Below are 53,993 nucleotides of genomic sequence, written 5' to 3'. Positions count from 1 at the left end.
TAGGACCAGGCGGGCCCGCCGAACACCGACAGCCAGTTGTTCGGCGCAGTCCCGTCGGGATGCGGATCGGCCCAGACGTACCATTCGGCCTTTTCGCCGTCCGGCCCCTGGTCGCGGCTGGCGGCGAACCAAGGGTGTTCGTCAGAGGTATGCGACAGCACCTCGTCGAGGATCAGCTTCAGGCCGCGCGCGTGGCATTCGGCGAGTAGGGCCTGGAAATCCGCCAGCGTCCCGTAGTCGGGGTGCACGCTGTCGAAGTCGGCGACGTCATAGCCCCAGTCGCGGTCGGGCGAGGGGTGGATCGGCGACAGCCAGATCGCGTCCACCCCCAGGCCCTGCACGTAGTCGAGCTTGGCCAGGACGCCCGCAAGGTCGCCCTGGCCGTCGCCGTCCGCGTCGTAGAAGCTGCGGACGTAGATCTGATAGACGGCCGCCCCCTTCCACCAGGGCGACATGGTCAGGCCTCGTCGATGCGCCGGATGATCCGCGAGACCACGCCGTATTCGACGGCCGCTTCGGCGCTCATCCAGAAGTTCCGCTGGGTGTCCTTGACGATCTTGTCGAAGGTCTGGCCCGTCTCCTTGGCGATCATTTGATTGACGCGGTCACGCATCTTCACGATCTCCTCGGCCTCGATCTGGATGTCGGAGGCCTGGCCGCGCACGCCGCCTGCAGGCTGGTGCAGCAGGAATCGGGTGTTCGGCAGGCAGAGCCTGTTTTCCTTCTCCGCGCCCAGGAAGATGTGCGCGCCGGCGCTGGCCACCCAGCCGGTGCCGATGACCTTCACCCGTGGCCCGCAGAAGCGGATCACGTCGTGGATGGTGTCGCCGCTCTCGACGTGCCCGCCGGGAGAGTTGATCAGCATCCGGATGTCCTTGTCGCTGTCGGCCGCCATGGCCAGCAGCTGCGCGGTCACCCGCTCGGCCAGGCGCATGTCGATCTCGCCGAACACCAGCACCGTGCGGCCCTTGAACAGGGCGTTCTGCACCGGGCCGGACGTCATCGGCATGTCCGGCAGGCGCGCCTTGTCGTCTTCGTCGCCGTCGTCGTCGTCCAACCGGCCGGTCAGCATGTGGCTCATCTCCTGGTTCGCAAGTCGGCGCGCAACCTGCGTCGGGCGGCGGCGCGCCGCAAGGGGGCGCGAGGACGGATCGGGCGATAGCTGTGCGAACCCGCGTCGCGCCTGGGCGTTCCCGATGTCTGCATGCCCCTCAAGCCCGCCTCGCCGTTCGCACGTTTCCTGGCCGGCGTCTGGTCCACGGCGCTCGACCTCGCGGTCGTCGGCATGGCGCTGGCCTTCGCGGTCGACGCCTGGGCTCCGCCGCAGGACCTGCCTTGGAAGCCGCTGCGGCTGGCCGACCCGCCGGGTCTGGCCACGACCATGAAGTTCACAAGAGCGGCGGACGATCCTGCCGCCTGCCGCGCGGTGATGCGCGAGGGCGGGGTCATCTTCTCGGAGGAACCCGAACGCAGCGAGGGCTTTTGCAGCACGCATGACGCCGTCCGCCTGCTGTCCGGCGCGATCGCGCTTTCGCCGGCGGCACCGGTGATGACCTGCCGGCAAGCCCTGGCCTACGTCTTCTGGAGCCGACATTCGGTGCAGCCCGCGGCGCGCTCGCTGCTGGGCGAACCGGTGGCGCGCATCGAGCACTATGGGACCTACGCCTGCCGCAACGTCTACGGCCGCAGCCAGGGCCGGCCGAGCGAGCACGCCACGGCCAACGCCCTGGATGTTGCGGCCTTTCGTACGGCCTCAGGGCGTCGGCTCACGGTGTCGGGTGATTTCCGAGACGAGGCAAAGAATGGCGCATTCCTGCGCGCGGCGCGCGATGGGGCCTGCCGCTGGTTCCGCGCGGTGCTGAGCCCGGACTACAACGCCGCTCACCGCGATCACCTGCATCTGGATTTCGGCCGCTACCGGCGTTGCAGCTAGCCGCCGCCTTGGGCACAACGGCGCATCGCCCGCAGGAGCTCGCGCATGGAACTTTTCGACCTCACCGGCAAGGTGGCCGTGATCACCGGATCGTCCCGCGGCATCGGCCTGGCGATCGCCGAACGCATGGCCCAGCACGGGGCCAAGGTGGTGATCTCGTCTCGCAAGGCCGACGCCTGCGAAGAGGCCACGGCCTCGATCAACGCCCGCTATCCCGGCGCGGCGGCGTCGATCCCGGCCAGCATCTCATCGAAGGAGGCCCTGCAGCATCTCGTCGACGAGACGCGTCGTGTGTTCGGCAGGATCGACATCGTGGTCTGCAACGCCGCCTCCAACGTCTTCTACGGCCCGATGAGCGAGATTTCGGACGAGGCGCTGCGCAAGACGCTCGACAACAATGTCGTGTCCAACCACTGGCTGATCCAGATGGTCGCGCCGGAAATGAAGGCGCGCCAGGACGGCGTGGCGATCATCATCTCGTCGATCGAGGGCCTGCGCGGCAGCGCCCACATCGGCGCCTATTCCCTGTCGAAGGCCGCAGACATTCAGCTCGCCCGCAACCTCGCCCAGGAGCTGGGACCGCATAATATCCGGGTCAACTGCATCGCGCCCGGCCTGGTGCGCACCGACTTCGCCAAGCCCCTGTGGGACAATCCCGAGCCTGAACAGCAGAGCCGCTTCGTAACGCAACTTGGTCGGGTCGGCGAGCCGGACGACATCGCCGGCGCCGCGGTGTTCCTGGCGGCGCGCTCAGGGTCCTGGGTGACGGGTCAGACCCTGGTGGTCGACGGCGGCGTCATGTGCTGACCGATAAGGCGGCGCGCGAGAGGTCCCTGGCGTGGGAGAGGCGCCGCACAGCTTCGTCCAGCACTTCGTCCTGCTTGGCGAAGCATAGGCGTATGAGGTGACTGGGCGCATCCGTCTCGTAGAAGGCCGAAACGGGGATCGCCGCGACACCGGCCTGGGTCACCGCGCGCAGGCAGAAGGCCCGGTCGCCCTCCGTCACGCCTGACGCCGCCAGGTCGACGATGAGAAAATAGGTCGCCGGCGCGGCCAGCACGGAGAAGCCGGCGGCGCTCAGGCTGGCCCCCAGGCGGTCGCGCGAGCGCTGCAGGTCGGCAGGCATGGCGGTGAACCAGTCGGCGTCCTCGTTCAGCCCCCAGGCGACGGCGACCTGCAGGTTGGGCGGGGTGGTGAAGGTCAGGAACTGGTGGGCGCGGGCCAGCGCCTGGGTCAGGGCCGGCGTGGCGCATAGGAAGCCGACCTTCCAACCGGTGAGCCCGAACATCTTGCCCGCCGAACCGATCTTCACCGTACGCTCGCGCATGCCCGGCAGCGCCATCAGCGGCTGGTGCCCGCGCCCTTCGAAGGTCACCTGCTCCCAAACCTCGTCGCAGACGGCGATCAGGTCGTGGGCGATACAGACCTCGGCCAGCAGCGCCAGATCCTCGGCCGGCGACACGGCGCCCGCGGGATTGTTGGGGTTGTTCAGCACCAGCAGCCGCGTCTTCGGCCCGATCGCGGCCTCCAGCGCCGCGCGGTCCAGTCGCCAGTGCGGCGGCTGCAGGGTCACCAGGCGCACGATGCCGCCAGCGCGACGGATCAGCGGCAGGTAGGCGTCATAGAAGGGTTGGAACACCACCACCTCGTCGCCCGGCTGGATCAGGGCGAAGAAGGCAGAAGCCAGAGCCTCCGTGGCCCCCGACGTCACCGTGACTTCGGTGCTCCAGTCGAGGTCCAGATCCTGGCGGCGGCCGTAGTGACCGGCGATCGCCTGGCGCAGTTCCGGCAGCCCCGACATCGGCGGATACTGGTTGTAGCCGTCTAGGACCGCTTCGGCCGCCTTTGCGCGTACGCCCAGCGGCCCCGGATCGTCAGGGAAGCCCTGGCCGAGATTCACCGCCCCATGGGCGCGCGCCAGCCCCGACATCTCCTCGAAGATGGTGGTCGGCATGTCGCGGTAGACGGGATGGCCCAAAGCGCAGCGAGGGATCAGGCGGCCGCGCCGCGCAGGGCCTCGTCCAGGTGCCGGCGGCTAATCGGCTTGGCCAGGAAGCCGAGGGGCTCGATTGCGGCCATGTCCTTGCGGAAGGCTTCGGTGATGCTGCCGCTGACGAACAGCGAGCGCACGCCCAGGCGGCAATAGAGCGTGCGGGCGAGCTTGCCGCCGTCTGTGTTGCGCGCCAAGCGGATGTCGATCACCGCCATGTCGGGTTTGGTCTGTTCGGCGGCCTCGAGGCCGGTGAAGGCGTCGGCGGCCTCGGCGCATACTTCGTGCCCGAGATCCTGCAGCAGCCACGCGATATCGAGAGCGATGAGGGCGTCGTCCTCGACGATCAGGATCCTCATGTCAGGCGACGCTCCTGGGGAACTCGACCAGGAACGTGGCGCCGACGGCATTGTTTTCCACGCTCAAGCTGCCGCCAAGCTGGCGGGACAGCGCGTCCACCACCCTCATGCCCAGACTCGTCTTGGAAGCCATGGAGAACCCCGCCGGAACACCGTCGCCCTCATCCGATATGCTCAACCGGTGATGGTCGCCCACGGTTCGCAAACTAATACGCAACCTGCACGGACGATCCGGCGGGCAGCCGTATTTCAGGGCGTTGGTGATAAGTTCGTTCATGATCAAAGCCAAAGGCGCGGCCTGGGCCATGTCCAGCACCAGCGGCTCGACGTCGGTTTCCAGGGTTATATCCTCGCGTCCCATGGAGTCGACCAGTTCGCGCGCCAGGCCGGCGGCGTAGCTGCCGGCGTCGAAGTCGCCGACCTTCCCGGCGTTGCCGTAGATCTGTTCGTGCACACGTCCCACCGCGACGATGCGGCCCAGGGTCTTGTCCAGCGCCGAGGCGACGACCGGATCGTCCGTCGTACGCGACTGCATGCGGACGACGCTGGCGATCTGCTGCAGCGAGTTCTTCACCCGGTGGTTCACTTCGGCGAGCAGGAGGGTGCGCTGCTGCAACAGCCCGCGCAGCCGCTCAGCGGTTTCCGCCTCGACCTCGCGATCGACGTTGATGTCACGCAGCGCCTTGATGAACAGCCAACCCAGGGCCACGGCGAACACCAGCAGCGCCAGCGCGCCGACCAGTCGCAGCGTCGCCGCCCGCGCCCGGCGCTCAGCCTCCAGGTGGGCCTCGACACCGTCGAGCACGGCGATCTGCTCGCGCACGGCGCGCATCACCGCAGTCCCCTGGCCGCTTCGCACAAGCGCCAGCGCATCTTCGCCTCGGCCTTCATGGGCCAGGCCGACGCCGCGTTCCAACAACGCCAGCCGTTGGCGCGTCAGGTCGCTCAGCGCCTGTGCGCCGCGTTGTTGGGAGGGATTGTCGCGGGTCAGGAATTCGACTTCGGTGACGCGGCGGCGCGCACGCTGGTCAGCATCGTTCAGTTGACCGAGTGCGACGGGCGTCCGGGTCAGCAGATACAGGCGGTGCGCCGCCTCGGCTTCACTCAACGCCTGGTGGACGTCGCTGATGCCTTCGCGCACCTCGCGGGTGTGCAGCACCATGCCTGTGGCGTTGTCGTACCAGACCAGCAGCCCGCCCAGGATCGCGAAGGCGCCGAACAATGCAGCGACGGTGGCGGCGAGCAGGCGGAAGGCGCGCTCGCGGGCGGCCTGGCGATCGCGCCCGCGCAGGCCCTCGACTTCGCCTTCGTCCACCGCGTCAGACCTTCATGTCGCTAGGCTTCCCGGACCCTTAGGCTTCGCGGACGCGCTTCTTGCGGAAGCTCGGGTTCAGCACCTGCTTGCGCAGGCGGATCGCCTTCGGCGTCACCTCGACCAGTTCATCTTCCTCGATGTAGGCGATGGCCTGTTCGAGCGTCAGACGCCGCGGCGGAGTGAGGCGGATCGCCTCGTCCTTGCCGGAAGCGCGCACGTTGGTGAGCTGCTTGGCCTTCATCGGATTGACGTCGAGGTCGTCGGGCCGGGAATTCTCGCCGATGATCATGCCCTGGTAGGCCTTCTCGCCGCCGCCCACGAACATCGTACCGCGCTCTTCCAGGTTCCACAGCGCATAGGACGCTGTCTCCCCATCGGAGTTCGACACCAGCACGCCGTTGCGGCGGCCTTCAATAGCGCCCTTGTACGGCTCGTAGTGGGAAAACACCCGATTCAGCACGCCGGATCCACGGGTGTCGGTGAGAAATTCGCCCTGGTAGCCGATCAGCGACCGCGACGGCGACTGGAACGACAAACGGGTCTTGCCCGCGCCGGACGGCCCCATGTCCTTCAACTCGGCCTTGCGGGCCGACAGCTTCTCGATGACCACGCCGGAGTAGTCGTCGTCGACGTCGATGACCACGTCCTCGATCGGCTCCAGCCGCGCGCCGGTGTCCGGGTCGGTCTGGAACACCACCCGCGGTCGGCTGATCGACACTTCGAAGCCTTCGCGGCGCATGGTCTCGATCAGCACGCCGAGCTGCAGTTCGCCGCGGCCGGAAACTTCATAGGCGTCCTTTTCCGCGGTCTCGGCGACGCGCACGGCGACGTTCGACTCGGCTTCGCGCAACAGGCGTTCGCGGATCACCCGGCTCTGCACCTTGTCGCCGTCGCGCCCGGCCAGCGGGCTGTCGTTGACCGATACGGTGATGGCGATGGTTGGCGGATCGATCGGCTGAGCCGGCAGGGCTTCGGTGACCTCCGGTGCGGCCAGGGTGTCGGCGACGGTGGCCTTCGACAGGCCGGCGATGGCGACGATGTCGCCGGCTTCGGCCACTTCCACCGGCTGGCGGCGCAGGCCGCGGAAAGCGAGGATCTTGGTGATCCGGCCTCGTTCGATTTCAACGCCGTCAGGGCCCATGGCCTTGATCGCCAGGCCGGGCGTCGCGCGGCCCGACTCGACGCGTCCGGTCAGCAGCCGGCCCAGGAACGGGTCGCTCTCGATCAACACCGACAGCAGTTGGAAGGGCGCATCGACCAGAGCCTCGGCCTTGGGGGCCGGCACGTGCTCGACGATCTTCTCGAAGATCACCGACAGGTCCTTCTGTTCGTCGCCCATGGCGGCGACTGCCCAGCCCTGCTTGCCGCTGGCGTAGAGGTGGGGGAAATCCAGTTGGTCGTCGGTGGCGCCGATGTTGGCGAACAGGTCGAAGACGTCGTTGACCACGCGGTCGGGATCGGCGTGCGGCCGGTCGACCTTGTTCAGCACCACGATCGGGCGCAGGCCCAGCTTCAGCGCCTTGCCGAGCACGAACTTGGTCTGAGGCATGACGCCTTCCTCGGCGTCGACCAGCAGCAGGCAGCCGTCGACCATTCCCAGGATGCGTTCCACCTCGCCGCCGAAGTCGGCGTGGCCGGGGGTGTCGATGATGTTGATCCGGGTCTCGCCGGTCGCGCCCTTCCAAAGCACTGAGGTCGCCTTGGCGAGGATGGTGATGCCGCGCTCGCGCTCCTGGTCGTTGGAGTCCATGGCCCGTTCGACGGTCGCCTCATTGGCGCGGAACAGACCCGACTGGGCGAGCAGTTGGTCGACGAGCGTGGTTTTGCCGTGGTCGACGTGGGCGATGATAGCGATGTTGCGGAGCGACATGGTGCGACTTCGGAAGGGGGGCGACTTCAAGGGGTCGGGAGGGGCGGCTTGTAGGCGACGCGAGTGCGGTTCGCCAGGGGTCATGGCGACTCATGATGAAGGCGAGTCGCCGGGTTCCGAGGCCATGAATTGTGCGGCGCAGCACGCGGCGCCGCGTCGCTATAACCCCCAACGATTTGAAAATGAACCAAAAACGATGATTCAGGCGCGAAAAGTGAGGTTGCTCTCAGAATTTCTCTTGGTGTTTTGTGCAGCGCACTCTATAAATGAGCTTGTGAGGCGTCCCTGACGTCTCTGCCCTTCCTGGGCGTTTCCTCCCTAATGAACTGCCGCGCCTTCGGGCGCGGCTTTTTTTTGGTCTGCAGGGTAGCGCGGGCCGTCCAGCGGCTCAGATGGCGCGCAACGCGCTCCAGTCGGCGAGCGCCAGCCGCTGGGTCAGCCGCTCCAGATGGCCCTTCAGGCGGCTGAAATCGGCGGTCTGCGCGAGGTTCGCCTCGTCGAGGTAAAGCGCGCGATTGATCTCGATCTGCAGCGCATGCACGCGGCCGGCGGGGCGGCCGTAATGTTCGGTGGTGTAGCCTCCGGCGTAGGGCGTGTTGCGCGCCACCCGGTAGCCCAGATCCTGCAGCTCGCGCTCGACCCGCGCGGGCAAAAGGTGCGAGCAGGCGGCGCCGAAGCGGTCTCCCAAAACCATGTCGCTGGGCCGCCCTCCGCCAGGGGACCTCGCCGCGGCGGCCGGCATCGAATGCCAGTCCACCAGGATCGCGAAGCCATGCTCGGCCTGGGCCTCCGCCAGCAGGCCGCTCAGCGCGGCGTGATAGGGGCGGTGGGTCGTTTCAATGCGGCGGCTGGCCTCGGCGAAGGTCAATTTGCGCGCATAGATCTCTTGGCCTTCCGAAACCACGCGGGCGATCGCGCCCAGGCCCGCGGCGACGCGGGCGGTGCGCGCACGAGCGAATTCCGGCAGCTCGTCGGCGAACATGGTGGCGTCCAGCTCGAACGGCTCGCGGTTGACGTCGATATAGGCCCTGGCGAGCTTGGCCGCGATCACCGCCGCGCCCAGCGCCGGCGTCTCTGCGACCAGGGCGTCGACGAACGCATCTTCCGAACGGCGGATCGCGAGCGCGTCCAGCGCGGCGGCGGCCATCATGTCCTGGGGATAGCAGCGTCCGGAGTGGGGCGACGCGTAGACCAGCGGCGTCGGCGGGGGTTTGCCGGCGGGCGCGGCGCGCTGCACCTCGAAGGCCGCAGGCGCGACCTGGGGATGTTCGGCGGCCAGCGCCGGCGGGGGATTCATTGCGTCGTATTGAACGCCGCGCCGTCACCATGGTCAAAGGGTTCATCGCGAGTTTACATGTGCCCGCCTAATCTGCCCGCGAAACACCCCCCGACGCCCGACTGCACGAGCGCCCATGCCCCGCATACTCCTGGCCGAAGATGACGACTCGCTGCGCGGCTTCCTCGCGCGTGCGCTCGAACGCGCCGGCTATGAGGTGTTGGCCTGCGCCGACGGCGACACCGCGGCGGCCGCCCTGGACGAGGTCTGGGACCTGTTGCTGACCGATATCGTCATGCCGGGCCTGGACGGTATCGAGGTCGCGCGCCAGGCCGCCGCCCGCCATCCGGGCCTGAGGATCATGTTCATCACCGGCTTCGCCGCCGTGGCCCTGGCCGCCGGCGACGCGGCCCCCGCCGGCGCCAAGGTGTTGTCCAAGCCCATCCACCTGCGCGAGATCGTCGCCGAGGTGGAGCGGATGATGGCCGCCTGACTTTCGCAGGCCCAGGCCGTCGGTCCGGGTTGCGCGCCCAGCGCCGCGCCGGTATATCCCCGCCTTCGCGCTCCCCGAGGGGAGCCGGCGGACGCGTAGCTCAGCGGGAGAGCACTACGTTGACATCGTAGGGGTCACAGGTTCAATCCCTGTCGCGTCCACCATTCTTCTCATAGCGCTAAGTCGGTACTTGCGCCCGCCAGAGGCGCTCAAGGCGCGTGCGCCGACGTCATATCGTCGTGGCTGGCGTTGACGCGCATTGACTCGGATGTTCTAATTTTGTTCACGTTCGGAAGTCGCTTCCGGAGGTGCAGTTGGTTCATCGAACGTACCTCGGCCTTGGCCTCGAAGCCGCCGCCGTCCGCGAATTCGACGCCCTCGCGCCGTATGTGACCCAGATGCTGGCGATGCGGGACGAATGCGCGCCGGAAGGTTCCGACTATCTGGCGATGGAGATCGCGCTCAATGGGCTGGAGACCACGGCCTACCACTTCACCCGCCGGCGTAACTTCTATCACGTGCTCGGCGAAGGGCGGCCGCACCACGGCGACGGCAATGGTCGGCTGGGTGATCTCGCGGAGGCCGTCGCGGCCTTCAACGCGCTGGGACCGTACGTCGACAGGCTGAAGGCGATGCAGTTCAAATGCCGCCCCTTCGGTCTCGACTATCTGGCCATCGATATCGCCAAGCGGAGCGTGGAGACGGCGGCATTCCACTTCACCAGGGTCGATGCGTTCTACGCGGCGCGCGGCGACTCGTCGGGCCCTGTCGGTCCGAGGTTGTGACGCCTGGCGGGGCGCGGTCAGGCCTGAGTGACGGGGGCCTTGTGCGGCAGGGCCGGTCCGCCTTCTCGCAGGCGGATGACGCTTTCCCAGGCGCCCACGACCACCAGCGCCCCGCAGGCCGCCGCGGCCAGGGCGAGTGTCGCGGGGCCCGTCGCCGCGAATGGGACGAGTAGGGCCAGCAGGCCCAGGCCGACCAGACGGGGCGTCGCCCAGACGCGGAATACGCTGGCCTTGAACAGCAACGTCCCCAGCAGGAACAGCGCCGGCCCGCCCAGCAGCACCGCCGACACGGCGGGTGAGGCTGCGGCCATGGGATGGGCCAGGGACAGTTCGTCGCCAGCCGCCGCGACGATGATTCCGGCGACGATCGGGATGTGGATGTAGGTGTAGGCCAGCCGCGCGATCCTGCCCGGATCGTCCGACGACGCGATGGCGTGGCTGGCCGCCTCGGCGTGGGCGCTGAAATAGATCCACCACATCGCCAGCGTGCCGATGAACGCCACGAAGAAGGCGGCGACGATCTCGGGCGTCCAGTCGACCCCGGCGAAGGTCGCGCCGGTCACCAGCACGGATTCGCCCAGGGCGATGATCACGAACAGGCCGCACCGCTCGGCGATGTGCGCCCCCTCGACATTCCAGTCATGGGTGGGCGTGCGCCCAAGTCCCGGGATCCAGTAGGCGGCGGCCGGTCCCAGGCATTCGATGCCCAAGGCGGCGATCCACCAGGCCATCCGCAGGTCGGGCGCGGCGAAGGCACCGGCGATCCACAGCGCCGCCGATGCGCTGAGCCAGGCCACGATGCGCTGGAAGTTGTGGGTCAAGGTCGCGTACCCGCGGGCGGCGTACAGCACGAACAGGCTGCGGCCGATCTGGATGGTCACATAGGCCAGCGCGAAGGACCGCGCGTGTCCGCTGAAAGCTGACGGCAGCGAGGTCGACAGCACCAAGCCCACGCCCATCAGCGCGAACAACATCAGCCGCACGCTGGGGTGTTCAGGGTCCAGCCAGTTGGTGACCCAGGTGGTGTAGACCCACGCCCACCACACGGCGAGCAGCAGCACGCCTGCCTGCAGGACGCCGGTCCAGGTAAGGTGCGCCAGCAGGGTGTGGGATAGCTGGGTGATCGCGAACACGAACACCAGGTCGAAGAACAGCTCGACGAACGACACTCGGGCATGGGCGCCCGCCTGACGTTTACGCAGCAACCCGTGGCTCATCTTCGGCTGGCCTCCTGGCGGCGGCGTCGAGACTTAACGGGAAATCAACGGCGCGTCACCGCGGGGGCGATTTTACCTGTCGTTAGTGTCGCAGGGTGATGTTACGTAAAGTGACCATTGTGAGTAGATCATAAACAGACATTTGGTGGCGCCATGTTTCGGGTAGATCAGCGATTTGTCGGTCAGGGGCTGTGGAACACCTCCGCGCTCCCGATGAGCCTGCAGGCGGCTATGGGCTTGGCCAAGAACAGAAGTCAGAGCCAATTCGCCGACGACGTGCGGATCGTGCCATCGGAAATCCGCGCCATCGATCTACGCGTGTAACATTCTGGATCGCAGGACTTCCGCGGGCATGTAACTATAGGTGGTGACGTTAGGGTCGGCCACGTCGCGCGGCGCGGGCTTCGAACCGCGCCGGATCGACCAGCGCGGCCAGGTCGCCCGGCAGGGGGCTGGGCGCGCCCAGCGCCAGCGCCGCCACCTGTTCCGCAAGCAGCGGCGCCAAGGTGAAGCCGCGGGAGCCAAGTCCCGAAAGCAGGAACAATCCCGCCTGACCCGCGGAGCCAGCCAGCGGCAGGCGGTCGGGCGTCACCGCGCGCAACGCCGCACGCCCTTGCAGGCGAGAACCCGCCAGGCGTTGCGCAAGCGCGGGCAGGGTCGAAGCCAGGGTCTCCAGATTGCGGCGATGATCGGCGTCGCGCACGTCGAGGCCCGTGTCGCCCTTGTCGTGGGTGGCCCCGAACAACACGCCGTCAGCGGTGGGCGCCGCATAGCCGCCCCAGGCGGCCGCCTGCACCACGGGGACGTCCAGCGCCGCCCAACTCGCCTGGCCGCGGACGCTGGACAGCGCTGCGCCGGCGACCAGATCGCCACTCTGCGCGCCGGCCGCGACGATCACCGCGTCAGCCTCGCCGACGGCTTCGCCGTCGGATCCCAGCAGCCGCCATCCACCAGCCGTGGTCTCCAGACGCGCCACCTGCACGCGGCTCTGACCGCCGATCCAGGCGGAGAGCACGGCGGCGGGCGCAATCGTCAGCGCGGTCTCCATGGCCAGGGCGGCGGGCGCCGCTTCGCCCAGGCGCTGGCTGACCGCGTCAGGCTCGAGCAGATCGAGGTCGCCTGCCTCGAACAAGTCGCTGGCGGCGATGGTCGCAAACCGTCCGGGGTCGCGCTCGCCTACGGCTAGCTGCAGAACGCCCCGCGCCACCACCGCGCCGGGCGTCTCTTCGTAGAGCTGGGCGGCGCGCGCGAAGGCCTGGGCGAACAGTCGGGCGGGAGGACCGAGGCCAGCGTCGAGCCTCGGCGTCGCCAGCGCCACGGGGTTGCCGGAGGCGCCGGCGCCTGGAGCATGCGCTTCGTAAACCACCGCCTCGCCGCCCAGGACGCGGACGGCGCGCGCCGCCGCCGCGCCTGCGACGCCCGCGCCGATGATCGCCACGCGGTGGGATGGGCTGGTCGTCGCAGCGCCTTGCGGCTCGAACCAAGCTTCGAGGCGCTCTCGTTTGCGGCCATAGCCCGGCTGTTTGGCGATCGTGAAGCCCGCTTGCGCCAGGCCGCGCCGCACAGCGCCGGCCACGGTGAACGTTGCGGCCCGCGCGCCAGGCGCCGATCGCGCGGCGACCAGGTCCAGCACCTCCTGGCGCCACATCGCCGGGTTCAGCGCCGGCGAGAAGCCGTCGAGGAACCAGGCGTCGGCGCGCCCTGACCACTGGCCAAGCGCTTGGGCGACATCAAGCACGGCGACGTCGACGATCGCGTCGAACGCGGGCAGCTCCAGGCGGTGGAAGCCCGCGGCGAGGCCAGGCCACTGATCCAGCAGCGCCTGCGCGGCGTCAGCCAGCTCGGGCCAGGCGGCGAGAGCGCGGACGGCGTCGGCGCGACTAAGCGGGTGCGCCTCGACGCTGAACACATGGAGGCGGGCGCCCGGCGGCCGATGCGCGCGCCACAAGTCCAGGAGGGCTGCGATGTTCAGGCCAGTCCCGAAACCCAGTTCGGCGACGACGAAGCGGTCGCGCCCGGCCCAGGCCTGCGGCAGGCCACAGCCCTGGAGGAACACCGCGCGGCTCTCGGCCAGGCCGTCGGCGGTGGAGAAATAGATATCGCCATAGAAGCGCGACCGCGGTCCGTCTTCGGTCCAGATCAGCGGGTCGGCGTCGGCGGCCAGGGGAGGGATCATGTCCGAGAGTGGGCGCGCCATAGGTCAGCGGGCAAAGGAAAAGGGCCGCCCCCGGAGGGACGGCCCTTTAGACTTCAACGTGTCTGGTGAGACGCGCTTAGTGCTTTTCAGCCGGGGCCGCGGGAGCGGCCGGAGCCATCGCGTCGGCCTTGGGGGCTTCAGCGGCCGACATCGCGTCGGCAGCCGGAGCAGCGGCGGCAGCGTCGGTCGCGGCCTTGCTGGCGTCAGCGGCGGCGGCGTCGGCGGTCGCAGCCGCGTCGGTCGCGGTGGCGGCGGCGTCGGTCGCGGTCGCGGCCGAATCCGAAGCTTCAGCGGCCTTTTCAGCGGGCTTGTTGCAGGCGGCGACGGAGAGCGCGGCGACGGCAGCGCCGGCCACGAGAAGCTTGCGAAGGATTGCGGAGGTCATAGTCCCTGTCCCCTTAGACGAAGGTGGTGATACGCCTCGTCCCGGTGTCCCGCGACGGCGTTCGGAAATGACCGAAACGACGCAGTTGGACCCCATGAGGCGCAGCAGGAATATGCAGGGGTTTAGCGCGAGAGCAAGACTTTAATTCACGCGCTCGTGATCACTTTTTTCACCATTCACCATACGAGGTGTCTGACGAATGCCGAACGATGCGTCCTGCGAGGCTCTAGATCATGCTTCGTTGGGGATGGCCGACAGCGCTTCCTCGAGCTCGAGGAAGCTGGGTTGAGCGCCTGACGGGACGCTGCCGCGGCCGATTTCCACCGAGATCTGCGCGGCGTTGCCATGCAGGTGGGCGACCAGCACCGACTGGATGATGCGGTAGAAAGCGCCATCCTCTTCGATGACGTTCTTCAGCCGCGTGGCCATCGGGCCGACCAGGCCGTAGGCGAGGAACACGCCCAGGAAGGTGCCGACCAGTGCGCCGCCGATCATCTCGCCCAGCACTTCCGGCGGCTCGGTGATCGCGCCCATGGTCTTGATGACCCCCAGCACGGCGGCGACGATGCCCAGCGCAGGCAGGGCGTCGGCGAGATTGGTCAGGGCGTCGGCCGGGGCCAGGCCTTCGTGGTGGTGCTTCTCGAGTTGCTTCTCCATGGCGTCCTCGACCTGGTGGGGATCTTCCAGGTTCATGGTCATCATCCGCAGGGTGTCGCAGATGAAGTCCACGGCGAAGTGGTCCTTCAGGATCTTCGGGAAGCGCGAGAAGATCGTGCTCTCCTTCGGATTCTCGATGTGGCTTTCCAGAGCGATGACGCCCTTGGATTTCATCGTCTTGGTCAGCAAGAACAGCAGCGACAACAGGTCGCGGTAGTCGGACGCCTTCCATTTCGGGCCGGCGAACACCTTGGCCAGGCCGCCGCCGGTGGCTTTGATTACCGGCAGGGAGTTGGAAATCAGGAAGGCCGCAACGCCTGCGCCGCCGATCGCCATCATCTCGTGCGGCGTGGCGTGCAGGATGACGCCCATATTGCCGCCGGAGATAATGAAACTGCCGAAGACGAGCCCGAACAGCAGCACGACGCCGATGATCTGAAACATGAAACTGCCGGCCCCTGAGATGTAGCGGCCACCATCGCCGTTAATGTTTAATGGCGGGTTCCCGGGGCTTGGCGCGCACACGCTCGCCGCACGGTTTGCATGCCGCAGCGGCAAGGCCTAAGCGGTGCCGAATGCTGGACCAGGTCTACCCACCGACGCTTTCCCGCCGCGCATTTGCGATCCTGTTCGCCAGCTCGCTGATCATGGCGATCGCCAATACCGGACTGATGTCGCTGCTGCCGGTGATCGGCCGCTCGCTGGCCATTCCCGACACGATGGTGACGAGCGTCTTCGTGTTCTCGGCCTTGATGTGGGCGGCCTTCACGCCGTTCTGGACCAAGGCGGCCGATCGCATGGACCGCAAGACCCTGATCATGATCAGCCTGACGGGTATTGTGTTCGCAAAGCTGCTGATGGGGCTCGTGGTCACAGCGGGCCTCCTGCACATGGCGTCGCCGATGGTGATCCTCGCCCTGCTGGTCGTCTCGCGGGGTTGCTTCGGCGCCCTGGGATCGGCCTCGACGCCCGCGACCCAGGCGATCATCGGAGAAGGCACGCGGCCAGAGGACCGGACACAGGCGATGGCCAATCTCGCCGGGGCGTTCGGACTGGGGACTGTGGTGGGGCCGTTCTTCGCGCCGCTGTTCGTCCTGCCGATCGTCGGCCTCGCCGGCCCGCTCTATGTCTTCTCCCTCATGGGCGTCGCGGCCCTGGTGGTCACCTGGCGCTATCTCGGAAAATCGCTTCCGCCTCCGCTGCCGGTCAGGACGGCCGACGGAGAGCCGCAGAAGCGGGTGCGAATCTGGCGTGATCCGCGGGTGACCCCATTCCTCTGGTACAGCCTGCTGACCGCGGCCTGCCAGAGTTCGATCGGCCTTACCCTCGGCTTCCTGGTGATCGACAAGCTGGCCATCGAGCCGGTGGCCTCGCAGGGCTTCATCGCGCTCGCGATGATGTTCGGCGCGCTCTCCGGGCTGCTGGGTCAGTGGGGGTTGATCCGGATGTTCCAGATGACCCCGCGCCACCTGCTTCGCTGGGGCGTGGCGCTGGCGGCGCTAGGCAACCTGATCGTCGCCGTAGCCCCCAACTACTGGTCCGTAGTGGTCGGCTTTGCGGTCGCCTGTCTCGGATTCGCCTTCGCCCGCCCGGGCGCCGCTGCGGGCTCGTCCCTGGCGGTGGAGTTGCACGAACAGGCCCGTGTCGGCGGTGCGTTCTCCATCGTTGGCGTGATGACCATGACTGTCGCGCCGGTCTATGTGATGCTCTACGAGCGCGTCCATTGGGCGCCGTTCGCGGTCAACGTGGTGATGATGCTGGGCCTGCTGGTCTACGCCTACACCAACACGCAGCTTCGCAACGCCGACCCAAAGCCGACCAGCCGCCTGGAGACGGTGCTGGCCACGGTGGAGCGCAACGATTCCGGCGGAGTCTAGCTCAGGGCGCGGCGGTGCGCAGGCGGCGCACCATGTCCAGCGACAGGTAGCCGTCGGCGGTCAGGCCCTGGCTCTTCTGCCAGGCGCGAAGCTGGGCGCGGGTGTTGAGGCCGACCACCCCGTCCGGCGCTCCGGGGTCGAAGCCCAGTTTCGCCAGCGCCTGCTGGGCGGCGATGCGGTCGGCGATCCCCAACGGCGTCTCCACCGGCCAAGCCCGCGTCAGCGGCCCGCCGCCGCCGAATCGGTCGGCCAGTAAACCAATCCCCAGCGCGTAGGCGGCGGAGTTGTTGTATTTGCGGATCGCGAAGTGGTTGGGGAACAGCAGGAATAGCGGCCCACCGGCGCCGCTGGGCGCCAGCAGCTGGGCCGGGGTGTTCTGGTCGGCGGCCGGCCACGGCAATCCATCTGCGCGCCGCGCGCCCTGTTGCTCCCACCACGCCGGTGTCTCGCGCGGACCTTCTGTCAGCCCGTAGTCGAACCCGTCGCGCGCCACGACCTCCCGCGCCCAGGTCTGGCCGCGGATCCAGCCCCCGCTGGCGAGCAGATTGGCGGCGGAGGCCAGGGCGTCGGCGCTGGAGCCCCAGATGTCGCGTCGCCCGTCGCCATCGCCGTCGACGGCGTTGCTTAGGAAACTGCTGGGGATGAACTGGGTTTGGCCCATCGCGCCGGCCCACGAGCCGCGCAGCCGCGAACGCGGGAACTCGCCCGAGGCGATGATCCGCAGCGCCGCGATCAACTGGTCCTCGGCGAAGGTCCGCCTGCGGCCGTCGGCGGCCAGCGTGGCCATGGAACGCACGACGTCGAAGTCGCCCTGGATGGCGCCGAAGCCCGATTCCATGGCCCACACCGCGATCAGGATGTCGCGGGGCACGCCGAACCGCTGCTCCAGGCCCGGCAGGAAGGCGAGCTCAGCGCGGCGACGGCGCCCGATGGCGATGCGGTCGTCGCTGATCACGCCTTTGATGTAGTCGCCCACCGGCTTTGAGAACTCCGGCTGGCGGCCGTCCAGGGAGGAGACCTTGTCGTCCGGTGTCAGGCCGACCAGTTCGCGGTCGACGACAGCCGCGGGAAGGCCGGCGGCGATCGCGCGTTCCCGGAACTGGCCGCGCCATACGTCGAAGCTCAAGCCGCCGGCGGGCGGCGGCGCGCTTGGCGGCGGGGCCGGCGCAGGCGTCGGCGCAGGCGGCCGGGGCGTAGGCGTCGGCGTGACAGGGACGGGCCCTTGCGCCGAGGGTCCGGTGCAGCCGGCCAGCAGTAGAACGAGAAATACGCGACGATCCATGAACCGAACCTAGTGGCGGCGGCGGGTTGGAACCCTATCACAACCCCGCGACGGTCGGGCGCCGTTGACTTGGGTCCAGCCTGCCCGTATATGCCCGCCCTCTTGGATCGGCGCCCGCAAAGGCGGCCGGCTCGCGCGTGAGAAGTTTGAAGGTCATGAAGGTCAGAAGCTCGCTCAAAACCCTCAAGACGCGTCACCGCGACTGCAAGCTCGTGCGCCGCAAGGGTCGGATGTACGTGATCAACAAGACGAACCCGCGCTTCAAGGCCCGCCAGGGCTGAGTTCGGCCGGTGGTTCGCGCGATCGCGGCGCGACGGTCTAAAATCCACATCCAGACCCGGTCATCCCCGCGAAAGCGGGGACAGAAGGTTTTTGTGTCTGACCAGCTCTGAAGGGTCCAGGCGGCTCGGGCTCAGAAACGAGAAACGCCTGGGTCCCCGCGTTCGCGGGGATGACCGGTGTGTCGGGCCCGCCTACACTTTCACGAAATCCAGGAATTCCTGGCGCGTCCTTGGGTCGTCGCGGACCACGCCCAGCAGGCGGCTGGTGGTCAGGCTGGAGCCTGGGGTGTTCACCCCGCGCATGGTCATGCAGCTATGTTCGGAACGGATCACCACGCCGACCCCCTTGGGGTGCAGGATGTCCTGGATCGCCTGGGCGATCTCCGCGGTGAGCTTTTCCTGGATCTGCAGGCGCCGCGCGAAGCCGTGGACCACGCGGGCGAGCTTCGAAATGCCCACGACCCGCTGGTCGGGCAGGTAGCCGACGTGGGCGCGGCCGAGGAACGGCAGCATGTGGTGTTCGCAAAAGCTGACGACCGGGATGTCGCGCAGCACGACCAGTTCGTCGTAGCCCGCGACCTCGTCGAAGGTGCGCTCCAGATACTCCCGGGGATCGGCCTCGTAGCCGGCGAACAGCTCACGATAGGACCGCGCCACACGGGCCGGGGTGTCCAGCAGCCCTTCGCGGTTGGGATCGTCTCCCGCCCATTCGATCAGGGTGCGCACCGCGGCCTCGGCGTCGGCCTGGGTAGGGGCGTGATGGTCGTCGGGCATGGTCTGCGCACTCCGCGTCGATCCGTCTCAACGGCGTGCGGCGGCCAAGGTTCAGCCGGGCGATGACATCGCCTTCGAGGCTCGCTAGGGTCCGCGCCTTTCCGCATCCCCCGACTCGAGAGAGGCTTTCCCCATGGCTGACGACAGCTCCCACGTCGACGTGCTCAACGCCACGGCCCAGGGCCAGTTGAAGAGCATCATCGAGCGCGTAGAGCGCCTTGAGGTCGAGAAGGGCGAGATCGCCGAGCAGATCAAGGAAGTGTTCGCCGAGGCCAAGGGCAACGGCTTCGACGTCAAGATCATCCGCAAGGTTGTGCGCATCCGCAAACAGGACCGCGCCAAGCGTCAGGAGGAAGAGGCGATCCTCGACCTCTATCTGTCGGCGATCGGGGAAATTTGAAGCGCCAGCCGCCAGATCGAAAGGCCCAGGCCAAGCGGGCCGCGCTGAATGCGCTCAAGCGCACGCGGCGACTCGCCGATCGCGCCGGCGTCAAGCTGTCGGACTGGGAAGGCGAATTCCTGGGGTCCGTCGAGGAGCGGCTGAAGACCTTCGGCCGCGCCTTCGGCGACCCTGAGAAGGGCGGCGCCGGCGAGGCGTTGTCGGTGATGCAGCACGTCAAGCTCAAGGAAATCGCCGGCAAGGCCAAGGGCGACAAGCCGGCCCGCCGGCCCTTTCGCCGCAAGGATCGCGGCGGGTAGATTCCAATCCTCCGCTCATCCCGACGAAAGTCGGGACCCAAGCGGACTATCCGCGCGCAAACCCCTATTCCGCTTGGGCCCCGGCTTTCGCCGGGGTGAGCGGTGTTTACGGGCGGGTGAGCGGGGTCACGCGACCGCGGCGGCGGGATCTTCGCCTTCGTCCTCGCCGTTGCTCTTCAGCACATCGTCGAGGCCCTGTTCGCGCACCTTGCGATAGAGCGTCGAGCGGCCGATGCCGAGGCGGCGAGCGACCTCGCTCATGTGACCGGCGTAGATCTCGATGGCGAGCTGGATCAGGTCACGCTCTATCTCCTCGAGCGTGCGCAGGTGTCCGCGCCCGTCGAGGATGCGCACCGGCGCGTCGCGGGCCATCTCGGCCAGCAGCTCGCTTGATGTCGGTGGCGGGGTGAACGCGGGCTTGCCGCGGTCAGCTTCCAGTTCCGGCGGCGGCGCGGCGATCCCGGAGATCGACGGGAAGTCGTGCGGCTGCAGGTAGGGCGCGTCGGCCAGCACGATGGCGCGATACACCGCGTTCTCCAGCTGGCGCACGTTGCCGGGCCAGTCGAAGCCGGTAAGGCAGGCCACCGTCTCGGGAGAGGCGCCGACCACGGTCTTGCCTTCCTCGACGTTGAAGCGGCGCACGAAGGCGTCGACCAGGGCCGGGATATCCTCGCGACGCTCACGCAGCGCAGGCGCGTCGATGGGGAAGACGTTCAGGCGGTAGAACAGGTCTTCGCGGAAACGGCCTTCCTGGATCGCCTGGGTGAGGTCGCGGTTGGTCGCCGAGACGATGCGGACGTCGACCTTGACCGAGCGCTTGGCGCCGACCGGATCGATCTCGCTCTCCTGCAGGGCGCGCAGCAGCTTGACCTGGATGTCCAGCGGCAGCTCGCCGACCTCGTCGAGGAACAGAGTGCCGCCGTTGGCTTCCTGGAACTTGCCCAGATGCTTGTCGGTGGCGCCGGTGAAGCTGCCCTTCTCGTGGCCGAACAGGATCGACTCGACCAGGTTCTCGGGGATCGCGCCGCAGTTGACCGCGACGAACGGCTTGCCGGCGCGTTCCGACGAGCCGTGGACGGCGCGCGCGATGACTTCCTTGCCGACGCCGCTTTCGCCGGTGATCAGGATGGGGATCGACGACTTCGCCGCCCGCTCGCCCAGCCGCTTGACCATCTGCATCGGCGCCGAGGCGCCGATCAGGTCGTCGAAGGTGGTGCGCCCTGTCTTGTGCTTCTTCAGCCGGTCGACCTCGCCCTTCAGGGCGCCCATCGACAAGGCGTTGCGGATCGACACCAGGATGCGCTCGGGCGAGGCCGGCTTGACGAAGAAGTCGTTGGCCCCGGCCTGCATGGCCGCCACCACGACCTCGACGCCGCCCTTGGCGGTGACGACGATCACCGGCTGGGTGTGGCCGCGCGTGCGCAGCTCCTTCAGCGTGTCCTGGCCAGAGAGACCGGGCATCACCAGGTCCAGAAGGATGATGTCGGCCGCGCCGCCGGCGGCCAGGCGGTTCATCGCCTGGTCGCCGTCCTCGGCATGGGCGACAGCGAAGCCCTCGCGCTCCAGCACCGCCTGGAACAGCCTGCGTTGAGTCGGATCGTCGTCTACGACGAGCACCGTCTTGGTCATTTGAATACACCCACCGGACTGGACGCTCGTCTCATTGGACGGGCTCCTTATGTCGCGGATTGATACAGGGCCTGGGTAAAGGCGGGGTTTCGCAGACCTTTGTCACGGGTTAACGCCGCCCCCTCGTCCGGCTGCCCGGAGCCCCCCGGTTCAGCTTTGAGGTATAACGATCCGCGTTCGCGGATTCCCTCAGGGGGCGAGCGACTTTTAGGTCAGGCTGCGGACTTGGCCAGCGGAGCGTCGGAGAACGCCAGGCTGCCCTCGAAGTCGTTGAAGATGTCGAGCAGTTCGTCAGGCGTCACCACCGGCATCTTCCCGTCCGGGAACCGATATTTCCAGAAGCTGACGATGTGGTTCAGCGCGCCCAGTCGCTCGCCCAGCGCATTGAACATCGACGGCGCGCTGAGCAGGAATTCGCGGAACGCCTGCGGCTGGCCGTCCACCAGGCTGTCGAAGGCGTCGTCATAGACCTTGAGCGAGGCGGTGGCCGAATTGCACAGTTCCTTGAGCTGGTCGGCCAGCAGGCCGCGCGTGCGCTCCAGATAGCTTCGCGTTTCCAGGCTGCTGTCGCCGCGCGGACGGATGGTGGCCACGGCCTCGGCGACCCGCTTCGCGGCCGGCAGCGCGTCGTGCAGGGTCCACTTGTAGTAAAGGAAGCCCTTCCAGCAGAAGACGCCGTCCTGATACTCGTCGCGCTCCAGCCGCAGCGTCAGGCGCAGGGGCTCGGTCTCGGCGTCGACGGTGATCGACAGGATCTTCTCCACCAGGCGGGCGCCCGCCTTGTGGTTGTCGCTGGATGAGCCGGCGAAGCACAGGTCGACGAGCTTGCGGATCTCGCGCTCGACGAAGCTGATCATCCGCTGCATGTCGGCGTCCGACACCTCGAAATAGCAGCGCGCCGGCGCGCGGCCCTCACTCCTCAGGCGTTCGCGCAGGAGAAATGGATCCAGCGAAGGCAGGCTGTCGAGGATCTCCAGCATCTCGCGGTCGGCGAGGTTCTGACCCCAGCTTTCGCCGAACGCGGCGTGCATCACCTGTTCGAAGTTCGATTGGCCGACGAAGATCGTCCGGCCGCCAAAGCGCAGGTCGTTGACGTCGATCGGCACGATGATCTTGGTGGCCAGCCGGCGGCGGTCGGGGAACAGTTCGGCTTCGTCGCGGCGCACGCGGTGCTTCAGCACGATCGACTTGTTCAGCGTCTCGTTCTCAAAGAACGGCGATGCCGAATGGTCCGGATTGCGGCGGTTGAGGCGGTCGATGCGCAGCAGGTTCAGCACGCGGGCGGTGGACGCGGTCTCCTGCAGCCGTTCAAGACTGCGAACGGTTTTCTGGTCCATCGGATACGCCCGTGTGATGTTCTGGAACTGTCGTTCCTGATACCGAAGCCGCGTTACCGGGGCGTTGATATGGTCAAGCTTGCGGAGGCGTCGCGCAGCGGATCTGCGGCGACGCCTGACCGAAACCAGCCAGTTGCTCGAATCCTATCAACTAAGACGTCGTTGGCGGTGGAGATGCACGGCGTCTGGGGCTAAATCGCGCCCATGAACGCGCCCCTGAAGACCGAAAACCTGCCGGAATGGCGGCTCGACGACCTCTACGCCGGCCGTGACGACCCGCGGATCGAGGCAGACCTCGCCGCGGCCAAGGCGGACAACGACGCGCTCGCCGCCATGGAAGGCCAGTTCGAGGCCGCGCGTGCCCACCCTGCGAAGCTGGGCGCGCTGCTGGACCGCGGGCTCGAGCTCTACGAGGGCGCGGTCAACAAGCTCTGGTCGACCGGCGCCTACGCCTCGCTGTCGTCTTCGGTGGCGCGCGACGACCCGGCCTGGGCGAAGTTTGAAGGCGACTTGCGCGCGCGCTCGGCCCAGATCGCCGCCGACAGCCTGTTCTTCACCTTGGAGATCAACCGGCTGGAGGACGCCGAGCTGGAAGCGGCGCTGGTCGCCCATCCACCCGCCGCGCGCTGGCGGCCGTGGATCCGGCGGGTGCGTCTGGGCCGGCCGCACGAACTGTCTCCCGATCTGGAGCGGATGCTAATCGACCGGGGTCCGGCGGCCGCCAACTGGTCGCGGCTGTTCGACGAGACCCTGGCCCGCCTGGTCGCCAACGTCGGCCGCGACCGGCTGACCCTGCCCGCGGCGCTGAACCGCCTGTCGGATCCCGACATGCGCCGTCGCCGCCAGGCCGCCACGGGTCTCGCCAAGGCGCTGGCCGAGCGGACGTCGACGATCGCGCTCAGCTTCAACACCTTGGCGTTCGAGAAGCAGATCGAGGACCGCTGGCGTAAATACCCTTCGCCGGCGGCGGCGCGGCACATCGCCAACGAGGTCGACGCCGACGCAGTCGAGGCGCTGGAATCGGCCGTCGTCGACTCCTACGCCTCGGTCAGCCACCGCTACTATGCGCTGAAGGCCCGGCGCATGGGGCGGCGCACACTCGACTACTGGGACCGCAACGCGCCCCTCAGCACCGCCCAGCCCAGGCTCTATGGCTGGGACGAGGCTCGCAGCGTCGTGCTGGACAGCTTTTCCAGCCTCGCGCCGCGGTTCGCCGACGTCGCCGAGACTTTCTTCGCCCAGCCCTGGATCGACGCCAGGCCAAGGCCCGGCAAGCAGTCCGGCGCCTATTCGCATCCGGTGACCGCCGACCGACACCCCTATGTGTTCATGAACTTCATGGGCGAACGGCGCGACGTGCTGACCCTGGCCCATGAGCTGGGCCACGCCGTCCACCAGACGCTCTGCAGTCCGCTTGGCACCTTGCTCGCGGACACGCCTCTGACGCTGGCGGAGACCGCCTCGATCTTCGGCGAGGGCCTGGTGTTCGACCGCCTGCTGGCCGAGGCCAAGGGCGAGGAGCGGCTGGGCCTGCTGGCCGGCAAGATCGAGGACGGTCTGAACACGGTGGTCCGCCAGATCGCCTTCCACCGCTTCGAGAGCCGCTTCCACATCGCCCGCCTCGATGGCGAGCTTTCGCCCGACCAGATCGGTGCGCTGTGGCTGGAGGTGATGGGCGAGAGTCTGGGGCCGGCCGTGCGCCTCAACCGTGGCTACGAGCACTACTGGGCCTATGTCAGCCACTTCGTGCATTCGCCGTTCTACGTCTATGCCTATGCGTTCGGCGATCTGCTGGTGCGCAGCCTGATGGAAAAGCGCCGCGAAGACCCGGTCGCGTTCACACCGCTGTATGAGAGCCTGCTGTCGGCGGGCGGCGCCAAGACCTATGTCGAAGCCCTTGCGCCGTTCGGCTTGAATCCGCGTGAAAAGGCGTTCTGGGCGTCCGGCATGAAGCAACTCGAACGCCTGGTTGATGAGTTCGCAACGCTTGTCTGAGCGTCTGCGCCGCCGTTGCGGCTTGCCAAGCGCGCCTTGGTCCTGGCAGCAACGCGCATGAGCGACGCCCCCAAGTCCGCCGATGAACAGTCTGGCGAGAACTACGACGACCGCCCGGTCCGCGCGGAAGCCGAGTTGCCGCCCGAGGTGCAGGCCCCGCTGGCGATCTTCGCCGGCGCCGAGCCGCCCTCGCCGCAGTGGTTCAAGGATGCTGTGGCCCAGGCTCCGGAGCGGATATTCGTCGAGTCGCTGGGTTCGAAGATCGAGCTGCTCACCTGGGGCGAGATCGGCAAGCCCGGCCTGCTGCTGGCGCACGGCAACAGCGCCCATGCCGGCTGGTGGAGCTTCATCGCGCCGTTCCTGGCCAACGACTATCGCGTCGCCGCCATGTCCCTGGCCGGCATGGGCCAGTCGGACTGGCGCGACCAATACCGCTTCGATGATTTCGCCGCCGATGCGGAGGCGTGCGCGCGGGCGGCCGGGCTCTACGAGTCCGGCGAGAAGCCGATCTACGTCGGCCATTCGTTCGGCGGGATTCTGATATCCCATACCACGGTCACCCATCCGGAGCTGATGCGCGCGGCTGTGCTGGTCGACACGGTGTTCGGCCGTCGCCGGCCGCCCAAGCCCGGCGCAGAGGCCGAGGGTCCACGCATCCTGCCGAGCGCGGACCGCGTGAACCGGGTCTATCCGACCATGGCCGCGGCCCTGGCGCGGTTCCGCCTGATGCCGCCGCAGGTCGCCGGCGAGATCTTCACCGCTGACTTCATCGCCCGCGGATCGCTGAAGGAAGCGCCGCTTCCCGACGGCTCGGGGACCGGCTGGACCTGGCGGTTCGATCCGCAGATGTGGAACAAGATGGATCCCGGCGCCCTGCGCAGGGTGCGCAGCGGCGAGAAGCTCGCGGTCGGCGTGCCGATGGCGCACCTGTACGGCGCGGAGTCGACTTTGCTGGCCAATAGTCTGACGCACGGCGCGTCGCCGCTGCCGGACGACATCATCAAGATCGCCATCCCGGCCGCCAACCATCACGTGATGATCGATCAACCGCTGGCGCTAGTGGCCGCCCTGCGCGCCTTGCTCGCGGTCTGGCCGGCTTGAGCGCTGGCGCACACTCGTGTAGCACCGCCCCGACGCGCTCGAATTTGGGAACACCGACGTATGGCCGAGCAGGCTTCCGACTATCATCACGGCGAGCAGGACATCCATCAGCAGGTGTCGACCTTCCATCTGTTCGTCGGGATGACGAAGTGGGGTTCGCTGTATCTGGCCGCATTGCTGCTGCTGCTGACCATCTGGTTCTGCACCGACGCCGGATTCATCGCTGGCCTGATCACTGCGGTGGTGGTGAGCGCGCTGGGTTTCCTGGTGCTGCGCGACAAGGGCGATAGCGCGCACTGAAAGCGTCGCGCATACGAGAACCTTGGCGACTGGACAGGCTCACGACGCCGTTCATAAGCTTCCGGCGCTGTTGGGAGGATTAGCGGGCATGGCTCTGGTAGCCGTCACCAAGGAACGCCGCGTGGGCGAAACCCGCGTCGCGGCCACGCCGGAGACGACCAAGAAGCTGATCGCCGCCGGGTTCTCGGTGGTCATCGAAGCTGGGGCGGGCGCCGCAGCGTCCTATCCTGACGCCGACTACGCCGAGGCGGGCGCGACGATCGCGCCCAGCGCCGAGGCGGCGCTCAGCGCCGCCGACGTCCTGCTCAAGGTCCGCGCGCCGTCCGACGCTGAGGTTGCGGCGCTGAAGCCGGGCTGCCTGGTGGTCGGCTTGCTCAACCCGCACCAGGAACGCGCCGCGCTCGACGCTATCGCCGCGCGTGGGGCCGCCGCCTTCGCCATGGAATTCGTGCCGCGGATCACGCGCGCCCAGGTGATGGACGCCCTGTCTTCCCAGGCCAACCTCGCCGGCTACCGCGCCGTGATCGAAGGCGCCCAGGCCTATGGCAAGGCCATGCCGATGATGATGACCGCGGCGGGCACCATTGCGCCGGCGCGGGTGTTCGTCATGGGCGCCGGCGTCGCCGGCCTGCAAGCGATCGCCACGGCGCGCCGCATGGGCGCTGTGGTCACCGCCACCGACGTGCGTCCCGCCGCCAAGGAACAGGTCGAGAGCCTCGGCGCCAAGTTCGTCGCCGTCGAGGACGAGGAGTTCAAGCCCGCCGAGACCTCCGCCGGCTACGCCCGCGAGATGAGCGCGGAATATCAGGCCAAGCAGGCGGCCCTGGTCGCCGAGCACATCAAGAAGCAGGACATCGTGGTCACTACCGCGCTGATCCCCGGTCGCCCGGCGCCGCGGCTGGTCTCCGCCGCCCACGTCGCCTCGATGCGTCCGGGCTCGGTGCTGGTCGATCTCGCGGTGGAGCAGGGCGGCAATGTCGAGGGCGTGCGCGCCGACGAGGTCGCCGAGATCGGCGGTGTGAAGCTGGTAGGCTACGCTAATCTGCCCGGCCGCATCGCCGCGGACTCGTCCGCGCTCTACGCCCGCAACCTGCTGGCCTTCGCCGGCTTGCTGCTCGACAAGGACGGGGCCTTCGCGCCCGACTTCGCCGACGAGATCCTGGCCGCCTCGCTGGTCGTGCGCGACGGGTCGATTGTCCACACGGCGCTGCAGTCGTGACCCCCGCGCGCCACCCCACGAGGGAGCTGATCTGATGGAAGTCGTCGATCCCACCGTCTACCGCCTGGCGATCTTCGTGCTGGCGATCTTCGTCGGCTACTATGTGGTGTGGAGCGTCACGCCTGCTCTGCATACGCCGCTGATGGCGGTGACCAACGCGATCTCTTCGGTGATCATCGTCGGCGCCCTGCTGGCCGCCGCCGCGCACGGCGTAGACGGAGAGCTGACCCGCAATGTGCTGATCTCCAAAGGCGCCGGCGCGGTCGCCGCGGGCCTGGCCGCCGTGAACATCTTCGGCGGCTTCCTGGTCACCCAGCGGATGCTGGCCATGTACAAGAAGAAGGGCTGAGCCCCGCCATGAACGCCAACGTCGCGGCTGTCGCCTATGTGATCTCGGGCGTGCTGTTCATCCTGGCCCTGCGGGGTCTGTCCAGCCCGGCGACCAGCCAGGCCGGGAATCGCAACGGCATGATCGGCATGGCCATCGCGGTGGCCACCGCGCTCGCCACCCTGTGGACGCAAGGCGCGCTGGATGCGCTGACGCTGGCGCTGATCGGCGGCGGCGTGGCGATCGGCGGTACGGTCGGCGCGGTGATCGCACGCAAGGTCGCGATGACCTCGATGCCGCAGCTCGTCGCGGCCTTCCATTCCCTGGTCGGTTTGGCCGCGTGCCTCGTGGCGGTGGCCGCCATCCACACGCCTCAGGCTTACGGCATCGCCGGCGCCGACGGCGTCGTCCACATGCAGTCGCTGATCGAGTTGTCGCTGGGCCTGGCCATCGGCGCTGTGACCTTCACCGGCTCGGTGATCGCCTTCGCCAAGCTCAACGGCAACATGTCCGGCGCGCCGATCCTGCTGCCGGCCCGCCACCTGCTGAACGCCGCCATCGCGCTGGGCGTCGTGGCGCTGATCGTCGTGCTGGTTCAAAGCGGCGGTTCGGCGCTGTGGGCGTTCTGGGGGATCTTCGCCCTGGCGCTGGTGATCGGCGTCACCCTGATCATCCCGATCGGCGGCGCCGACATGCCCGTGGTCGTCTCGATGCTGAACAGCTATTCGGGCTGGGCGGCGGCGGCGCTGGGCTTCACCCTGGAGAACACTACCCTGATCATCACCGGGGCGCTGGTCGGCTCCTCCGGCGCGATCCTGTCGTACATCATGTGCAAGGGGATGAACCGCAGCTTCGTCTCGGTGATCCTGGGCGGCTTCGGCGGCGAGGACGCGGCGGCCGCGTCCGGCGGCCGGATAGAGACCCGCCCGGTCAAGCACGGCAGCGCCGACGATGCCGCCTTCATCATGAAGAACGCCTCCAAGGTGATCATCGTCCCCGGCTACGGCATGGCCGTGGCCCAGGCCCAGCACGCGCTGCGCGAGATGTGCGACCGGCTGAAGGAAGAGGGCGTGGAGGTGAAGTACGCCATCCACCCCGTGGCGGGACGCATGCCCGGCCACATGAACGTGCTGCTGGCCGAGGCCAACGTCCCTTATGATGAGGTGTTCGAGCTGGAGGACATCAACTCCGAGTTCGCCACCGCCGACGTCGCCTTCGTCATCGGCGCAAACGACGTGACCAACCCAGCGGCCAAGACCGACCCGACCTCGGCGATCTATGGCATGCCGATCCTGGACGTGGAAAAGGCCCGCACCGTGCTGTTCGTCAAACGCGGCATGGGCTCCGGCTACGCCGGCGTCGAGAACGAACTTTTCTTCCGCGACAACACCATGATGCTGTTCGCAGACGCCAAGAAAATGGTCGAAGGCATCCTCAAGGGTCTTTGAGTTCAGCGCTCCCGTCGCCAACAAGGCGGCGCTTATTCTCAGTATAACGACACAGATGACCTGCGACCGCTGGTCGCGCCGGGGTGTCGCATGGGCGGGCCGGCCCCTACCTGTGGCTTGAGCGGCCGGATGCAGAATCCGCTTGCCTCGCTTTCGCCCAGAATGTCTATCACTTAACCCGGCGTTAATTTCCCACCACGGTCGCGTTCGTCGTATTGACCTCACCAGGCCATCGCGAAGCGTGACTGTACTCGGAGAAGCTCTGTTTGACTGAAACGGCAACGGCTCTACCCGCGCGCGGCCATTCCTGGCGCCTGGACGCCCTCGTCGGCGCGGCGGCGGCCCTGGTCGCGCTCAGCGCCGCCCACGCGGGCCTTCCCGACACCGCTACGCCTATGGTGCGGCCGGCGCCGGCGCACGTCGCCGCGGCCCCCGTCATCGTCGCGCCAGAGCCGGTGAGCCTGATCGCCTTCTCCGAACCTGTTCCTGGCCGCGCGATCAACTCGCCGTTCGGCCTGCGCAAGCTGCCTTGGGAAGAAGGCGGCCGGCTGCACGAGGGCGTCGACATCGCCGCCGAGCCTGGCGAAGCCGTGATGGCCGCGGCCGATGGCGTGGTGACCCGCGCCGGCTCCGACGGCGGCTACGGCCGCTTCGTGGAGGTCCGTCACGCTGAGGGCCTGACCACCCTCTACGCCCATCTAGGCGCCATCGACGCCGCCGCCATCCCGGGCACGGCGGTCAAGTCCGGCGTGCGCATCGGCGCGATCGGCAACAGCGGTTCGTCCACCGGCCCGCACCTGCATTTCGAGCTGCGCGACGCCCGCGACCGACCGCTCAACCCGACCCTGTTCCTGGACCGCAGCTTCGCCACCGCCGACGACCTGCCGTTGGCCCACGCCGCGCGGATTCCTCGCGGCGTCCGCATCGCCTACGTCTCCCACATTCCGCAAGCCAAGCGCGAGCTGATGGAAGACCGTGAGCAGGCCAAGCTGGAGGCCGCGGAAGCCAAGAAAGCCAAGGCGGCCGGCGTCGTTGAGTTCACCGCCGGTGAGCGCGCCCGTGGCCGCATCGATGTCGTCAGCGCCCAATTCACCCCCCTGCAGGAACGCAAGGCGCTGGTCGCCAAGGTCGCGGCGGCTCAGCATGCCGAGATCGCCGCCGAGGCCCAGCAGGCCGCCGAGCCCGCATCGGCGATCGTCCCGATAGCGCTGAACGCGCCGCTGAAAATCACGCCGTAGAATCGGGCGCCGCGTCTCGACGCCGGGGACCCCGCTTCCTAGATAAAGCCCATGGCGCAGGCAGCTCGCGGCTTTCACCCGCCCCGCGGTGAGATGATCGACCTGGGCGGGCGGCGCATGCGGCTCGTGCGCGAGGGCGCGGCGTCCACACATCCCACGATCCTCTGCGAGGCGGGCTCCTTCGGCTCAGCCTCCGACTGGGCCGTGGTCCAGGAGATGCTGGCCGCGGATGGCTTGCGCAGCCTCGCCTACGATCGCGCCGGTCTGGGATATTCGGACCCTGGCCCCATCCCGCGCCACGGCCGCGCCATCGTCGAGGATCTCGAGCGCCTGTTGGAGCAGGCCGGCGAGCCCGGACCGTTCGTGCTGGTTGGCCATTCCATGGCGGGGTTGTGGGTCCGGCTGTTCGCCGTGCGCAACCCCGACAAGGTCGCGGGACTGGTGCTGGTCGACGCGGCTACCGCCGAGACTATCGAGGCGCCGATGATCCGCCACGCGGTGGAGCGCTATGCGCGCGCCAGCCTGTGGTGGAGCCGTGGCGCGGGCCTGGGCCTCGCCCGCCCCGTGGCCGCCCTCTACGGCGATAACATGGAGCTAGCCGGCGCGGCGGCGGCGGAGAAACGCCGGATCTTCGGCATGCCGCATCATCACCGCGCCGCCGCCGACGAGGTCGCCCACTGGGGCGAGGCTTCCGAACAGGCGCGCGCCGCCGGCGCCTATCGCGCGGAATGGCCGGTGGCGGTGATCACCGCCGGCGTCGCGGCGCGGATGAACGGATTGAAGCAGGTGCAGTCGGAACCGGCGCACGCCTCGCTGCGCGGCCACGTCGAGCACGTCGCCGGAGCCAACCACGCCAACCTGCTGGGCCGCCGCTTCGCCGACCGCATCATCGCCGGCGTTCGCCACGTGCTGGCGATCGGCTGAGGCTCAGTCCAGCAGGGCCGGGAGTTCGCTCAGGCTGGTCAGCACGCCATGAGCCCGCGCCGCCTCGGGCTGTTCGGCGTGCAGCACGCCCCACGGCCCGCGGCGGATCAAATAGGCCCGCATGCCGGCGCCCAGCGCAGGGAGCACGTCGTTGTCCAACCGGTCCCCGACATAGGCGATCTCGTTGGGCGCCAGGCTGGCGAGTTCGGCGACCTTGGCGAAGAACGCGAGCGACGGCTTTTCGACGCCCCAGGCGGCTGAGGTGGCCACATGGTCGGCGGGGACGCCGCAGGCGATCAGCGCCGCCTCGGCTTCCGCCGGCTGGTTGCCTGCGACGCCCACCGCCAGGCCGCGCACGCGCAAGGCCGCCAGCGTCGGGAGGGCATCGGGATAGAAGTCGCCCGGCCGGATGGAATATGGGGGTCGCGGGCCGCCTCGCGCCGCCGCAAACTCAGGGGCGAAGTGCTCGAACACGGTGCGGTGGTGCTGACCGCGGGCGATCACCGCGCCTAGCACGCCGAAGAAGGTGAGCCTGGGAACGCTCAGCCAGTCCGCCAGCTCGCCCCAATGCCGTGTCTCGTCGATCAGCGTCTCGCCCACATCGAAGAACACCGCCCGGATCGCCATCGTCGCCTCCCGCATGTCCATCCAATGGAACGGAGAGGGTTAGACCTCCCCTTGGACTGCGCCCAGCGCCGCCTGCAGGCGGGTGAGCGCGAGGGTCTGGACCTCCACCGCGGGCTCCGCCGCGAGCAGCGGACAACTGACGCCCTGCGGACCATGCAGCGCGGGCAAGGCGCCGCGCAGGCTAGCAGGCACGCGGGCCAGGGCGCGGCGCTCTGCGTTCGGCAGTGACGCCGCGAGGCCGACCAGTGAGCGTACGGTCATGCCAGGGCTCGACACGGGGATTTCGTATCGGCCGTCCCAGACAACCCCGGCGCCCGCCGTCAGGCCTATCGGCGCCAATCCCCCGCGCGCCGTTTCGCCGGGTTCGCGGGAAAAACGCGCGACCTCGGCGCCGGCCACGCATCGTGCGCCGGCCAGGGTGGCGCGCACCGGAGCTTCGCCGAGTAGGGCGTGGGTCAGGCGCTCCGATCGCTCGCGCCGCGCCGGCGCCGCGCCGCCGGCGGCGCAGAGGCAGGCGGCGGCCACGAAGGCGTGGGCGGCCTCGAAGGGCGCGGACCGCAAAGCAAGGCGCGGGATACTCAATTCACCCAAAGGCGAGGATGTGCATAGCTCGGCGAGGGCGGCGGCGTCATGCAGGCTGAACGCCCCCGCGGCCGGCGCAGTCGCACCAGCGGCCAGCGCCCTGCGCGCCCGGCTGCGCGCGTAGTGGAGGTCGTCGTTGGCGGGGTCGTCGATCCAGGCCTCGCCGTGGGCCGCCAGCCAGTCGCGGATCTCCGCCCTACGCACTGACAGCATCGGGCGCAGCACGAAGACGCCGCGGCCCTGCGGCCAGGCGGGCGAGGCGCTCCATTCCTGAGGCTCGCCAAGCCGCGCGCCGCGCTCGCGCATCAGCCGCGCTTCAGCGATGTCGTCGGCGGTATGCCCCATCAACAGGACGCTTGCGCCGGCCTCCCGCGCCGCCTCGGCAAGCAGGGCGTGACGCGCGCCACGCGCCGCGGCCGGCAAACCCGACGGCGGCTTTGGGCCGTCCCAGGTCAGCGCGCGGAACGCAGCGCCCGCCTTGAGCGCGCGCTCGCTGCAGGCCTGCGTCCAAGCGGCGCTCTGCGGCTGCAATCCATGATCGAGGCTGAGCGCGAGGACGCGTCGTCCATGACGCTCTGCCCAGTCGAGCGTGGTCAGCAACAAGGCCAGGGAATCGCCACCGCCGGAAAAGGCGACAGCAACCGGCGACGGCGATGTCGTTGATAGCCGTCTGTCCAGCGCCTCGTCGACGCGGCCATCGAAGACGGCAGACGGCGACTGACGCCGGGTTGTCAGGCCGCGCACTTGGCCTGGGCGCGAGCGGCCTGGGCGCGCGCCAGCACGGCGGGCGGCGCCTTGGGATAGCGGCGGGTCAACTCGGCCAGGGTCTGACAGGCGTCGGTGGGTTTCTTCAGGCCGATCAGCGCGCGAGAGAGTTCGACCACGGCGTCGGGCGCCCATGAGGTTTGCGGCCAGCCGCGGATCGCGCCGATGAACGCCGCGGCCGCATCACCATGCGCGGCGCGCACGGCAAGGGTCTTGCCGAGCCAGTAGCGGGCCTCCGGCGTCTTCGGGCTGTCGGCGTAGTTGGCCACATAGTCGCGCCACGCGGCTTCGGCGCCGTCGTAGTCGCCGCCTAGCATCTGCTGGCGGGCACGGGTGAACGCCTCGGCCGCGGTGGGCGCAGCCGGGCCGCTCGCCACGGGCGCAGGGGCGGCCTCGGGCGGGGCGACGGCGCGCTGTTCCGCGGCGCTCAGCCGGTCGGCCAAGGCGCGGTTCTGAGCTTCCAGCGCCTGGGTCGCGGCGCGCGACTGCTGAAGTTCGTGGGAGGTCGCGTCGAGCGCGCCGTTGATGCGGGTGAGCGTCTGTTCCAGGTCGCCGACCCGGCGGGTCAGCTCCTGCATCTGGTAATCGGTCTCGGCAGGCTGCACGACCACGGGCCGGCCGGTGTCACGAGCCTGGAAGACGATGGCGCGCAGCTCGCGCACCACCTTTTCCATCCGCTCGACACGGCGGGCGTCGCGAGCGTCGAGGGGATCGTCCATCGGCGTCTGGGCAAAGCCCAGCGATGGACTCAGCGTCATCAGGGCGAAGGCGGCGGGAATCAGCAGTCGGCGAAGCGGCATGGGCGGATCATCTGCAAGGCGCGGCGTTCAAATTGCGGCGGTCACGCCTGTTCCCGGACGGGGCCGCTCCGTCCGGGATGGTCGCGACGGAGGCTTAGCGTGCGCCGGAGGTCAGCGTGGTGTGGGCATTACGGTTACGCTGGTAGGAATCTTCCGACGTCCCCGGATCGATCGGCTGTTCCTTGCCGTAGGACACCGTGGCGATCCGCGAGGCCTGGATCCCGCGGTTGACCAGGTAGTCGCGCACGGAATTGGCGCGGCGTGCGCCGAGCGCCAGGTTGTATTCGCGGGTGCCGCGTTCGTCGGCGTTGCCTTCGATACGCACGGCCACCGCCGGATAGCGTTGCAGCCACGCCGACTGGGCGTCGAGCACGGGGCCGGCGTCGCTGCGGATCGTGTAGCTGTCGAAATCGAAATAGATCCGGTCGCCGGCGTTGATCACGAAATCCTGGACCGATCCTGGGACCGGCGCCTGGCTGACCGGTCCGGGCGGCGGGAGCTTCGATTGCGAGTCGGTGGGGCCGGACGGCGTGGGAGTGACCGGCGCGGGCTTCGGCCGCGCCGAACAGGCGGCCATCGATGCGGCGACGCCGACGATTAGCGCCAGTCTAACTGCGCCTTTGGTGTTGAAGCTCGTGATGATCACGCGAGGCCTCTCCTTGAGGTTGGGGGTTTGACCAAAGGCGCAATGCGCGCCAGGTCCAGACTCCACCGCGCGAACTGGCGGTGCAACATTCGAACGGTCGAGATCACGCGATCGTTTCATTTGACTCGACTTGTCAGTCCAACAGCGGCGACCAGGCCGGATCGGACCCGGACCCCGGATAGGGCGTCGCGCGCTGCACGCGACCGGTGACGTCCACCGACCACAGGCGCGGCCCCTGGCCCTGGCCCTCGCGGAAGAACATCAGCACGCGGCCGTTCGGCGCCCAGGTGGGGCCTTCGTCGAGGTAGCTGTCGGTGAGCGTGCGCTCGTCGGATCCGTCGGGCCGCATAACGCCGATATGGAAACTGCCGCCGGTCTGTTTGGTGAAGGCGATGTATTCCCCGGTCGGGCTCCACACCGGGGTGGTGTAGCGGCCCGAGCCAAAGGACAGGCGACGCGCGCCGGAGCCGTCCGAGTTCATCACATAAAGCTGCGGATTGCCGCCGCGGTCAGAGTTGAAGACGATCTTGGTCCCATCTGGCGAGAACGACGGCGAGGTGTCGATCGCCGGGTCGGCGGTCAGCCGCGTGGAGGTGCGGCTGCGCAGGTTCATCACATAGATGTCGCTGTTGCCGCCGCGCTCCACGGAGAAGGCCACGCGCCCGCCGTCGGGCGAGAAGCGCGGCGCGAACACCATGCCGGGGAAGTCTCCCAGGGTCTCGCGGCGGCCGGTCTCCAGGTTGAACAGGTAGATGGACGAGCCCTCGGGCCGCAGCGCCATGTAGGTGATCTCCTGGCTGGTCGAGGAGAACCTGGGCGTCATGACGATGTAGGAGCCATCGGTGAGGTAGCTGGGATTGGCGCCGTCCTGGTCCATGATCGCCAGCCGTTTCACCCGTCCGACCCGCCCGCCGCTTTCCGCGACGAACACGACGCGGGTGTCGAAGTAACCCTTCTCTCCGGTCAGCCGCTCGTAGACGGCGTCGGAAATCTTGTGCGCCACGCGGCGCCAGTTCTCGGGACTGGCGGTGAACTGCAGGCCCAGCAGCTGCTGTTCGGAGAACACGTCCCACAGGCGGAAATCGACGCGAAGCCGCCCGCCTTCGACCGTCACCTGGCCGTTGACCAGGGCCTGGGCGTTGACCGCCTTCCAGTCGGGGAAGCGGGGCTGCACCTCGACCTTCAGGTCCTTTTCGATGAACGCGGCCGGGTCGATGGGCTTGAACAGGCCCGAACGCTCCAGGTTGGCGGCGATCACCTTGGCGATGTCGCCGCCCACGGCCCCGCCGCCCAGGGCCGGGATGGCGATCGGAAGCGGCTGGACGTCGCCGCGGTTGACGTCGACCTCGATCTCGGCCCGCGCGGGCGCCGGTGCGGCGGCCCCGATCGCCAGGGCGGCGGCGATTCCCAGCATCACCAACTTCAGTCGCATCGGGCGTTCCTCGTTACGGTCATCGGGCGCAGGCTTCACGGGCGTTGAACTTCACGGCGATTCTCTGACCGTAGAACTCGCTGGGCAGGTTGCGGAACGGCGAGGCGGCGTAGACGGCGCGCACCGCTCGGTCGGCGGCGGCCTGGATCACCGCGTTGGACGAACGCTCCTGACCGTCGGCGCGCACGTCGCCGACCACCTGGCCGCCGGCGCCCAGGGTGAAGGTCACGCGCACCTGGACGTCGCGCCCGCCCTCGACGTCGCAATTGGGGTTCCAGCGCCGCTGCAGCTCTTCCGACAACCCAGCCAGGGCGTTGGCCGAGATGCCGCTGCCGACCGCCGGACGGGCCTGTGGCGCAGTCTCCGGGCGGGCAGGGCCTTTCGGCGCGCTCGAAGCGCGCGGGCCTCCGGACTTGGCGCTCTTGGAAACACTGGCCAGCAGGGCGTCCAGATCCAGGTCCGAGGGCTTGGCTGTCTTGGTCGCCGGCGCCGCCTTCGTGGGCGGGGTCTTTGGCGCAGGCTGGGCCGCCTTGGGGGCCGGCGTCACGGTCTTCGGCGTGGGTGTCGGCTTCGGCGTCGGCGCAGGGGTCGGCTTGGGGACTGGTTGTGGCGCGACCTTGGGGGCGGGGGTCGGCGGCGGCGCGGGCGTCGGCGTCGGTACAGGGGCCGGCGGCGTCGGCTCCAGCGGCGCTTCGGGGGTCGGCGTCTCGACCTGGGCGGCCTGGGGCTCGGGCGCCTCGAGCGCGGCGCGCACGTCGGTGATCGAGGCGTTGGTGATGATCTTCACCGGCACGACGACGCCAGCCTTCAGCTCCTTCGACCATGGCCAGGTGATCAGCAGGGCGGCGGCGAAGGCCGCATGCAGCAGGGCCGATCCCAGCAGCGCCGGCGACAGATCTGAGCGCTCGCGCGTCACCGCTTGGGCGTCTCCTGTCCGCCCGAGGACGGCCCGCCGGTCTCGGTGAGCAGGTTGATGGAGGTGAATCCCGAGGTCGACAGCGCGGCCATCACCTGGGCGACGACCGCATAGGCCGCCTTGCCGTCGGCGCGCACATAGATCGGCTTGGCGGTCTCGTCGCCTGCCACGGCGGTCAGCCTGGGCGACAGCTCGGAAAAGGCCACCTGTTTGTCCTGGACGAAGATCGTGCCGTCGGCGCGGATCGAGACGGAGAGCGGCTCCTCCTGGTCCTGCATGGCGCCGGCCTCGGTCTTGGGCAGCTCCAGCGGGACGCCGGCGGTGAGCAGCGGCGCGCTGATCATGAAGATGATCAGCAGCACCAGCATCACGTCGACCAGCGGGGTCACGTTGATCTCGGACAGCGCGCCGCGCCGGCCGCGGCCCCGTCGGCGGCGTCGGCCACCTTGGGCGGAAAACGCGTCGTTGGCGGACAGCGCCATCAGAATCGCTCGGTCAGGCGGCGTTGGATGGCGGTCGACAGGTCGTCGGCGAAGCCTTCCAGCCGGCCGGCGAACTTGCCCGCGTCGGTCGAGAACTTGTTGTAGGCGATATAGGCGGGGATCGCCGCGGCCAGGCCGATGGCGGTGGCGAACAGCGCCTCGGCGATCGACGGTGCGACCACGGCCAGGCTGGTGTTCTTCTGGATCGCGATCGACTGGAAGGCGTGCATGATCCCCCAGACGGTGCCGAAGAGGCCGACGAAGGGCGAGGCGGTGGCGACGATGGCCAGCAGGCCGAGGCCATCCTCAACCTTCTGACTCTCACGCGCGATGGTGGTGTCGAGGGTGCGGTCAATCCGCTGCACCAGGAAGGCCGCCTGGGAGTCGCCTGACAGGCCCTTTGCCCGCTGCTCGCGCCATTCGCGCAGGGCGCCCTGCAACATGCGGGGCAGGGCGTGGCTGGGGTTCTCGCCCGCTTCCGCGGCGATCTCCTCCAGCGAGCGGCCGGCGGCCACCTGGGTCTCGAACGCGTCGGCCTCGCGATTCAGGCGGGCGAAGCGGAAGGTCTTGTCGATGATTACCGCCCAGGACCAGAGCGAGGCGCCGGCGAGGCCGAGCATGACCCCCTTCACGACCCAGTCGGCGCGCAGGAACAGGGTGATAAAAGAGAAGCTGTCGGCGTTGATCGCGGCGGGGACGGCGGGATCCATGCAGCTCCTTCTCCAGGGTCATGCGGCGGGCGACTGTGGCCTGAGTGAATCGCCCGTTTGGCGAACTTAAGGCGCCTCTGCCAGCAGTGGGGCCACCGCGTCCAGTAAAGCCTTCGAAGGTTTGCGTGCGCGCCCGGCCAGGTCGATGCAAGCGGCGACCACTTCGGCCGTGGCGATCAGCGTCTCGCCGCGCCAGATCGACTGGCTGACGAACAGGCGTGCGCCGCGTACGCGCTCGTAGAGGGTGCGAACCTCCAGCGCGTCGTCGATATGCGAAGCCTTGAGGAAATCCACCTCCAGGCGCGTCACCGCGAATGCGGTGGGCCGTTCGTCCGCCGCCAGTTCCCCATGGTGGACGCCGGCCAGCCTCAGGCAGTCGGAGCGACCCCGCTCGAAGTAGCGCACATAGGCGGCGTGATAGACCACGCCGGTGAAGTCGGTGTCCTCGTAGTAGACGCGCACGGCGAGTCGGTGCTCTCGCCCATCAAAGCGGCCGGCGGAGGGGTGCTCGTTCATGTGACGGTCGCCGCTCGCGCGCTGGTCGCCGGCGCAGCCTCGACGCGACGCGCTTTCGTCTGTTGCGCCACGAAATCGATGAGGAAGTCCGCTTCGCCGCGCGCCATGCTGCGGCCGACGGCGACCAGCGTGATCCCGAACAGAAGGAAGCCGGGCGGCGCGAGCAAGCCGATGGCCGGCGGGATCTCGCTCTGCGCTGCGCCGGTCAGATCGACCAGCGCCGCCAGGAACACTGCGCCGCCGATGACCGTGACTATGCCCAGCCACAGCGTGATGAACACCAGGGCCGCCGGATGCGCGCCGCTGCGGCACTGCATCCGGGTTCCGGGCGCAGCGTCCTCGAGGGTCACCCGCAAACGGGTCTGGAATGAATTGCGGTAGCGCAGGCGCTTGCGCAGCACTGCGCGTTCGTCGTCGACATCCCCGACCACCGACTTCTTGCCGAACAACACCAGCGGCGCGTCCACCGCCTCACGCAGGCGCTGGACGCATTCGCCGCGGGAGAGGGGCGAGAGGAGGCTGACGCTCGGCATGCCTTAGGTCTCGTCGTCGAACAGGGTCGCCTGGCCGGCCCGCGGCGCACTCGCCGGCTCGGTAAGCCCCAGGTGCGCGTAGGCCTTGGCGCAGGCCATGCGTCCGCGCGGCGTGCGCTGGATGAAGCCCTGCTGCATTAGATACGGCTCGATGACGTCCTCGACAGCGTCGCGCGCCTCGGCGATGGCGTAGGCGAGGGTCTCCACCCCCGCCGGGCCGCCGGCGTAGTTTTCGATCAGGGCCCGCAGGTAGCGGCGGTCGAGGCTGTCCAGGCCCGCCTCGTCGACCTCGAGCCTCGCCAGAGCGCGGGCGGCGGCGGCGCGGTCGACCAGCTCGGAGCCCTCGGCGGCGGCGAAATCACGGACCCGGCGCAGCAGCCTGCCGGCCACGCGCGGGGTGCCACGGGCGCGGGCGGCGATCTCGGCGGCGCCGTCGTCGTTCAGCTTCAGCCCCATCTTGCCGGCCGCCTGGGCCAGCACCTTCTGCAGCTCGGCCGGGGTGTAGAATTCCAACCTCAGGGGGATGCCGAAGCGGTCGCGCAGCGGCGTCGCCAGCAGGCCGGCCCGTGTCGTCGCCGCCACCAGGGTGAACGGCGCCAGGTCGATGCGGATCGAGCGGGCGGAGGGGCCGTCGCCGATGATCAGGTCCAGCACGTGGTCCTCCATCGCCGGATAGAGGATCTCCTCGACGTTCGCGGCCAGGCGGTGGATCTCGTCGATAAAGAGGACGTCGCGCGGCTCAAGGTTGGTCAGTATCGCCGCCAGGTCGCCGGCCTTGGCCAGCACCGGCCCGGAGGTGGCGCGGAAGTTGACGCCCAGCTCTCGGGCGATGATCTGCGCCAGGGTGGTCTTGCCCAGGCCAGGCGGTCCGAACAGCAGCACGTGGTCCAACGCCTCGCCGCGCTGGCGCGCCGCCTCGATGAAGATCAATAGGTTGGCCTTGGTCTGCGCCTGGCCGACGAACTCGGCCATGGTCTGCGGCCGCATGGCCTTGTCGGAGCCCTCGAGCGGCTGCGGTTCGCTGGACACCAGGCGGGTCAACGGCCGAGCTCCTGCAAGGCGGCCTTGATCAGCGCTCCAGCCTCGGCGTCTTCGCCCAGGCGCAGGGAGGCCTGCTCGACCAGCCGACGGGCGGCGGGCTCGGCGACGCCCAGGCCCATCAGGGCGGCGACCGCCTCGCCGGAGGCGGTGGGCGCGTGCGGGGCGGCATGGGCCTGCACCTGGGCGTGGAAGCCCGCGACGCCGCCGTCCGTAAGCGGCTTGTCCTTGAGTTCGGTGACGATCCGCTGGGCGAGCTTCGGCCCCACCCCCTGGGCGCGAGCGACAGCGGCCTTGTCGTCGCGCGCCGCGGCCTGGGCGAGTTCGCCGGGCGAGAGCACGTCGAGCACGCCCAGCGCGGCCTTCGGCCCCACGCCCTGGATCGCCTGCAGGACCACGAAGGCGTGACGCTCATCGCGGGTGTTGAATCCATAGAGGCGCATGCCGGTCGCCTCTGACCACTGGGTCTCGACGTGCAACACGGTCTCGTCACCGATCGCCGGCAGCCGCGACAAGGTGCGCGCGCCGCAGCGCACGACATAGCCGACGCCGCCGACGTCGACCAAGGCGTCCTCCTCGGCGATCTCGGCCACCACGCCGCGCAGGCGCCCGATCATGCGGCCGACCCCAGGGTGCGGGCGCGCCGGGCGTGGGCGTGGGTGATTGCGACAGCCAGGGCGTCGGCGGCGTCGGAGGTGGTCTCGCCGGCGGTCGGCAGCAGCCGGCGGATCATGAAGGCGACCTGGGTCTTGTCCGCGGCCCCTGTCCCGACCACGGACTTCTTGACCACCAGGGCCGCATATTCCGCGACGCTGAGGCCCGCGCGGGCAGGCGCGATCATCGCTGCGGCGCGGGCGTGGCCGAGCTTCAGGGTGGAGGCTGCATTGACGCTGACGAAGGTCTCCTCGATCGCCGCCTCATCGGGGGCGTAGGCGGCGATCACCTGGGCGACGCCTTCGAAAAGGGCCAGCAGGCGCAGCGAGAACGGGTCTGTGGCCGGCGGCGCGATCACCCCGTGGGCGACGTGCGACAGGCGCGGCCCGTCGATCGCGATCACGCCCCAGCCGGTGCGGCGGAGGCCGGGGTCGAGCCCGAGGATGCGCAAGGGGGTCGCCATGAATCGCGTTCGCCGTCTGTTCCGTACAGGGGATAGATGATGGGCGCATGGTTGAGAAGAGGTTGAGGTCGATCGGGTTGATTGCGTCGGACAGCCTCGCGGCGTGTAGGCTGGCCTGAACAATGGGAGGCGACTCGCATGCAGGCTATGGCGATCTTGGCGATAGCGGCGTTGGTCGGCGCCTGTGCGACGGCGGCCGGACCGCAGCCTGCGCCCGGAGCGCCGCAGGTCGGGACCTATGTCGGCCGGTTGCCTTGCGCGGACTGCGCTGGCGTCGACACCCGCCTGACCCTGTTCGGGCCGCCGGACTTTCGTTACCGGCTGGAGCAGTCTTATTCGGGCGGCGCGACCAGCACCTCGGAAGGCGAATATGTGATCCTGCGGGGCGACGCCGTCGATCCCGACGCCACCGTGTTTCAGATCGGCGTCGAAGGCGAGACGCCGTTCTTCCAGCGCATCACCGACGATGAGATCCGGCTGCTGGACCGAGAACAGCGCCCGATCGTTTCCGGCGCGAACCTGAGCCTGCGCCGCGTGCGCTAGACGTTCGCGGCCTCCGGCGCGAAACGCCGGGCGAGCGTCGCCATGACGGCTTCGAACTCGGCCATTGTCTCGTCGATGATCGCCGCCACCGGCTTGATCTCGTCGATGCGGCCGGCGACCTGGCCGCAGAGCGCGATCGAGGCCTCCATGTCGCCGCCGAAGTAGAGCGCCTGGGCGGTCTTGAATTCGTCGCGCGCGCCGGCGCCGCCGTCGATCTCGTAGGCGGTGGTCTTTTCGGTCCGCAGTGCGCGCAGGGCGGGTCCTGGGCCCATGCGGTTGAGGAACACGGTGTCGGTCTCCTGGGCGTCGAGGATCGCCTGCTTCCAGTTGGCGTGGACCGGAGACTCCATGGACGAGACCATGCGCGTGCCCATCTGCACGCCCTCGGCGCCGAGGGCGAAGGCCGCCGCCATGCTGCGCCCGTCGGCGATGCCGCCCGCGGCGATTACCGGCACGCCGACCCGTTCGCAGACCAGCGGCAGCAGGACCATGGTGGAGACGTCGCGGGCGTTCTTGAACCCGCCGCCTTCGCCGCCCTCGACCACCAGTCCGTCGACTCCGGCCTCCACGGCGCGCAACGCCGCGCGGAGCGACGGGACGACGTGGAAGACGGTCAGGCCGGCGGCCTTCAGTGCGTCGCAGTATTTCATGGGATCGCCCGCCGAGGTGGTGACGAACTTCACCCCCTGGTCGACGACGAAGCTGACGATGTCGGGATCGCGCACGAAGGCCAGCGCGACGTTGAGGCCGAACGGCTTGTCGGTGAGCTCACGCATGAGCCTGATCTCGGCGCGCACGGCGTCGAGGTCGCCCGACGACGTCTCGATGATCCCCAGGCCGCCGGCGTTGGAGACCGCCGAGGCGAGCTGGGCGCGGGCGATCCAGCCCATCGGGGCCTGGACGATGGGATACTTCACGCCGAGCAGGTCGGTGATGCGGGTCTTCATCGTGCGTCGCTCCGTTGCGGGATGATCTTATCGGCGCGCGCGCATCATGTATTCTGCGCCCGGTATCGCGCCGGCATGAGCGCGGGCAGCGGGAGCGATCAGATGCGCATCGAGTTCTTCTTCGACTGTTCCAGCCCCTACACATATCTGGGCTTCGAGAACATCCAGCCGCTGGCGGCGGAGTTCGGGGCCGAGATCGTGTGGCGGCCGATCCTGGTCGGCGGGGTGTTCAACCAAGTCAACCCGGGCATCGAATTCTTCAAGCAGAAGGACGCCGGCACGCTGCCGCAGCGCAAGGTCGACTACATGCTGAAGGACCTCGGCGACCGGGCGCTGGCCGCGGGCGTGAAGCTCAAGTTCCCGCCGAGCGGCCACCCGGTGAACAGCGTCAAGGTGATGCGCGCCTGCATCGTGCTTGAGCCGCAGGGCAAGCTGATCCCGTTCGCGCGTGCGGCGTTCCAGGCCTACTTCGGTGAAGACCGGCTGCTCAGCGACGATGCGGTGATCGTCGATATCTGCAAGGCGGCCGGCGTCGACCCGGACTGGCTGTTCGCACGCATCGCCGAGCAGAGCGTCAAGGACGCGCTACGGGCCAATGTGGACGAGATCATCGCGCGCGGCGGCTACGGTTCGCCGACCTACTATCTCAACGGCACGGACATGTACTTCGGCGACGACCGCCTGCCGTTGCTGAGGAAAGCGATGGAGCGGGCGCAGGCGGGCGCGCCGCAGCCCGCCTGACGCTAGCCGCGAGCGGCGGCTTCCAGTTCGGCGATGTCGAGCTTCACCATCTTGAGCATCGCCTGCATCACCCGGCCGGCCTTGGCGCGGTCGGGATCGGCGGCAAGTTTGCCCAGGATCGTCGGCACGATCTGCCAGGACAGGCCGAACCGGTCCTTCAGCCAGCCGCACTGCGACGGCTGGCCGCCGTCGGCTATTAGGGAGTCCCAATAGTGATCGACTTCGGCCTGAGTCTCGCAGGCCACGGAGAACGAAACCGCTTCGGTGAACTTGAACATCGGCCCGCCGTTCAGGCCCGAGAATTTCCGCCCGTCGAGCTCAAAGGTGACCATCATCACCGAGCCCTTGGGACCGGGCCCAGTGTCGCCGTAGCGCGAGATATCGCCGATCTTCGAGTTGGGGAAGATCGATACGTACAGGTTCGCCGCCTCTTCGGCTTGCCCGTCGAACCACAGGCACGCGGTGATATCCTTCATGGCGTTCTCCTTGACCGTGTGCGCGCGGCGCGCGGGGTCTGAGGTGAAGACGTGTGGAATCAGCCGATGCCGACATCGCCGTGCGCGCGGAGGATCTCGAACAGCTCCAGCACGCACAGGGCGGAGTTGCGCGCGGCCATCGCCGCCATTTCGGGATAGGTCAGGTGGCTGTCCTCGCCGGCGAGGTCGGACAGGGTGCGGACGACGTACAGCGGGGCGTCCCAGGCGGCCGCGACCTGGGCGACTGCGCCGGATTCCATGTCGATGGCGTCGGCCCCGAACGTCGCGTGCAGCGTTTGGCGCGTCTCCACGCAGTTGAGGAAATAGTCGGCAGTGACCAGGCCCCCCAGCCGGATCGGATCGCCGAGGGCTGTTGCGACGCGCTGCGCCAGCAGGGTGAGGTCGGCGGCGACCTTAGGCGCGACGGGAGCCAGAGTGGTCAGCCGCTCCGCACCGATCGGCAGCTGACCCGAGAGGGTCGGGATGAACTCGCCCGCCGCCACCAGGCCGTAGTCATGGATCGCCAATCGGTCGGCCAGCAGAACGGCGCCAACCGGAAGCTCCGGATTGAGCCCGCCAGCGACGCCTGCGAACACGAGGGTCTTTGCGCCGAATACGCTGAGCAACAGGGTCGCCGCAGCCGCGGCGTTGACCTTGCCCAGACCGCAGAGCGCCAGCGCGAACGGCTGGCCGGCGTGCTCGCCGGTCCATACACGGGTCGGACCGAAGCGCCCTTCGGCTGGTTCCGCTGAAAGGCGCGCGCGAAGCGCCGCGAGCTCTTCCGGCGTGGCGCAGAGCAGGCCGATCATGTGCGTTCCATGTGGTTCCCCGATCTCCTGCGCAGCTTAGTCCGCACGTCGACGCAAGGCGAAGCCGCGCCCTTGCCGAGCGCCGGGACGCGTGTCTAGGGTTCGCCGCCCAGAATCCTCAAGAGGACGCCCGATGAACCGTTTTGCAGCGACCCTGTTCGCCACCTGCGCGCTGACGTTCGCCGCCGGTGCGGCTGACGCACAGACCGTGGCCGCCGCCCCGCCCGCCCCCGTCGCCCCGGCGGACGTGAAGGGCGGCGCCTATACGCTCGACGCCTCGCACGGCAAAGTCACCTGGTCGGTGTCTCATGTCGGCTTCTCCACCTACATCGGCCAGTTCACCGGCGTGACCGCCAAGCTGAACCTGGACCCGAAGACGCCGTCCGCCAGCACCCTCGAGGCTACAGTCGACACCACGACGGTCGGCACTCTGAACGCCGCGCTGGATACGCACCTGAAGTCCCCCGACTTCCTGGACACCGCCAAGTTCCCGACCGCCACCTTCAAGTCGACCTCGATCACCTCGACGGGGGAACGCACCGCCGACATCGCCGGCGACCTGACCTTGCACGGCGTCACCAAGCCGGTGGTGATCAAGGCGACCTTCAACAAGGCCGGTCCCGGACCGGGCGGAAAGTACCGAGTCGGCTTCGACGGCGAGACGGTGATCAAGTTCGCCGACTTCGCCATCTCACCGAAGATGGGCGCGATGCTGGGCGGCGAGACCAAACTGGACATCGAGGGCGAGTTCGTTGCGGCTCAGTAGAGCTGCGACAAACTAGTCGTTGCGGGGACTGAGCTCGAATTCCTGCACGCGCGGGTCGGCGCACAGGCGGTCGACGATCGCCTGGGTGTCGACGTCGCGCGCGGCGTGGAGCGTGGCGGAGATCTCCGCGGTGCGACCCTCGTCGAGCAGACGGTGGCTGAGCGCGCTGGGCCGCATATTGAACTCCGCCGCCAGGGCGCGGAATTCCGCCTCAGGGAAGTTCGCGCCGCGCTGATAGCGGACCTTGGCGTCGAGCATGGTGGTCCCGGGCAGGTGGTCGTCGAACCAGCGGAAGCCCGCCAGCACAAGCAGGGTCGTCGCCGTCCCGCCGATCGCCAGCCCGAAGAAGCCGATCCCGTAGAGCACGCCCAGCGCCGAGGTGATCCACAGCGACGCCGCAGTGGTCAGGCCGTGCACCGACAGGCCCTGGCGAAAGATCACGCCTCCGCACAGGAAGCCCACGCCGGTGAGCACGCCATGGGCCATGCGCACCGGATCGATGCGGATCACCTCGGGCGGGGTGTCGGTCAGCCAGCGCACCTGGTGAACGGCCGCAAGCATCAGCAGGGCCGAGGCCAGCGACACCAGGATGTGGGTGCGAAGACCCGCCGGACGGCCGCGATACTCCCGCTCCAGCCCGATCAAGCCGCCGGCCAGCACCGACCCCGAGATCGGCGCCACATAGTCCAGAGCGATGGTCGCGTAGTCCACGGGGGTCGCCTCTCAGCTCTTGTTCGGAATGGCCAGAAGTTGGCCGCAGGCCTTGCAGTGCACCGCGTCGGGGTCGTGCCGCAGCAGGCCGCAGGACGGGCAGGGCCAGATCACCTTGTGGGGTCGGAACAAGGTCTGAGCCAACTGCACGAACAGGGTGATCCCGGAGATCATCACGCCGATCGAGATCAGCCGCCCCCAGGTCCCCGGCAGCGTGATGTCGCCGAAACCGGTGGTGGTCAGCGCCGCCACGGTGAAATAGAGCGCGTCCACATAGCCGTCGATGCCGGGGTGGATGCGCGCGAAGCTCGCGTAGACGAACCCGGTGGCGACGAACACGAAGGTCACCAGATTGACGCCCGCCTTGGCCACATCCTCCCAGCGGGTGTCGTCGTAGCGCCGTCCGATGGTCCGCCAGAAGAACTCGCTGTGCACCAGGGTCCAGAGGCGCGCGACCCGCAGGAAGCCCAGGTTCAGGAAGATCTCCGGCAAGAGCAGGGTCAGCCAGATGAAGATGTCGACCCAGACCACCGGCCGGCGCAGCCAGCGGCTGAGCTTGGGATAGGTCAGCGCGCGGGCGGCGAGGTCGACGCCCAGCACCGCGGCGATCGCGTAGTCGAGGGTCAGGAACACCCACTGCTGGCGCAACATCGGGCCGGCGATGAAGAAGGCGATGATCGCAAGATCGATGCAGATGACGCTGTAGCGGAAGCGCACCGCGGCCGGGCTGTCGCCGCGATAGAGGCTGCGCAAGCGCACTCTCAGACGATGGAAGGCATGTGGCGGCGAGAAGCGGCGTGGGGCGGTCTTTGCGTCCAAGGCGGCCTTCATCGTTGGCGGGACCCGATCGCCCGGCTCTTGGCGTCGATCCATAACATCAGGGGCGTGGCGGTGACGCCATGGATCAGGATCGACAGCAGCACGATCAGGCCGGTGACGGCCCAGATCCGCGCGCTGTCGCCGAACGTCGCGTGGTTGAGCGCATAGGCCAGATAGTAGAACGAGCCGATCCCGCGAATGCCGAGGAAGGCGATCATCCCGCGGTCGCGGCCGGGCACGCTCGTTCCAGCGAGCGACAGCCAGCCCGCCAGGGGGCGGGCGACCAGCAGGACGAGCACGGCCACGCCCGCGTCGCGCCATGTGAGCGGCGCCAGCATTCCGCCGGCGATCGCGCCTCCGAACAGCACCAGCACCAACATCATCAGCAGGCGCTCGATCTGTTCGGCGAAGTCATGAAGGGCGGTGTGGAATTCGTGACCCGGTTCGCGGCGTCGCAGCGCCAGGGCGGCGATGAACACGGCGAGGAAGCCGTACCCGTGCAGCACTTCGGTAACGGCGTAGGCCAGCAGGGTCGCGCCGATCGCCACGAGCCCGTCTCCGGTGTGCGACAGCTTCACATGCGGTGCGCCGAACGCGAGCCACCCGAGCGCGCGCCCGACCAGCCACCCCACCGCCACGCCGCAGACGATCCGCCACGCCACGTCCACCGCTAGCCAGCGCAGCAAGTCGCCGGCCTCAGGCTGGGCGCCCTGGGCGAAGACAATCGCCAGCATCACGAACGGGAACGCGAGTCCGTCATTGAGCCCGGCTTCCGAGGTCAGGCCGAAACGCACCTCGTCCTCCTCGCCGGACTGCGGCGGACCCACCTGGACGTCGGACGCCAGCACCGGATCAGTGGGGGCCAGCGCAGCGCCGAACAGCAGCGCCATGGCCAACGGAAACCCCAGGCCGTAGTGCCCAAGCGCGGCCACCGCGGCGATGGTCAGGGGCATGGCGATCGCCAGGAGGCGCCACGTGGTGCGCCACGCCTTCCACCCGAACGGTCGGTCGAGCTTCAGCCCTGCGCCCATCAGCGAGATGATCACCACCAGCTCGCACAGGCGCTCTGTGATGGTGTCATAGGTGCGCGGGTCCGGCCTGAACGCCAGCAGGCCGGAGCCAAACAACGCCAGCCCGATCAGCACGCACAAGATCGCCAGCGACAAAGGCGCGCGTTTGAGCGCCAGCGGCACCCAGGCGACCAGCAGCACCACGGCGCCCAGGCCGGCGAGGAACAGGACATAGGGGTCGGGGGACAAAGGGCCTCGAACGTCACGCGCGCCGAAGCGCGGCGCGCAGGGTCAACGTGCGGCGCGCGGTTTGGTGGCGCGGGACGGCGCGCAACACCCGCTCATCCCGACGGTGAGCGGGGAGATCACCCCGCCAACTTCTCCAGGTCCTCGTCGGAGATGTCGTAGTTGCCCCAGACGTTCTGGACGTCGTCCTCGTCCTCCAGGGCGTCGAGCAGGCGCATGAGGGTCGACACCTGGTCGCCGCTCACCGGGGTCAGCGTCTTGGGCCGCCAGGCGATGGCCGTGGACTTGGCCGCGCCGAGGGAGCCTTCGAGCGCCTGGGCGACTTCCGACAGTTCTTCGAAGGCGGTGAAGATCACGTGGCTGTCGGCGTCGGATTCGACGTCCTCGGCGCCAGCCTCGATCGCGGCCTCCATCACCTTGTCCTCGGACCCCGCCGCGGCCGGATAGATGATCTGGCCAACCCGGTCGAACATGAAGGCCACCGTGCCGCTCTCGCCCAGCGCCCCGCCGTTCTTGCCGAAGATGGTGCGCACAACCGATGCGGCGCGGTTGCGGTTGTCGGTCAGCACCTCGACGATAAGGCCCGAGCCGCCGGGGCCGAAGCCTTCGTAGCGAATCTCCTCGTAGGTCTCACCCTCGCCGCCGGAGGCCTTTTTGATCGCCCGGTCGATGTTGTCCTTGGGCATCGACTCGCCCTTGGCGTTGGCGACCGCCAGACGCAGGCGCGCGTTCATCGCCGGATCGGGCAGGCCGTGGCGCGCGGCGACCGTGATCTCGCGGGAAAGCTTGGAGAACAGCTTTGATCGGGCCGCGTCCTGGCGACCCTTCTTGTGCATGATGTTCTTGAATTTTGAATGTCCGGCCATGGTCTCAGATGTCACGTGCGCGGTGGATGGGCGAGGCGGCTTCTAGCGCCCGGATGAGATTAGCGCCAGCATCGCAGGCGGAACCTTGGCCGTGCCGACGGGTTCACCACGGCGACTAGCGCGGGAGCCTCCAGCATGAGCGACCTTGTGGACGAGCCTCTGTCAGAGGAGCCGCCCGCGTCTGACGGCGTATTGGTGCACTGGATGGAGCCCAGACCGATGACGCTGGGCCCCGCCGGCGTTTCGGCGACGGCGGCCGGCGCCTTCGCGCTCGGCGCCGTGGCCGCCGTGGCGCTGCTCAGCCTGCTGCACTACCTGGGCCCTGACCGCGAACCGCCCCGCCGCCGCTGGCGCTAGCCTGAGAAGGCCCGCACCGCAGCGATCACCTGATCCTGGGCCTCAGGCTCCAGGTACGGATGCATCGGCAGGCTGATGACCACCTTCGACTTGGCGTCGGTGACCGGCAGTCCCCCGGGCGCCTGGGGATAGGTCGAGTAGATCGCCTGGCGGTGGATCGGGATCGGATAGTAGACGGCGGTGGGGACGCCGGCTTCGCGCAGATGCCCGGCCAGGCCGTCGCGGTTGTCCACCTCGATTGTGTACTGGGCCCAGACGCTGATCCCCTTGTCGATCACCCGGGGCGTGCGCGCGGCGCCGGCGAGCCCGGCGGCGTAGCGATCGGCTATGCGGTTGCGGGCCTCGATCTCACTCTCGAAGATCTTCAGCTTCTCCAGCAGGACGGCGGCCTGCAGGGTATCCATGCGCGCGTTCATGCCGATGCGCAGGTTGAGGTACTTGGGATCGTGCTCGAAGGTCGCGCCCTCGGTGTCGGACTTCACCGCCTGGCCGTGGACCCGCAGCGAGACCATCACGTCGTGCAGGCGCGCGTCCTTGCTCAGCACCGCCCCGCCGTCGCCGTAGCAGCCCAGCGGCTTGGCGGGGAAGAAGCTTGCGGTGGCGACGTCGGCCCAGTGGATCGGGTGACGCCCATCGAGGGTGCATCCGAAGCCTTGTGCTGAATCGGCGATCAACTTCAGGCCGTGGCGATGCGCCACCTCGGCGATGGCCGGATAGTCGGCGGGCTGGCCGAACAGGTCGACCGCGATCACCGCGCGCGGCGTGAGCTCGCCTGCCGCCTTCACCGCCAGGATCGCCGCCTCAAGGCTGGCGGCGTCCATGTTGTAGGTGTCGGCGTCGATATCGACGAACACCGGCGAGGCGCCGATCAGGGGCATCACCTCGGCGGTCGCCGCGAAGGTGAAGCTAGGGCAGAAGACCGCGTCGCCGGGGCCGACGCCCCAGGCCATCAGCGGCAGGATCAGCGCCTCGGTGCCGCTGCCGCACGACAGCACGAACGGCGCCTGGCCAAAGCGTGCGAGCTCGCTCTCGAGTTGGGCGATCTCCGGACCCATGATGTAGGCGCCGCTGCGCACCACCTTGAGGATGGCGGCTTCCAGCGGCTCGCCGAGCCTCCGGCGCTGGGCCTGCAGATCGATGAACGGAATCGGCATGATGAGCGCCTCGCCAAACGGATGCGGCGGCTAGATGCCACGCGCCGCACCGCTTCGCCAAACAACCATGTTTTCCGATCGTTTCGAACTCTACCCGAACGCGCGGCGTACGGCGCGGAAGGCCAGACAGCCGGCGGTGGCGGCCATGGCGGTGACGAAGGCGCCCCAGGCCATGTCCGCCAGGGTGATCTTCAGCGACCAGACCTTCAGCGTCGCCTGGTTGGTGAGGTCGTAGGTCGCGTAGGCGACGACGCCCAGGGTGGCCCCCAGCGCCATCGCGCGCGGCCAGGAGCCCTCGCGGGCGGCCGGCGCCGCAGCTAGGACGACAACGCCAACCAGGTAGATGAGATAGAAGGCGATGGCCGGGCCCGCCGCCACGCGCTCGGCGAGGATCTCGCCGATGATCGGCTTGTAGAGTTTGGGCCCGGCGAGCGTCAGCCAGGCGGCGTCGAGCAGCACGAAGGTGACGGCGGCGGCCAGATAGGCAGCGATGTAGGACATGCTTCAGCGCCTCACGCGAGTTTCAGGCGGTGGTGGCTGACGCCCCATTCAGCCCCGCCGCGATGGCCGAACAATCCCGCCACAGCCAGGAAGAACAACCGCCAGCGTCGACGCCACAGCAGCGCCTCGTCGCCGTAGACATCGTGCAGCACCGGCGTGATCGCGGCCGCTTCACGATCGTAGTTGGCCAGCCAGTCGAGCGCGGTGCGCTGATAGTGAGCGCCGCTCCAACGCCAGTCGGCCTCGACCGTGAACAGGTCGGGGAAGCGGCTCGCCAGATCGTGGCTGGGCATCAGGCCGCCGCTGAAGAAGTACTTGCCGATCCAGTCGGCGTCGCCCTCGGCCTCGAAGCGATAAGGCGTCGTGGCGTGGGAGAAGACGTGCAGGAACAGCCGACCGTCCGGCTTCATCCAGGTCCGGACGCGCGTCAGCAACGCGCGCCAGTTGGCCATGTGCTCGAACATCTCCACCGAGACCACGCGGTCGAAGGCACCCTGGGTGTCGAAGGTGTTCATGTCGCAGGTGATCACTTCCAGGTTGGTCAGGCCCCGCGCCGCAGCGCGGGCGCGGATGAACGCCCCTTGGCTCTGGGAATTCGACACCGAGACCACGCGCGCCGCCGGAAAGCGCTGCGCCATCCACAGCGACAGCGAACCCCAGCCGCAGCCGAGTTCGAGGATCGCCTGGCCATCCTCCAGTCCGGCATGCTCGGCGGTGAGCGCCAGGGCCGCCTCCTCGGCCTCGGCAAGCGTCGTCGTTTCGTGGGCGTAAAAGCCGCTGGAGTATTTGAGCTGCGGGCCCAGCGCGGCCTGGAAGAAATTCGCGGGCAGTTCATAGTGCTGGGCGTTGGCGGCCTGGGCGTATTCCGCAATGGCGTGGGCCTCCATCGCCTGGGCGAACGCTTCGGAGCCTCCAGGCGCGGCCAGCAGGCGGCGGCGCTGCTGGGCGACCAGCAGTTCGATCGCGCCACGGCTCAGCGCGTCGGGGAGGGGTGTCGCCTCGAAGGCGTGCAGGGTGCGGGAAATCAGGCTCATGCGGGCAGGCTCATGCGGGTGTTCCTTTGCGCGGGGGCAGGGGGAAGAAGGCGCTGACGCGGGCCTGGTAGGCGACATAGGCCTGGCCGCGGGACGCCAGCATCGAGGCTTCCAGCGGCGGCAGGCCTGAGCCGCGCGTCAGCAGCAGGTACATGACCAGCGGGGCGGCCAGAGAGAGCGCGCTCCACGGATTAGCGGGATCGAAGGCGATCACCGGATAGGCCAGCCAGCCCATCCATTCGAAGAAGTAGTTCGGATGCCGCGACCAGCCCCAGAGGCCGGCGTCGGCGATGCGGCCCTTGTTGGCGGGGTCGGCTTTGAAGCGCGCCAACTGCGCGTCGGCCAGCGCTTCGCCGGCGATGGCCGCGAGCAGGATCGCCGCGCCGAGGAAGTCGGTGACCTGCAGGCTGTCGCCCGGGCGCCGCGCGGCCAGCACAACGGAGACGGCGAGCAGCGCGGTGGCCGGCGCCTGGATCAGCGTCAGCGCCACGAGCCTACGCTGATATGTCTCCCCCCACTGCTCGCGCAGGCGCACGTAGCGGGCGTCGGCCGGACCGCTGGCGACGCGGCGTGCGACATAGGTCCCGAGCCGCAGGGCCCACAGCGCCACCAGACCCGCGACGAGCAGCTGGCGTGCGCCCGACGGCGCAGGGACGAGGGCTGCGACCGTCAGGCAGGCCCCGGTCCCGAAGGTCCAAAACACGTCGATCCAACCGGACTCGCCGACCTGACGCTGAAACGCCCAGGCGGCCGCCATAATCGCGGTCATCGCCGCCAGCACGCCAAGGACGATCATCAGGGTCATCGCTGCTCAGGTCTCCGCGTTCAAGCGCAGTTACGCAGGCGCCGGCCGAGCGGATGCATCCGGGCCGCAAGCCGCCGCGTAGCTCTCCTTAACCGGGGCCATGGCCTCAGCAGCTCAGGAGGGCGCAGTGGCGTTCGGCGAGACGGATCGGGCCTTGCGCATCGCGGTGGTAGGGGGCGGCATCTCCGGCCTGTCGGCGGCCTGGCTGCTCTCACAACGCCACGCGGTGACCCTCTACGAGGCCGACGAGCGGCTGGGCGGCCACGCCAACACCCACCTCGCGCCGGGGCGCAAAGGGCTCGCGCCCGTCGACACCGGCTTCATCGTCTACAACGAGGAGAACTACCCCAACTTCACCGCCCTGCTGGGTGAGCTGGGCGTCGCCAGCCGGGAGGCGATGATGTCGCTCAGCGTCTCGCTGGATGACGGGGCGTTTGAATACTCCAGCGACGTCACTGGCCTGTTCGCGCAAGGGCGCAACCTGTTCAGCCGCCGTTACTGGGCGATGCTGCGCGACGTCGGCCGGTTCTACCGCCATGGCGTCGCCGAGGTCGCCGAGATCGCCGACCCAGAGCTGGCTCTGGGCGACTATCTGGAGCGAAAGGGATACTGCCGGGCGTTCCAGGAGGACCACCTGCTGCCGCAGGCCGCGGCCATCTGGTCGACCCCGCTGTCGGCGATCCGCGACTATCCGGCTGAGGCGCTGGTCCGGTTCTTCCAGAACCACGGGATGATGCGGCTGACCGGGCGGGGTCGCTGGCGCACGGTCGTCGGCGGCTCCCAGGCCTATGTGCGCAAGCTGGCTGCGGCGTTCGACGGAGAGACGCGAGTGGGCGCGAAGGTTGCTGGCGTGCGGCGCGACGCGGCCGGCGTCGAGGTGCGCGAGGCCGACGGTCGCGTGCAGCGCTACGACCACGTGGTGATCGCCGCCCACGCCGATCACGCCCTGGCCATGCTGGACGATGCGGGCGCGGTGGAGCGGCGCGTGTTGTCGGCGTTCCGCTACAGCGCCAACCAAGCCGTGCTGCACAGCGACCGCAACCTGATGCCCAAGCGCCGGCTGGCGTGGTCGAGCTGGAACCACATCGGCCGCCGCGATGCGGCGCAGGACGGCTGCGTCACCTATTGGATGAAC

Annotated in this window: 60 protein-coding genes and 1 tRNA gene (1 of these 61 running past the window's edge); 22 read left to right on the top strand and 39 right to left on the bottom strand. The window is 68.7% G+C overall.

Annotated features, from left to right (window positions below; all coding sequences use genetic code 11):
* A protein-coding gene (locus Q8R27_RS07110; RefSeq protein WP_305698354.1) for an alpha-amylase family glycosyl hydrolase crosses the window boundary here: on the bottom strand, nt 1-455 show its 5' portion. It extends 1,144 nt beyond the left edge of the window; 455 of the gene's 1,599 nt are visible here — the first part of the coding sequence; the start codon lies at nt 453-455; its stop codon lies off the left edge, out of view.
* Nucleotides 456-457: 2 nt separating this feature from the next.
* Nucleotides 458-1,081: an ATP-dependent Clp protease proteolytic subunit gene (locus tag Q8R27_RS07105; protein WP_305698353.1), complete on the bottom strand. Its 624-nt coding sequence runs from the start codon at nt 1,079-1,081 to the stop codon at nt 458-460.
* A gap of 123 nt (nt 1,082-1,204) precedes the next feature.
* On the opposite strand from Q8R27_RS07105, the gene Q8R27_RS07100 reads away from it, so the two are divergent.
* A complete protein-coding gene (locus Q8R27_RS07100) occupies nt 1,205-1,933 on the top strand; it encodes an extensin family protein (RefSeq protein WP_305698352.1) in 729 nt (242 codons plus the stop codon).
* 45 nt (nt 1,934-1,978) lie between these two features.
* On the top strand, nt 1,979-2,740 hold the full coding sequence (locus Q8R27_RS07095) for an SDR family NAD(P)-dependent oxidoreductase (protein WP_305698351.1): 762 nt from the start codon (nt 1,979-1,981) through the stop codon (nt 2,738-2,740).
* On the opposite strand, the gene Q8R27_RS07090 is transcribed toward Q8R27_RS07095, so the two are convergent.
* The 5 genes from Q8R27_RS07090 to Q8R27_RS07070 form a co-directional block, all read right to left on the bottom strand.
* Nucleotides 2,730-3,911: an aminotransferase gene (locus tag Q8R27_RS07090; RefSeq protein ID WP_305698350.1), complete on the bottom strand. Its 1,182-nt coding sequence runs from the start codon at nt 3,909-3,911 to the stop codon at nt 2,730-2,732. The genes Q8R27_RS07095 and Q8R27_RS07090 overlap by 11 nt on opposite strands.
* A gap of 14 nt (nt 3,912-3,925) precedes the next feature.
* Complete coding sequence (locus Q8R27_RS07085; RefSeq protein WP_305698349.1) at nt 3,926-4,282, bottom strand: response regulator; 357 nt, start codon at nt 4,280-4,282, stop codon at nt 3,926-3,928.
* Between the two features lies 1 nt (nt 4,283).
* Nucleotides 4,284-5,597, bottom strand: a complete 1,314-nt coding sequence (locus Q8R27_RS07080; protein WP_305698348.1) for a sensor histidine kinase — start codon at nt 5,595-5,597, stop codon at nt 4,284-4,286.
* 37 nt (nt 5,598-5,634) lie between these two features.
* Nucleotides 5,635-7,467, bottom strand: a complete 1,833-nt coding sequence (typA, locus tag Q8R27_RS07075) for a translational GTPase TypA (RefSeq protein WP_305698347.1) — start codon at nt 7,465-7,467, stop codon at nt 5,635-5,637.
* A 388-nt stretch (nt 7,468-7,855) separates the two neighbouring features.
* The gene (locus tag Q8R27_RS07070) at nt 7,856-8,764 is read right to left on the bottom strand and encodes an N-formylglutamate amidohydrolase (RefSeq protein ID WP_305698346.1); all 909 of its coding nucleotides are present in this window, start codon (nt 8,762-8,764) and stop codon (nt 7,856-7,858) included.
* A gap of 115 nt (nt 8,765-8,879) precedes the next feature.
* Here Q8R27_RS07070 and Q8R27_RS07065 point away from each other — a divergent pair, with 115 nt between their 5' ends.
* The 3 genes from Q8R27_RS07065 to Q8R27_RS07055 all read left to right on the top strand — a co-directional run bounded on the left by Q8R27_RS07065 (nt 8,880) and on the right by Q8R27_RS07055 (nt 10,021).
* Nucleotides 8,880-9,236, top strand: coding sequence for a response regulator transcription factor (locus Q8R27_RS07065; RefSeq protein WP_305597367.1), 357 nt, complete (start codon nt 8,880-8,882; stop codon nt 9,234-9,236).
* Nucleotides 9,237-9,325: 89 nt separating this feature from the next.
* Nucleotides 9,326-9,400: transfer RNA gene (locus tag Q8R27_RS07060), tRNA-Val, on the top strand.
* A 150-nt stretch (nt 9,401-9,550) separates the two neighbouring features.
* The gene (locus Q8R27_RS07055) at nt 9,551-10,021 is read left to right on the top strand and encodes a hypothetical protein (RefSeq protein ID WP_305698345.1); all 471 of its coding nucleotides are present in this window, start codon (nt 9,551-9,553) and stop codon (nt 10,019-10,021) included.
* Nucleotides 10,022-10,038: 17 nt separating this feature from the next.
* Here Q8R27_RS07055 and Q8R27_RS07050 read toward each other — a convergent pair whose 3' ends face one another.
* The 4 genes from Q8R27_RS07050 to motA all read right to left on the bottom strand — a co-directional run bounded on the left by Q8R27_RS07050 (nt 10,039) and on the right by motA (nt 14,921).
* Complete coding sequence (locus Q8R27_RS07050; RefSeq protein ID WP_305698344.1) at nt 10,039-11,238, bottom strand: low temperature requirement protein A; 1,200 nt, start codon at nt 11,236-11,238, stop codon at nt 10,039-10,041.
* 373 nt (nt 11,239-11,611) lie between these two features.
* The gene (gene mnmD, locus Q8R27_RS07045) at nt 11,612-13,414 is read right to left on the bottom strand and encodes a tRNA (5-methylaminomethyl-2-thiouridine)(34)-methyltransferase MnmD (RefSeq protein WP_305698343.1); all 1,803 of its coding nucleotides are present in this window, start codon (nt 13,412-13,414) and stop codon (nt 11,612-11,614) included.
* Between the two features lie 97 nt (nt 13,415-13,511).
* A complete protein-coding gene (locus tag Q8R27_RS07040) occupies nt 13,512-13,820 on the bottom strand; it encodes a hypothetical protein (protein ID WP_305698342.1) in 309 nt (102 codons plus the stop codon).
* A gap of 231 nt (nt 13,821-14,051) precedes the next feature.
* Nucleotides 14,052-14,921: a flagellar motor stator protein MotA gene (gene motA, locus Q8R27_RS07035; protein WP_305595775.1), complete on the bottom strand. Its 870-nt coding sequence runs from the start codon at nt 14,919-14,921 to the stop codon at nt 14,052-14,054.
* A 131-nt stretch (nt 14,922-15,052) separates the two neighbouring features.
* Here motA and Q8R27_RS07030 point away from each other — a divergent pair, with 131 nt between their 5' ends.
* Nucleotides 15,053-16,354 (top strand): MFS transporter, encoded by a 1,302-nt coding sequence (locus tag Q8R27_RS07030; protein WP_305698341.1) that lies wholly within the window; start codon nt 15,053-15,055, stop codon nt 16,352-16,354.
* A gap of 1 nt (nt 16,355) precedes the next feature.
* Here Q8R27_RS07030 and Q8R27_RS07025 read toward each other — a convergent pair whose 3' ends face one another.
* Nucleotides 16,356-17,636: a lytic murein transglycosylase gene (locus tag Q8R27_RS07025; RefSeq protein WP_305698340.1), complete on the bottom strand. Its 1,281-nt coding sequence runs from the start codon at nt 17,634-17,636 to the stop codon at nt 16,356-16,358.
* A gap of 155 nt (nt 17,637-17,791) precedes the next feature.
* Between Q8R27_RS07025 and ykgO the strand changes: the two genes are divergently transcribed.
* A complete protein-coding gene (gene ykgO / locus Q8R27_RS07020; protein ID WP_305594663.1) occupies nt 17,792-17,917 on the top strand; it encodes a type B 50S ribosomal protein L36 in 126 nt (41 codons plus the stop codon).
* Nucleotides 17,918-18,109: 192 nt separating this feature from the next.
* Here ykgO and folE read toward each other — a convergent pair whose 3' ends face one another.
* On the bottom strand, nt 18,110-18,691 hold the full coding sequence (gene folE, locus Q8R27_RS07015) for a GTP cyclohydrolase I FolE (RefSeq protein WP_305594662.1): 582 nt from the start codon (nt 18,689-18,691) through the stop codon (nt 18,110-18,112).
* A gap of 133 nt (nt 18,692-18,824) precedes the next feature.
* Between folE and Q8R27_RS07010 the strand changes: the two genes are divergently transcribed.
* A complete protein-coding gene (locus Q8R27_RS07010) occupies nt 18,825-19,091 on the top strand; it encodes a DUF2312 domain-containing protein (protein ID WP_305594661.1) in 267 nt (88 codons plus the stop codon).
* A complete protein-coding gene (locus Q8R27_RS07005; RefSeq protein ID WP_305698339.1) occupies nt 19,088-19,390 on the top strand; it encodes a hypothetical protein in 303 nt (100 codons plus the stop codon). The genes Q8R27_RS07010 and Q8R27_RS07005 overlap by 4 nt, the downstream gene beginning before the upstream one ends.
* Before the next feature lie 126 nt (nt 19,391-19,516).
* On the opposite strand, the gene Q8R27_RS07000 is transcribed toward Q8R27_RS07005, so the two are convergent.
* The gene (locus tag Q8R27_RS07000; RefSeq protein ID WP_305698338.1) at nt 19,517-21,019 is read right to left on the bottom strand and encodes a sigma-54 dependent transcriptional regulator; all 1,503 of its coding nucleotides are present in this window, start codon (nt 21,017-21,019) and stop codon (nt 19,517-19,519) included.
* 212 nt (nt 21,020-21,231) lie between these two features.
* Nucleotides 21,232-22,356, bottom strand: coding sequence for a hypothetical protein (locus Q8R27_RS06995; RefSeq protein WP_305698337.1), 1,125 nt, complete (start codon nt 22,354-22,356; stop codon nt 21,232-21,234).
* Nucleotides 22,357-22,560: 204 nt separating this feature from the next.
* On the opposite strand from Q8R27_RS06995, the gene Q8R27_RS06990 reads away from it, so the two are divergent.
* The 8 genes from Q8R27_RS06990 to Q8R27_RS06955 all read left to right on the top strand — a co-directional run bounded on the left by Q8R27_RS06990 (nt 22,561) and on the right by Q8R27_RS06955 (nt 30,909).
* On the top strand, nt 22,561-24,351 hold the full coding sequence (locus Q8R27_RS06990) for a M3 family oligoendopeptidase (RefSeq protein ID WP_305698336.1): 1,791 nt from the start codon (nt 22,561-22,563) through the stop codon (nt 24,349-24,351).
* A 57-nt stretch (nt 24,352-24,408) separates the two neighbouring features.
* Nucleotides 24,409-25,452 carry an alpha/beta fold hydrolase gene (locus Q8R27_RS06985; RefSeq protein WP_305698335.1) on the top strand — a complete coding sequence of 348 codons (1,044 nt, stop codon included), beginning with the start codon at nt 24,409-24,411 and terminating at the stop codon, nt 25,450-25,452.
* Nucleotides 25,453-25,512: 60 nt separating this feature from the next.
* Nucleotides 25,513-25,752 (top strand): aa3-type cytochrome c oxidase subunit IV, encoded by a 240-nt coding sequence (locus tag Q8R27_RS06980; protein WP_305698334.1) that lies wholly within the window; start codon nt 25,513-25,515, stop codon nt 25,750-25,752.
* Nucleotides 25,753-25,840: 88 nt separating this feature from the next.
* Nucleotides 25,841-26,971, top strand: coding sequence for a Re/Si-specific NAD(P)(+) transhydrogenase subunit alpha (locus Q8R27_RS06975; RefSeq protein ID WP_305698333.1), 1,131 nt, complete (start codon nt 25,841-25,843; stop codon nt 26,969-26,971).
* A gap of 34 nt (nt 26,972-27,005) precedes the next feature.
* A complete protein-coding gene (locus Q8R27_RS06970; protein ID WP_305698332.1) occupies nt 27,006-27,320 on the top strand; it encodes a proton-translocating transhydrogenase family protein in 315 nt (104 codons plus the stop codon).
* 8 nt (nt 27,321-27,328) lie between these two features.
* Entirely contained in the window at nt 27,329-28,747 is a 1,419-nt protein-coding gene (locus Q8R27_RS06965; protein WP_305698331.1) for an NAD(P)(+) transhydrogenase (Re/Si-specific) subunit beta, read from the top strand.
* 266 nt (nt 28,748-29,013) lie between these two features.
* Nucleotides 29,014-29,985, top strand: a complete 972-nt coding sequence (locus Q8R27_RS06960; protein ID WP_305698330.1) for a M23 family metallopeptidase — start codon at nt 29,014-29,016, stop codon at nt 29,983-29,985.
* 51 nt (nt 29,986-30,036) lie between these two features.
* The gene (locus Q8R27_RS06955) at nt 30,037-30,909 is read left to right on the top strand and encodes an alpha/beta fold hydrolase (protein WP_305698329.1); all 873 of its coding nucleotides are present in this window, start codon (nt 30,037-30,039) and stop codon (nt 30,907-30,909) included.
* Between the two features lie 3 nt (nt 30,910-30,912).
* On the opposite strand, the gene Q8R27_RS06950 is transcribed toward Q8R27_RS06955, so the two are convergent.
* The 13 genes from Q8R27_RS06950 to ruvC form a co-directional block, all read right to left on the bottom strand.
* The gene (locus Q8R27_RS06950) at nt 30,913-31,536 is read right to left on the bottom strand and encodes an HAD family hydrolase (protein ID WP_305698328.1); all 624 of its coding nucleotides are present in this window, start codon (nt 31,534-31,536) and stop codon (nt 30,913-30,915) included.
* A 39-nt stretch (nt 31,537-31,575) separates the two neighbouring features.
* Nucleotides 31,576-32,862 (bottom strand): tRNA lysidine(34) synthetase TilS, encoded by a 1,287-nt coding sequence (gene tilS / locus Q8R27_RS06945; RefSeq protein ID WP_371134661.1) that lies wholly within the window; start codon nt 32,860-32,862, stop codon nt 31,576-31,578.
* Complete coding sequence (ybgF, locus tag Q8R27_RS06940) at nt 32,850-33,683, bottom strand: tol-pal system protein YbgF (protein WP_305698327.1); 834 nt, start codon at nt 33,681-33,683, stop codon at nt 32,850-32,852. Before ybgF ends, tilS begins: the two co-directional genes overlap by 13 nt.
* Nucleotides 33,684-33,777: 94 nt before the next feature.
* Nucleotides 33,778-34,260 carry a peptidoglycan-associated lipoprotein Pal gene (gene pal / locus Q8R27_RS06935; protein ID WP_305698358.1) on the bottom strand — a complete coding sequence of 161 codons (483 nt, stop codon included), beginning with the start codon at nt 34,258-34,260 and terminating at the stop codon, nt 33,778-33,780.
* A gap of 202 nt (nt 34,261-34,462) precedes the next feature.
* Nucleotides 34,463-35,761: a Tol-Pal system beta propeller repeat protein TolB gene (tolB, locus tag Q8R27_RS06930; protein ID WP_305698326.1), complete on the bottom strand. Its 1,299-nt coding sequence runs from the start codon at nt 35,759-35,761 to the stop codon at nt 34,463-34,465.
* Between the two features lie 19 nt (nt 35,762-35,780).
* Nucleotides 35,781-36,677, bottom strand: a complete 897-nt coding sequence (locus Q8R27_RS06925) for an energy transducer TonB (protein WP_305698325.1) — start codon at nt 36,675-36,677, stop codon at nt 35,781-35,783.
* Complete coding sequence (locus Q8R27_RS06920; protein ID WP_305698324.1) at nt 36,674-37,159, bottom strand: biopolymer transporter ExbD; 486 nt, start codon at nt 37,157-37,159, stop codon at nt 36,674-36,676. The genes Q8R27_RS06925 and Q8R27_RS06920 overlap by 4 nt, the downstream gene beginning before the upstream one ends.
* The gene (gene tolQ, locus Q8R27_RS06915; RefSeq protein ID WP_305596367.1) at nt 37,159-37,869 is read right to left on the bottom strand and encodes a protein TolQ; all 711 of its coding nucleotides are present in this window, start codon (nt 37,867-37,869) and stop codon (nt 37,159-37,161) included. The genes Q8R27_RS06920 and tolQ overlap by 1 nt, the downstream gene beginning before the upstream one ends.
* A gap of 66 nt (nt 37,870-37,935) precedes the next feature.
* A complete protein-coding gene (locus Q8R27_RS06910; RefSeq protein ID WP_305698323.1) occupies nt 37,936-38,385 on the bottom strand; it encodes a YbgC/FadM family acyl-CoA thioesterase in 450 nt (149 codons plus the stop codon).
* Entirely contained in the window at nt 38,382-38,918 is a 537-nt protein-coding gene (locus Q8R27_RS06905) for a hypothetical protein (RefSeq protein ID WP_305698322.1), read from the bottom strand. Before Q8R27_RS06905 ends, Q8R27_RS06910 begins: the two co-directional genes overlap by 4 nt.
* Nucleotides 38,919-38,921: 3 nt before the next feature.
* Nucleotides 38,922-39,959: a Holliday junction branch migration DNA helicase RuvB gene (gene ruvB, locus Q8R27_RS06900; RefSeq protein ID WP_305698321.1), complete on the bottom strand. Its 1,038-nt coding sequence runs from the start codon at nt 39,957-39,959 to the stop codon at nt 38,922-38,924.
* Nucleotides 39,956-40,573: a Holliday junction branch migration protein RuvA gene (gene ruvA / locus Q8R27_RS06895; protein ID WP_305698320.1), complete on the bottom strand. Its 618-nt coding sequence runs from the start codon at nt 40,571-40,573 to the stop codon at nt 39,956-39,958. The genes ruvB and ruvA overlap by 4 nt, the downstream gene beginning before the upstream one ends.
* Nucleotides 40,570-41,073 (bottom strand): crossover junction endodeoxyribonuclease RuvC, encoded by a 504-nt coding sequence (gene ruvC / locus Q8R27_RS06890; RefSeq protein ID WP_305597274.1) that lies wholly within the window; start codon nt 41,071-41,073, stop codon nt 40,570-40,572. Before ruvC ends, ruvA begins: the two co-directional genes overlap by 4 nt.
* A 138-nt stretch (nt 41,074-41,211) precedes the next feature.
* Here ruvC and Q8R27_RS06885 point away from each other — a divergent pair, with 138 nt between their 5' ends.
* Nucleotides 41,212-41,616, top strand: a complete 405-nt coding sequence (locus Q8R27_RS06885) for a copper resistance protein NlpE N-terminal domain-containing protein (protein ID WP_305698319.1) — start codon at nt 41,212-41,214, stop codon at nt 41,614-41,616.
* On the opposite strand, the gene Q8R27_RS06880 is transcribed toward Q8R27_RS06885, so the two are convergent.
* Nucleotides 41,613-42,563: a nitronate monooxygenase family protein gene (locus Q8R27_RS06880; RefSeq protein WP_305698318.1), complete on the bottom strand. Its 951-nt coding sequence runs from the start codon at nt 42,561-42,563 to the stop codon at nt 41,613-41,615. The two genes, Q8R27_RS06885 and Q8R27_RS06880, sit on opposite strands and share 4 nt — an antisense overlap.
* Nucleotides 42,564-42,665: 102 nt before the next feature.
* On the opposite strand from Q8R27_RS06880, the gene Q8R27_RS06875 reads away from it, so the two are divergent.
* A complete protein-coding gene (locus Q8R27_RS06875) occupies nt 42,666-43,304 on the top strand; it encodes a 2-hydroxychromene-2-carboxylate isomerase (RefSeq protein WP_305698317.1) in 639 nt (212 codons plus the stop codon).
* Nucleotides 43,305-43,306: 2 nt separating this feature from the next.
* Here the strand turns inward: Q8R27_RS06875 and Q8R27_RS06870 are convergent, their stop codons facing one another.
* Both Q8R27_RS06870 and mtnN read right to left on the bottom strand, forming a co-directional pair.
* On the bottom strand, nt 43,307-43,780 hold the full coding sequence (locus tag Q8R27_RS06870) for a VOC family protein (RefSeq protein WP_305698316.1): 474 nt from the start codon (nt 43,778-43,780) through the stop codon (nt 43,307-43,309).
* 59 nt (nt 43,781-43,839) lie between these two features.
* The gene (mtnN, locus tag Q8R27_RS06865) at nt 43,840-44,589 is read right to left on the bottom strand and encodes a 5'-methylthioadenosine/S-adenosylhomocysteine nucleosidase (RefSeq protein ID WP_305698315.1); all 750 of its coding nucleotides are present in this window, start codon (nt 44,587-44,589) and stop codon (nt 43,840-43,842) included.
* Between the two features lie 133 nt (nt 44,590-44,722).
* Here mtnN and Q8R27_RS06860 point away from each other — a divergent pair, with 133 nt between their 5' ends.
* Nucleotides 44,723-45,355 (top strand): YceI family protein, encoded by a 633-nt coding sequence (locus Q8R27_RS06860; RefSeq protein WP_305698314.1) that lies wholly within the window; start codon nt 44,723-44,725, stop codon nt 45,353-45,355.
* Nucleotides 45,356-45,367: 12 nt separating this feature from the next.
* On the opposite strand, the gene Q8R27_RS06855 is transcribed toward Q8R27_RS06860, so the two are convergent.
* The 4 genes from Q8R27_RS06855 to Q8R27_RS06840 form a co-directional block, all read right to left on the bottom strand.
* Nucleotides 45,368-46,066 carry an MgtC/SapB family protein gene (locus Q8R27_RS06855; RefSeq protein WP_305698313.1) on the bottom strand — a complete coding sequence of 233 codons (699 nt, stop codon included), beginning with the start codon at nt 46,064-46,066 and terminating at the stop codon, nt 45,368-45,370.
* A gap of 12 nt (nt 46,067-46,078) precedes the next feature.
* Nucleotides 46,079-46,885, bottom strand: a complete 807-nt coding sequence (locus tag Q8R27_RS06850; RefSeq protein ID WP_305698312.1) for a potassium channel family protein — start codon at nt 46,883-46,885, stop codon at nt 46,079-46,081.
* Nucleotides 46,886-46,893: 8 nt separating this feature from the next.
* The gene (locus tag Q8R27_RS06845; RefSeq protein WP_305698311.1) at nt 46,894-48,144 is read right to left on the bottom strand and encodes a sodium:proton antiporter; all 1,251 of its coding nucleotides are present in this window, start codon (nt 48,142-48,144) and stop codon (nt 46,894-46,896) included.
* A 116-nt stretch (nt 48,145-48,260) separates the two neighbouring features.
* Entirely contained in the window at nt 48,261-49,007 is a 747-nt protein-coding gene (locus tag Q8R27_RS06840) for a YebC/PmpR family DNA-binding transcriptional regulator (protein WP_305698310.1), read from the bottom strand.
* A 135-nt stretch (nt 49,008-49,142) separates the two neighbouring features.
* Between Q8R27_RS06840 and Q8R27_RS06835 the strand changes: the two genes are divergently transcribed.
* Nucleotides 49,143-49,364, top strand: a complete 222-nt coding sequence (locus Q8R27_RS06835) for a hypothetical protein (protein ID WP_305698309.1) — start codon at nt 49,143-49,145, stop codon at nt 49,362-49,364.
* Here Q8R27_RS06835 and Q8R27_RS06830 read toward each other — a convergent pair.
* The 4 genes from Q8R27_RS06830 to Q8R27_RS06815 form a co-directional block, all read right to left on the bottom strand.
* Entirely contained in the window at nt 49,361-50,518 is a 1,158-nt protein-coding gene (locus Q8R27_RS06830; protein ID WP_305698308.1) for a DegT/DnrJ/EryC1/StrS aminotransferase family protein, read from the bottom strand. The genes Q8R27_RS06835 and Q8R27_RS06830 overlap by 4 nt on opposite strands.
* 90 nt (nt 50,519-50,608) lie before the next feature.
* A complete protein-coding gene (locus Q8R27_RS06825) occupies nt 50,609-51,019 on the bottom strand; it encodes a DUF2177 family protein (protein WP_305698307.1) in 411 nt (136 codons plus the stop codon).
* Between the two features lie 11 nt (nt 51,020-51,030).
* Nucleotides 51,031-52,053: a cyclopropane-fatty-acyl-phospholipid synthase family protein gene (locus tag Q8R27_RS06820; RefSeq protein ID WP_305698306.1), complete on the bottom strand. Its 1,023-nt coding sequence runs from the start codon at nt 52,051-52,053 to the stop codon at nt 51,031-51,033.
* A 10-nt stretch (nt 52,054-52,063) separates the two neighbouring features.
* Nucleotides 52,064-52,858, bottom strand: coding sequence for a DUF1295 domain-containing protein (locus Q8R27_RS06815; protein ID WP_305698305.1), 795 nt, complete (start codon nt 52,856-52,858; stop codon nt 52,064-52,066).
* 127 nt (nt 52,859-52,985) lie between these two features.
* On the opposite strand from Q8R27_RS06815, the gene Q8R27_RS06810 reads away from it, so the two are divergent.
* On the top strand, nt 52,986-53,993 hold a 1,008-nt coding region (locus Q8R27_RS06810; RefSeq protein ID WP_305698304.1), incomplete at its 3' end, for an NAD(P)/FAD-dependent oxidoreductase.

This window comes from Phenylobacterium sp. (genome assembly GCF_030697305.1).
GTDB lineage: Bacteria > Pseudomonadota > Alphaproteobacteria > Caulobacterales > Caulobacteraceae > Phenylobacterium.
This window is presented reverse-complemented; position numbering and strand designations above follow the sequence as displayed.

Bases quoted from the DNA above. Each gene is read 5' to 3' on its own strand.
- Q8R27_RS07105 (WP_305698353.1), bottom strand. From the start codon at position 1,081: ATGAGCCACATGCTGACCGGCCGGTTGGACGACGACGACGGCGACGAA.
- Q8R27_RS07100 (WP_305698352.1), top strand. From the start codon at position 1,205: ATGCCCCTCAAGCCCGCCTCGCCGTTCGCACGTTTCCTGGCCGGCGTC.
- Q8R27_RS07095 (WP_305698351.1), top strand. From the start codon at position 1,979: ATGGAACTTTTCGACCTCACCGGCAAGGTGGCCGTGATCACCGGATCG.
- Q8R27_RS07085 (WP_305698349.1), bottom strand. From the start codon at position 4,282: ATGAGGATCCTGATCGTCGAGGACGACGCCCTCATCGCTCTCGATATC.
- typA (WP_305698347.1), bottom strand. From the start codon at position 7,467: ATGTCGCTCCGCAACATCGCTATCATCGCCCACGTCGACCACGGCAAA.
- Q8R27_RS07070 (WP_305698346.1), bottom strand. From the start codon at position 8,764: ATGAATCCCCCGCCGGCGCTGGCCGCCGAACATCCCCAGGTCGCGCCT.
- Q8R27_RS07065 (WP_305597367.1), top strand. From the start codon at position 8,880: ATGCCCCGCATACTCCTGGCCGAAGATGACGACTCGCTGCGCGGCTTC.
- Q8R27_RS07050 (WP_305698344.1), bottom strand. From the start codon at position 11,238: ATGAGCCACGGGTTGCTGCGTAAACGTCAGGCGGGCGCCCATGCCCGA.
- mnmD (WP_305698343.1), bottom strand. From the start codon at position 13,414: ATGATCCCTCCCCTGGCCGCCGACGCCGACCCGCTGATCTGGACCGAA.
- Q8R27_RS07040 (WP_305698342.1), bottom strand. From the start codon at position 13,820: ATGACCTCCGCAATCCTTCGCAAGCTTCTCGTGGCCGGCGCTGCCGTC.
- motA (WP_305595775.1), bottom strand. From the start codon at position 14,921: ATGTTTCAGATCATCGGCGTCGTGCTGCTGTTCGGGCTCGTCTTCGGC.
- Q8R27_RS07030 (WP_305698341.1), top strand. From the start codon at position 15,053: ATGCTGGACCAGGTCTACCCACCGACGCTTTCCCGCCGCGCATTTGCG.
- Q8R27_RS07025 (WP_305698340.1), bottom strand. From the start codon at position 17,636: ATGGATCGTCGCGTATTTCTCGTTCTACTGCTGGCCGGCTGCACCGGA.
- ykgO (WP_305594663.1), top strand. From the start codon at position 17,792: ATGAAGGTCAGAAGCTCGCTCAAAACCCTCAAGACGCGTCACCGCGAC.
- folE (WP_305594662.1), bottom strand. From the start codon at position 18,691: ATGCCCGACGACCATCACGCCCCTACCCAGGCCGACGCCGAGGCCGCG.
- Q8R27_RS07010 (WP_305594661.1), top strand. From the start codon at position 18,825: ATGGCTGACGACAGCTCCCACGTCGACGTGCTCAACGCCACGGCCCAG.
- Q8R27_RS07000 (WP_305698338.1), bottom strand. From the start codon at position 21,019: ATGACCAAGACGGTGCTCGTCGTAGACGACGATCCGACTCAACGCAGG.
- Q8R27_RS06995 (WP_305698337.1), bottom strand. From the start codon at position 22,356: ATGGACCAGAAAACCGTTCGCAGTCTTGAACGGCTGCAGGAGACCGCG.
- Q8R27_RS06990 (WP_305698336.1), top strand. From the start codon at position 22,561: ATGAACGCGCCCCTGAAGACCGAAAACCTGCCGGAATGGCGGCTCGAC.
- Q8R27_RS06985 (WP_305698335.1), top strand. From the start codon at position 24,409: ATGAGCGACGCCCCCAAGTCCGCCGATGAACAGTCTGGCGAGAACTAC.
- Q8R27_RS06980 (WP_305698334.1), top strand. From the start codon at position 25,513: ATGGCCGAGCAGGCTTCCGACTATCATCACGGCGAGCAGGACATCCAT.
- Q8R27_RS06975 (WP_305698333.1), top strand. From the start codon at position 25,841: ATGGCTCTGGTAGCCGTCACCAAGGAACGCCGCGTGGGCGAAACCCGC.
- Q8R27_RS06970 (WP_305698332.1), top strand. From the start codon at position 27,006: ATGGAAGTCGTCGATCCCACCGTCTACCGCCTGGCGATCTTCGTGCTG.
- Q8R27_RS06965 (WP_305698331.1), top strand. From the start codon at position 27,329: ATGAACGCCAACGTCGCGGCTGTCGCCTATGTGATCTCGGGCGTGCTG.
- Q8R27_RS06955 (WP_305698329.1), top strand. From the start codon at position 30,037: ATGGCGCAGGCAGCTCGCGGCTTTCACCCGCCCCGCGGTGAGATGATC.
- Q8R27_RS06950 (WP_305698328.1), bottom strand. From the start codon at position 31,536: ATGGCGATCCGGGCGGTGTTCTTCGATGTGGGCGAGACGCTGATCGAC.
- ybgF (WP_305698327.1), bottom strand. From the start codon at position 33,683: ATGCCGCTTCGCCGACTGCTGATTCCCGCCGCCTTCGCCCTGATGACG.
- pal (WP_305698358.1), bottom strand. From the start codon at position 34,260: ATGGCCGCCTGTTCGGCGCGGCCGAAGCCCGCGCCGGTCACTCCCACG.
- tolB (WP_305698326.1), bottom strand. From the start codon at position 35,761: ATGCGACTGAAGTTGGTGATGCTGGGAATCGCCGCCGCCCTGGCGATC.
- Q8R27_RS06920 (WP_305698324.1), bottom strand. From the start codon at position 37,159: ATGGCGCTGTCCGCCAACGACGCGTTTTCCGCCCAAGGTGGCCGACGC.
- tolQ (WP_305596367.1), bottom strand. From the start codon at position 37,869: ATGGATCCCGCCGTCCCCGCCGCGATCAACGCCGACAGCTTCTCTTTT.
- Q8R27_RS06910 (WP_305698323.1), bottom strand. From the start codon at position 38,385: ATGAACGAGCACCCCTCCGCCGGCCGCTTTGATGGGCGAGAGCACCGA.
- Q8R27_RS06905 (WP_305698322.1), bottom strand. From the start codon at position 38,918: ATGCCGAGCGTCAGCCTCCTCTCGCCCCTCTCCCGCGGCGAATGCGTC.
- ruvA (WP_305698320.1), bottom strand. From the start codon at position 40,573: ATGATCGGGCGCCTGCGCGGCGTGGTGGCCGAGATCGCCGAGGAGGAC.
- ruvC (WP_305597274.1), bottom strand. From the start codon at position 41,073: ATGGCGACCCCCTTGCGCATCCTCGGGCTCGACCCCGGCCTCCGCCGC.
- Q8R27_RS06885 (WP_305698319.1), top strand. From the start codon at position 41,212: ATGCAGGCTATGGCGATCTTGGCGATAGCGGCGTTGGTCGGCGCCTGT.
- Q8R27_RS06880 (WP_305698318.1), bottom strand. From the start codon at position 42,563: ATGAAGACCCGCATCACCGACCTGCTCGGCGTGAAGTATCCCATCGTC.
- Q8R27_RS06875 (WP_305698317.1), top strand. From the start codon at position 42,666: ATGCGCATCGAGTTCTTCTTCGACTGTTCCAGCCCCTACACATATCTG.
- Q8R27_RS06870 (WP_305698316.1), bottom strand. From the start codon at position 43,780: ATGAAGGATATCACCGCGTGCCTGTGGTTCGACGGGCAAGCCGAAGAG.
- mtnN (WP_305698315.1), bottom strand. From the start codon at position 44,589: ATGATCGGCCTGCTCTGCGCCACGCCGGAAGAGCTCGCGGCGCTTCGC.
- Q8R27_RS06860 (WP_305698314.1), top strand. From the start codon at position 44,723: ATGAACCGTTTTGCAGCGACCCTGTTCGCCACCTGCGCGCTGACGTTC.
- Q8R27_RS06840 (WP_305698310.1), bottom strand. From the start codon at position 49,007: ATGGCCGGACATTCAAAATTCAAGAACATCATGCACAAGAAGGGTCGC.
- Q8R27_RS06835 (WP_305698309.1), top strand. From the start codon at position 49,143: ATGAGCGACCTTGTGGACGAGCCTCTGTCAGAGGAGCCGCCCGCGTCT.
- Q8R27_RS06830 (WP_305698308.1), bottom strand. From the start codon at position 50,518: ATGCCGATTCCGTTCATCGATCTGCAGGCCCAGCGCCGGAGGCTCGGC.
- Q8R27_RS06825 (WP_305698307.1), bottom strand. From the start codon at position 51,019: ATGTCCTACATCGCTGCCTATCTGGCCGCCGCCGTCACCTTCGTGCTG.
- Q8R27_RS06820 (WP_305698306.1), bottom strand. From the start codon at position 52,053: ATGAGCCTGATTTCCCGCACCCTGCACGCCTTCGAGGCGACACCCCTC.
- Q8R27_RS06815 (WP_305698305.1), bottom strand. From the start codon at position 52,858: ATGACCCTGATGATCGTCCTTGGCGTGCTGGCGGCGATGACCGCGATT.